Below are 55,212 nucleotides of genomic sequence, written 5' to 3' on the forward strand. Positions count from 1 at the left end.
TGATCACCGGTGTTACCGACGGTTTCAAGAAAGACCTCGCTATCACAGGTGTCGGTTACCGTGCACAGGTCCAGGGTCAGAATCTTCAGCTGGCGCTCGGTTTCTCGCATGACGTCGTCTATCCGATCCCGGAAGGCATCGACATCAAGTGCCCGAAGCCGACGGAAATCAGCATCACCGGTACCGACAAACAGCGTGTCGGCCAGGTAGCAGCTGAGATCCGCGAATTCCGCCCGCCGGAGCCCTACAAGGGCAAAGGCGTACGTTATGCAGACGAGTTCATCGTCCGCAAAGAAGGCAAGAAGAAGTAACGGACCCAGATCATGGCGAACAGCAAACAAGCTTTCGAGCGCCGCCGCGATCGCGTGCGTCGTTCGATCAGGAAAGCCGGCGGCGGACGTCCGCGCCTTTCCATCTTCCGCTCGTCGAAGCAGATCTACGCCCAGATCATTGACGATGCGAAGGGGCACACAATTGCCTCTGCTTCTACGATCGAAAGCGATCTCAAGGGCAGCCTGAAAACGGGCGCCGATGTTGCAGCAGCCGCTGCCGTCGGCAAGCTTGTCGCGGAGCGCGCAGTCGCTGCCGGCGTCAAGCAGGTCGTGTTCGACCGGGGCGGGTACATGTATCACGGGCGCGTCAAGGCGCTTGCCGATGCGGCCCGCGAAGGTGGACTTGAATTCTGACCAGCGCCCGTTGGCGCTCTTAAGAACGGAAGACAAATAATATGGCGAGACAGGATAATCGCGATCGCGAAGAGCGAGACAGCGAATTCGTCGACAAGCTCGTACACATCAACCGCGTTGCGAAAGTGGTCAAGGGTGGCCGTCGCTTCGGCTTCGCCGCGCTTGTCGTGGTTGGTGACCAGAAGGGCCGTGTCGGCTTTGGTCATGGCAAGGCGCGTGAAGTGCCGGAAGCCATCCGCAAGGCAACGGAAGCTGCAAAACGCACGATGATCCGCGTTCCCCTGCGCGAAGGCCGGACGCTCCACCACGACGTGGAAGGCCGTCACGGCGCTGGCAAGGTGCTGCTGCGTGCAGCTCCGGCCGGTACCGGTATCATTGCTGGTGGCCCGATGCGTGCCGTTTTCGAAACGCTCGGTGTTCAGGACGTTGTTGCCAAGTCCCTCGGGACTTCGAACCCTTACAACATGGTTCGCGCAACGTTTGCCGCCCTGACGAAGGAAGACAGCCCGCGCTCCGTCGCGGCGCGCCGCGGCCTGAAGGTCTCCGTGCTGCAGTCCCGTCGTCGTGACAACAACGAAGAGGCTACTCCGGCTGCTGCCGAGGCTTGACCTTGGCAGCTCCGGACCCCAGCTGAAAGAGGGTAGGTTCCATGGCGAACACCGAAAAGACTGTTACGGTCGAACAGATCGGTAGCCCGCTGCGCCGTCCGAAGGACCAGCGCGCGACGCTCATCGGTCTTGGCCTGAACAAGATGCATCGCCGTTCCACGCTGAAGGACACTCCAGAAGTGCGCGGAATGATCAACAAGGTCCAGCATCTCGTTCGCGTCGTCGAAGACGCGTAAGGACGGGGTGAGGAGAAGAACAATGAAGCTCAACGAACTTCGTGACAACGAAGGTGCCGTAAAAGAGCGCACCCGCGTTGGACGCGGCATCGGTTCCGGCAAGGGCAAGACCGGTGGTCGTGGTGTCAAGGGTCAGAAGTCCCGTTCCGGCGTTGCGATCAAGGGTTTTGAGGGCGGCCAGATGCCGCTTCACCGCCGCCTGCCGAAGCGTGGATTCACGAACATTTTCGCCAAGGACTACAACACCGTGTCCGTCGGCCGTGTTCAGAAAGCCATCGATGCAGGCAAGCTCAGCGCGTCAGAGACCGTTACGGTCGAAACGCTCAAGGCTGCGGGCGTTGTCAAAAGGGTCCGCGACGGTGTCCGCATCGTGGCCAACGGCGAACTGACTGCCGCCGTGACCTTTGAAGTTGCCGGTGCCTCCAAGGGCGCTGTCGCAGCAATCGAAAAAGCGGGCGGCAAGGTTGCCGTTCTGGGAGCTCAGGCTTAACAGCCTGGGCTTTTCCCGTTTGTGGGTAAGCATAAGACCGGAGTAGGGCATGGCATCGGCCGCCGAGCAACTGGCTTCAAATCTGAATTTCTCAGCTTTCGCCAAGGCTGAAGAACTCAAAAAGCGCATCTGGTTCACGCTAGGGGCGCTTTTGGTTTATCGACTGGGCACTTACATTCCGATGCCCGGCATCGACCCGGTCGCATTTGCGCAGATCTTCAGCCAGGCGCAGACCGGCATCATCGGCATGGTGAACATGTTCACCGGCGGTGCGATCGAACGCATGGCGATCTTCGCACTCGGCATCATGCCCTATATTTCCGCCTCCATCATCATGCAGCTGATGACGACGGTCGTTCCGACCCTCGAGCAGCTGAAGAAGGAAGGCGAACAGGGCCGCAAGGTCATCAACCAGTACACGCGCTACGGCACCGTCGTTCTGGCGGCTTTCCAGGCCTACGGTATTTCCGTTGGTCTCGAGGCCCAGAACGTCGTGACGGATCCGGGCTGGTTCTTCCGCGCCTCAACGGTGATCACGCTGGTCGGCGGGACCATGTTCCTGATGTGGCTGGGTGAGCAGATCACCTCGCGCGGCATCGGTAACGGTATCTCCCTGATCATCTTTGCCGGGATCGTCGCCGGACTGCCGTCCGCCGTCGTTCAGACGCTTGAACTCGGACGCCAGGGATCGCTGGCAACCTGGATCATCCTCGGCGTGATTCTCCTCGCGATCGTCGTGATCGGCTTCATCGTCTTCATGGAGCGCGCTCAAAGACGCCTTCTGATCCAGTATCCGAAGCGCCAGATGGGCAACCGCATGTTCGAGGGCAACACCTCGTTCCTGCCGCTCAAGCTGAACACCGCTGGTGTCATTCCGCCGATCTTCGCATCGTCGCTTCTGCTCGTTCCCGCGACATTCGCCGGGTTCAACCAGGGCGGTGGAAACGAGTGGCTGACCTATATCACTGCGGCGCTTGGTCACGGGCAGCCGCTGTTCATGGTGTTCTACGCCGCCATGATCATTTTCTTCTGTTTCTTCTACACGGCGATTGTCTTCAATCCGAGCGACACAGCCGATAACCTCAAGAAACACGGCGGTTTCATCCCGGGTATCCGTCCGGGTGAACGGACCGCCCAATACATCGACTACGTCCTCACCCGCATCACTGTGGTGGGTGCGATTTACATCACCATCGTTTGTCTATTACCCGAATTCCTCATTTCGGCGACTGGCGTTCCGTTCTATTTCGGTGGAACCTCTTTGCTGATTGTCGTGAGTGTGACAATGGATACAGTGTCACAGATCCAGGGCCACCTGCTTGCGCATCAGTATGAGGGCCTGGTGAAAAAATCAAAACTGAGGGGGAAACGTCGATGAGGCTTATTCTGGTAGGACCGCCGGGGGCGGGCAAGGGGACACAGGCGACCCGCCTGGTCGAGAAGTACGGCATCCCTCAGCTGTCCACCGGAGACATGCTTCGCGCTGCAGTGGCAGCACAGACCCCCGTCGGACTGAAGGCCAAGGCCGTCATGGATGCAGGCGGCCTGGTGTCCGACGAGATCGTCGTCGGCATTATCCGTGACCGCGCCGCCGAGGACGACGCGAAGAACGGGTTCATCCTCGACGGTTTCCCGCGCACGCTTGCCCAGGCGGAAGCGCTCGACCAGATGCTCACCGAGAACGGCTCGAAGCTGGATGCGGTTCTCGAGCTGCGGGTCGACCAGACACAGCTCGTCGACCGGATCATCAAGCGGGCCGAGGACGCGAAGGCTGCAGGCCAGCCCGTGCGCAAGGATGACGACCCCGAGGTGTTCAAACAGCGCCTTGAAGCCTACAACCGGGACACGGCCGTCGTGGTGCCTTACTACGAGAAATCCGGGCTGCTTTCGGTGGTCGACGGGATGCAGTCCATCGACGATGTTTCGGCGTCCATAGAATCCGTCCTGCAAGGACTTGACGAGAAGGTTTAAGAGCGGTAAACGACGCGCTCTACCAGACAGTTTAGCCGGTTTCACGCAAGTGGGACCGGCCTTCTCTGTGCCGGGAGCTACCCGGCATTTCGTACCCCGCAAGGGCCGGGCTCCACCGGACGCGGGCTTTACCCACTGCGGCTATCCTCGTGGTTGCCGATAACAAATGGAGACAAACGTGGCACGTATTGCTGGCGTTAACATTCCTACGAACAAGCGCGTCGTTATCGCGCTTCAGTACATTCATGGCATTGGCGCAAAATTCGCGCAGGAAATCATCGAGAAGAACAACATCGATGCGGCCCGCCGCGTAAACGAACTTTCGGATGCCGAAGTTCTGTCGATTCGCGAAACCATCGACCGTGACTACATGGTTGAAGGCGACCTTCGCCGCGACACCGCCATGAACATCAAGCGTCTCATGGACCTGGGCTGCTACCGCGGCCTGCGTCACCGCCGCGGACTTCCCGTCCGTGGTCAGCGGACACACACGAACGCACGTACCCGCAAGGGTCCGGCAAAACCGATCGCCGGCAAGAAGAAATAATCATCAGACAGCGATTGGTGGTGGAGCTGCCGGCATTACGGCAGTGACGAGATCAAAACAAGGACACAAGAATGGCTAAAGACACGACGCGCGTGCGTCGCCGCGAACGCAAGAACATCTCTTCCGGCGTTGCGCATGTGAACTCCACGTTCAACAACACCATGATCACGATTACCGACGCACAGGGCAATGCAATTTCCTGGTCGTCCGCTGGTGCTCTGGGCTTCAAGGGATCGCGCAAGTCGACCCCGTATGCGGCTCAGGTTGCTGCAGAAGACGCCGCCAAGAAAGCTGCCGAACATGGCATGCGTACCCTGGAAGTCGAGGTCCGCGGACCTGGTTCGGGCCGTGAGTCCGCACTGCGTGCGTTGCAGGCTGCCGGTTTCCTGATCACGTCCATCCGCGACGTGACGCCGATTCCGCACAATGGCTGCCGTCCGCGCAAGCGCCGCCGCGTCTAAGGCTCCGGGCTTTAGGTACCTGTTTCTCCAAATGGCAAAGAATGGCCCGGTCCTGAAGAACCGGGCGGGATAGCCGAAGGGACGAAAACGTGACCATTCAAAAAAATTGGCAAGAACTGATCAAGCCGACCAAACTCGAGATCAAGCCGGGTCATGACCCGCGCTTCACGGCAACCGTCGTTGCCGAGCCTCTCGAGCGTGGATACGGCCTGACACTGGGCAACGCGCTGCGCCGTATCCTGCTGTCCTCCCTCCAGGGGGCTGCCGTGACTGCCGTTCAGATCGATGGCGTTCTGCATGAATTCTCCTCGATCCCGGGCGTGCGTGAAGACGTTACCGACATCGTGCTCAACATCAAGGAAATCGCCATCCGCATGGAAGGCGAGGGACCCAAGCGCATGGTCGTGCGCAAGCAGGGCCCCGGTGTCGTGACTGCCGGTGACATCCAGACTGTCGGTGATGTGGAAGTGCTCAACCCGGACCTCGTGCTGTGCACGCTGGACGAAGGCGCTGAAATCCGCATGGAATTCACCGTGAATACGGGTAAGGGCTACCATTCTTCCGATCGCAACCGTCCGGAAGATGCACCGATCGGACTCATTCCGGTCGACAGTCTCTACTCTCCGGTCAAGAAGGTCTCCTACAAGGTGGAAAACACCCGTGAAGGCCAGGTTCTTGACTACGACAAGCTGACCCTGACCGTCGAAACCGATGGTTCCGTCAAGCCGGATGATGCCGTGGCCTTCGCCGCTCGCATTCTGCAGGATCAGCTCTCCATTTTCGTCAACTTCGAAGAGCCGCAGCGCGAAGTCGCCGAGGACACTGTCCCCGAGCTTGCCTTCAACCCGGCACTCCTGAAGAAAGTCGACGAACTGGAACTGTCTGTGCGGTCTGCAAACTGCCTGAAGAACGACAATATCGTTTATATTGGCGATCTCATTCAGAAGACCGAAGCGGAAATGCTGCGGACACCGAATTTCGGCCGCAAGTCGCTCAACGAAATCAAGGAAGTTCTCGCCCAGATGGGGCTCCATCTCGGCATGGAAGTTGCCAACTGGCCGCCGGAGAACATCGACGATCTCGCCAAGCGCTACGAAGACCATCAGTATTGAGGGACGTACGCGTCCCTGAGGGTTCAACCGGGCAAGTGCTTCAAAGGTTCAAGCAGACTGCCTGAAAGATAAAGGAGAGGGCCATGCGCCACGGTAAATCCGGCCGCAAGCTCAACCGGACATCCAGCCACCGCAAGGCGATGTTCGCGAACATGGCAGCGTCGCTGATCAAGCATGAGCAGATCGTGACCACACTGCCGAAGGCTAAGGAAATGAAGCCGATCATCGACAAGCTCATCACACTGGGCAAGCGCGGTGATCTTCACGCACGCCGCCAGGCTATCTCGCAGATTCGGGATACGGCCATGGTTGCCAAGCTTTTCGAAACGCTTGGCGAGCGGTACAAGGACCGGAACGGTGGATATTCCCGCGTTCTGAAAGCCGGTTTCCGCTATGGCGACAATGCACCGATGGCCGTGATCGAACTCGTCGATCGTGACCCGGACGCACGCGGTGCTGACGACCGTGCACGCGTTGAGGCAGAAGAAGCGGCTGAAGACGCAGCGTAAGTTGTAGTTTGACACAAGATCAAGAGGCGGGCATTTGCCCGCCTTTTTTTATTGCAACACGATGAAGTAAATCGAGCGGTTTCAGATAGTGAGATCGTGTTCAGGATTATCAATGATTTAAGGAACTAAACCTAGATTTTTCCTCACGCCCGTGTGGGCCGAAGTGGGATTGGGGAAATACTGTGTTTGGCAAGAAAAGCTCTGATTCGAAAGGGGTGACCAGCTCTTTTCGACTTTCCTTTGTTATACCAACATTGATGATTGTTCTGACCTTCGCTGCCTGTACGGCGGTTGGAGTGATCGGATACATGACAGGCCGCGACGGGCTGCAGAAAGCTGCCGAAGCGGAGTTGGGCATGGTCATCAGCGCCCGGTCTGCTCTGCTTGAGAGCAAACTGAGTGCGGCCAAGGCGGAAGTGGTGAACCTGGCATCCGGTGTGGCGGATCCCATGAGCAATCTGGCCAACGCGACCTTGAATCTCGGCAAGGAGAAAGAGGAGATACTCGGGCTCTTCCATGCGCCCAAGACACCCGAAGAACGTGCCGAAATTTCAGGTGCCGACCAGAAGACCATGTATGCCTGGCGCCATTCCGAATCGCACCCGGCATTCTACAGCGTCTGGAAAAACGGCGGCTATGCCGACATCTACCTGATCGATCCCGCGGGTCTGGTTCTTTACTCCGTGACCAAGGGCGACGAGTTCCTGTCTCAACTCGGGGCCGAGAGCGCCGCAGACGGTTCCGGGCTTCAGACGGCGTTCGAAGCTGCCTTGACGCTCGGCGAAGGCGAGGTGGCCGTGAGCCCGTTCGCCGGATACGAGGCCGCAGACGGAGACGGTTCGATGTTTCTGGCAGCTCCCGTCTTCATGAATTCCTTCGGAACGATCAGTCTGAACGGTGTCGCCGTCGTAAGACTCGATTCCGCGTTCCTGAACAACATCGTCGCAAACCGGGAGGACCTTGGAGAAACGGGTCAGGTGTATGTCACCAACCAGGACGGGTTGCTTCTGAGCGACCAGCCCCTGGCCGGTTCGCCGACCGCTCTCGTGGCGAAGACGACGGCCGCGCCGGTGATGGCTGCGGCGAATGGTGCTGCAGCCGCTTCCATTGTGACCGGGGCGGATGGCGTCGATGATCTGGTGGTTGCGCGTCCCCTACGTTTCGCAGGGCAGACCTGGGTCGTCGCTGCGGAAAAAAGCGTGAGCGAAACACTCGCCGCCGTGACCAACATGCGGGATCAGATGATCTTCTGGTCGCTCGGTACGATCGCGATCGCAGCCGTCATCGCGCTGATGTTTTCGCAATCGATCACGCGTCCCTTGTCGACCCTCGTCGGTGCCCTGAATGCGATAGCCGCCGGTGATCTTGGGGCAGAGATCAAAGCCGCGCGGCGCAGGGACGAAATCGGTGACATCGGCCGGGCCGTCCTTCAGATCCGGCAGAACGCCGCGGAAGAAAACGAGCAGCGTGCCGCCGAAGAAGCAGATGCCGCGCGCATTCAGGCCGAGCAGCGCCAGGAGATGCTGGCGAGCCTTGCAGGTGATTTCGAGGCAACGGTCGGCAGCGTCGTCGACAAGGTAGCGCATTCGGCCGCTTCGCTGCGCGAGTCGGCAAGCAACATGCGCAACATGACCGACACGGCAGGTGAAACGTCCGGCAACGCCGCGACGATGTCGGAGGAAACGCTCGCCGAAGTCGAGTCGATTGCGGCCGCCTCCGACCAGCTGTCGAGCTCGATCCAGGAGATTTCCACCCTGATTGAACGTTCTTCGAATGTCGCGGCAGATGCGACCCGGCGTGCGGAGACGACCAACGAGACGGTGAAGTCTCTCGCCGAGGCCGCAAACCGGATCGGCGAGGTCGTCACCCTGATCAGCGATATTGCGGATCAGACGAACCTGCTCGCCCTCAACGCCACCATCGAGGCGGCGCGGGCCGGGGAAGCCGGCAAGGGCTTTGCGGTCGTTGCCTCCGAAGTCAAGGACCTGGCGTCCCAGACCGGCAAGGCGACGGGTGAGATCCAGCAGCAGATCGACGCGATCCGCGGAGCGACCGACGATGCCGTCGGTGCGATCGGCGATATCCAGAAGACGATCGACGAGATCACCAAGTCGGTGAGCGAAGTTGCCGCGGCGGTGACGGAACAGAGCTACGCGACACAGGGGATTGCGGAGAACACGCAGCGCGCCGCTGGCGGAACTTCCAAGGTCACCGAGGACATCCGAAACGTTTCGGCGCTCTCCAACGACACCAACATGGCCGCCCAGAACTTTTCCGAGGAAGCAGCCCAGATGGCGGCTGAAGCGGAGCAGCTGGACACGGAAGTACGCAGCTTCCTTCAGCAGGTGCGTTCCGCCTGATCCTCAGCTCAACGCGTTTTGATGAGCCGCCATTGATTTGGCGGCTCATTGTTTTTGTAATTGCCTCTTTTGCACCCTATCTGCCATGTATCGCGAGTAGGGAAGAAGATTCGACAAGAGGGGCTCGACAATGCGTCTGACCAATTCAAACAGATTCCGACCGTTGTGCCGTATTCTGCTTGCAGCCCTGACCGGCATCCTGGCGACCGCGAGTTTTGCCCAGTCGGTCGATCCGTCGCCCGCGGACCTGAGGCTGGTGCCGCAGAGCGAGGCGCAGATCAAGCTGTCCTTCGCGCCCGTGGCGAAACAGGTCGCCCCGGCCGTCGTGAATGTCTATGCCAGCCGGAAGGTGGTTCAGCGCCAGCGCGTCTCGCCGTTTTTCGAAGATCCGTTTTTCCGCCGGTTCTTCGGACAGCCGGGTGCCGGCAACAGCCGTCCGCGTGAGCGGGTCGAATCGTCGCTCGGGTCCGGAGTGATCATCTCCGCCGAGGGCACCGTGATCACCAACCACCACGTCATCAAGGGCGCGGATGCCGTGCGCGTCGCGCTCAGCGATCGCCGGGAATTCGACGCGGACATCGTGCTGATGGACGAGCGCACGGATCTTGCAGTGCTCAAGATCCGCGAAGAAGGACCGTTCGAGCATGTGAGCTTTGCCGATTCCGACAGCCTTGAAGTCGGCGATATCGTTCTGGCGGTCGGCAACCCGTTCGGTGTCGGTCAGACGGTCACACAGGGCATTGTTTCCGCGCTTGCCCGAACGCAGGTCGGTGTGACCGACTTCCAGTTCTTCATCCAGACGGACGCTGCCATCAATCCCGGTAATTCCGGCGGTGCGCTGGTTGACATGTCCGGCAATCTTGTCGGCATCAACACGGCGATTTTCTCCCGCTCGGGCGGATCGAACGGCATCGGGTTCGCCATCCCCGCGCACATGGCCCGCTTTGTCGCCCAGGCGGCGGATCAGGGCGGCAAGGTGCGTCGTCCGTGGCTCGGGGCGACGGTCCAGATGGTCAACGCGGAAATTGCCGAAGCTCTTTCGCTCGACCGTCCGCAAGGCGTTCTCGTCACGGCCGTGTTCGACGGGTCTCCGGCACATGAAGCCGGGCTCGAGGTCAGCGATCTGGTTGTCGAGATCGAAGGCAAGGAAGTCGTTGATCCCAATTCCTTCGGCTACCGGTTTGCCACGAAAATGATCGGTGAGACATCCCGGTTCCTGATTGTCCGGGACGGGCAGGAGGTGTCGCTCTCGGTGCCGCTGGTGCCCGCACCCGAGACCGTACCGCGCGACACGCGCGAGCTGCGCGAGTATTCACCCTTCGAGGGCGTCACCGTCATGAACCTGTCTCCGGCCGTCGCCGAGGAGCTCGGCCTGGACGGTGGGGTTTTCGAAGGGGTTGTGATCGCAGCGGTTGACCGCCGCGGAGCGGCCAACCAGGTGGGCATGCGCCCGGGCGATATCATCCGTGCGGTCAACGAGAGAAAGGTAGAATCCACCCGCATGCTAGAGGTGATCACCAAGACGCCGCCACGTGTCTGGGTTCTCGAGATTGAGCGCAACGGCAAGGTTTCGAAGCTGGAAGTGAGATAGGACGCCCGTGAGCGATCTCTTCGAAGCCTCCGGTCTTGCGCAATCCGGTCCGCGTCCGCTGGCGGACCGCTTGCGTCCGGCGCGTCTTGCCGACGTCGTGGGGCAGGATCATCTTCTGGGGACCGAAGGCACGCTCTCGCGGATGCTCAAGACGCGGACGCTGGGTTCGCTGATCTTCTGGGGGCCGCCCGGAACCGGCAAAACGACGATCGCACGGCTGCTCGCGAACGAGACGGATCTTGCCTTCGAACAGATTTCGGCGATCTTCTCCGGCGTTGCGGACCTGAAGAAAGTGTTCGAGGCGGCCCGCGCCAGACGGATGGGCGGCCGTTCGACGCTGCTCTTCGTTGACGAGATACACCGCTTCAACCGTGCCCAGCAGGACAGCTTTCTTCCCGTGATGGAGGACGGCACCATCACGCTAGTCGGCGCGACAACGGAAAACCCGTCCTTCGAGCTCAATGCCGCGCTGCTCTCGCGTTCGCATGTGATGACATTCCACTCCCTGTCGCTGGAGGCGCTGGAAGCGCTGCTTGCGCGCGCCGAACAGACGGAAGACAAGAAGCTGCCGCTCGATGAAGAGGCCCGGCAGGTGCTGATCCGCATGGCGGACGGCGATGGGCGCTCAGCCCTGACGCTCGCCGAAGATGTCTGGCGGGCGGCCGCGGAAGACGAGGTCTTCGACGCGGAGCGGCTGCAGGAGATCGTGCAGCGCCGCGCGCCGATCTACGACAAGAGTGCCGACGGCCACTACAATCTGATCTCCGCATTGCACAAGTCGGTCCGAGGCTCCGATCCGGATGCGGCGCTCTACTGGTTCTGCCGCATGCTGGATGGCGGCGAAGACCCGATGTACCTGGCGCGCCGCCTGATCCGCATGGCGGTGGAAGATATCGGTCTTGCCGATCCGAATGCACTTGTCCAGACCAACGCCGCCCGCGATGCCTACCAGATGCTGGGCTCGCCGGAAGGGGAGCTGGCGCTCGCGCAGGCCGTGATCTATGTGGCGACGGCGCCAAAGTCCAACGGGGCCTATGTCGCCTATAAGGCGGCCATGCGCGATGCGAAATCGAGCGGCTCCCTGCTTCCCCCGAAACATATCCTGAACGCACCCACGAAACTGATGAAGGAAGAGGGCTACGGCGCCGGCTACCAGTATGATCACGACGCGCCCGACGGATTTTCCGGACAGGATTATTTTCCCGAGCAGCTTGGCCGGCAAACCTATTACGATCCGCCGGAACGCGGTTTTGAAAGAGATCTGCGCAAGCGGCTCGAATACTGGAGCAAGTTGCGGCGGGAGCGGAGCTGAGCCGGCAAGCGCGATCTTCAGCCTTCGAGAGACGAGGCGTGGATCAGGACCCTGTCCGTTCGGGAGGGGCTCCAAAGAAGCCGACGATTTCCTGAAGGCGGCCGTCCTTCGCGATTGAACCGAAATCGACACCATCGATCTTCACGATGCCCTCTGCCGTAATCAGCTGCCATTTGAAGTAAATGCGGGAATTGTGCTCGCTCGCACCGCTGATGAGTTCAATGCGGGCGCCCGGCATGTGTGCATGAAACTCACCAATGTAGCCCGACAATTGCTCGCGTCCGTGAGCTGCTCCGGCCGGATCCAGGTATTGCCCGCCGTCGCTCCAGCAGCGCGCGAGCAATTCGAGGCGCTTTCCCGGGTCGGCTTCGTTCCAGGCGGCGACGTATGATGTGAGCGCTTGCTGAAGATCCAAGACCGATGTCCTCCGGAGTGGAAAATGGGAGTGTAGCGCGCTTTCGGATCGTGCGGGAGCGCTTGATGGAACCAGTGCAACTCATATCCAAGGTGCGACGGTCAGGTGCGCTCGGGACCTGAACGGTCAATGCCACTACACATTTTCCGCGCGCAAGCGTGATCAGGTATGATCGCTGTGCATGCGTGATTTGCTTTGTTTGGCCCGTTTCATCGCCATCTAAGGAATATGGCAATTTTTTCCTGATAGACCGTTTGTAACAATCCGGCTGGCAGTTTCATGAAGGAAATCGAACTCAGACTTGCACTCGTGCTTTATGGCGGTGTTTCGCTCGCCATCTACATGCACGGGGTGAGCCGGGAAATCCTGAACCTCGTACGTGCCTCCAGCTACCGGCTGGACAGGAACGGCGGAGCGGCCGAGCCGATTGGCGCCCGCGAACTGCAGCCCGCCCAGAGTGCCTACCAGAACCTGCTCGACCTGCTTTCCGGCGTTGCCGATATCCGTGTCGTGGTCGATGCCATCGCCGGTGCGTCTGCCGGGGGTGTCAATGGCATCATGCTGGCGCGCGCCATTGCGCATGACCTTCCGTTGGAAAGCCATAGCGAGATGTGGCTGGAAAATGCCGATGTGACGCGGCTGTCGCGGCCCCAGTCCGGCCTGTCGCGCTATCTGAAACTGTCGATCTCACCGGTTCTCGACCAGCTCATATCCGCGCGGCTCGACAAGCAGATCAAGAATGACGAGACACGGGACAAGCTTCGGCAATTCATGCAGGCGAGATGGTTCTCGCCGCCCTTTTCAGGTGAGCGTTTCATCGGCTGGATGCTTGACGCCTGCCGCAAGATGGAAAATGGCAAAACCGCAGAACACACTCTCATTCCACGTGGACAGACGCTGGACCTGTTTGTCACGATCACGGACTACAACGGGATCAAGCGGCGGATCCTGCTCGACGATCCGGCTTTTGTCGAAGAGTGGGATCACCGGCGCATTTTGAAGTTTCACGCGGTTCACCGCACCAAAGGACATGTCGACAGCCAGTTCGATGCCGACAACATTCCCGAGCTGGTCTTCACGGCCCGGGCGACCTCATCATTTCCGGGCGCATTCCCGCCTGCAACGGTCGCAGAAATGGATCGCGCGCTTGCCAGGCACGATTTTGACTGGCCGGAACGTGACACGTTTCTGAGCCGGGAACTCTGCCTGACGCCGGACCGGACGGCGCAGCATTGTTTTGTCGACGGGAGCGTGGTCATGAACAAGCCGTTCGCGCCCGTCATCGAGGTGATTGAAGAGCGGCCCGCGGCACGCGAAGTGGCAAGGCGGCTGATCTACGTCGATCCGGCTCCGGTCGACATGAGCGAAGGCGGCGACAGGCCGATGGAGCTTCCGGGTTTCTTCAGGGTTATCCTGGCCTCGCTGGCGCACATACCCAGAAACGAGCCGATCGGCGACGACCTGAAGGAACTGGAGCAGAACAACCGGCGCAGCCGCTGGCTGGCCCAGTTGATCGATGCTACCGGCCCGGTCGTCGAACAGGCGGTGTCCAGGCTCTTGCCGACGTGGCGTGCGATCACCGCCGACATCCTGTCAAAGTGCCGGCGCGATGCGACGAATACCGCTTTCGAACAGGCCGGTTTTGCGTTTCTGAACTACCAGTCCCTCAAACTGCACGCGCTTGCCGAACGGCTGGCCGGGCTTTCGAACAGGCTGTCCGGCGCCGTTGATCTCCAGGCGCGGGAGGAGGCCGCTCTTTCCGTTTTCTCAAATCATTTCAATCGGCTTGCGACCGAAAGCAAGGATGGCCTTGGAAGAACCGATCCGCATATCGTTTCGCTGCTGCGCGGCCTCGACGTCGACTACCGCATTCGCCGCCTGCGCTTTGCCATCCGGAAACTCAACGGGTTTTACCAGCCGGGTACCGCCTCGTCGCTGCCGGCGCCGGATGCAGGCGCGCTGGACCATCTGAAAGGGCTTCTCTACGAACAGATCGATCACCTTGGCTGGCGCTGGACGGAGACATTTTTCGGTGGGAAAAGCAAAGAGGTGTCCGAGGCGTTTCTTGCCGCAAGTGCGTCCGGTCAGTGTGACCTGGAGACCCATGTCGAGCCGCTTCTCGCCAACCTGACGAAGATGATGGGTCTCGTCGATCTCGACCGGCTTCATGACGAATTGTTCGCGGAAACCGCGCGCGACCTTCTCGACAAGGACCGGCACATGTCCCTGCTGAGGTCTTATGTCGGCTTCGGCTTTTACGATCTGATCACGTTCCCGGTGCTGCAACGGAACGACTTTTCGGAAGTGACCGAAATCCTCGTGGATCGCATCAGCCCGAGGGACGCCGCGAGCCTCTACACGGAAGGTTTCGAGCTGAAGGGCAAGGCACTCAATTCCTTCGGTGCGTTCTTCAACAGAAGCTGGCGCGAGCACGACTATCTCTGGGGCCGCCTCAATGCAGCCGACAGGCTGGTTAGTATCGTCCTGTCCGCAGCAGGGGCGACAACGCTGCCCCAGCCTCAGGTCAATCAGGCAAGGGCCCAGATCTTTCTGGCGATCCTGGAAGAAGAACGGGACAAGCTTCAGGCGATCCCCGACGAGATCGAACGCGTCGATGATCTGATCCGGTCGATCTATCCCGATTTTGCGCATGTGGCGGAGGAGGTTTGAAGGGCGCCGCCGATTCTTCATGTCTTTGTTGTCAAAATAGTGTTTGAAACTCCAGATTACTGATTATTATCCAGTAGAGTTTTCCTCGGTGATTCAAAAATAAAATTCCGACTGGAGTATATTTATGTTCAAATTGCTTTTGGCTCTATTTTCTGTTTTCTGCATTCTTTTTTCAAATCCCTCCATAGCAGCAAAGCTCACGATAGAAGCAGCTAACAACGGACAGGAAATCAGCCGATCAGAACTTAAGGAATACAAGAAGACATTTTGCGAGGCGGCGCGTTCAGGCAAGGTTCCAGATGGTTGGAGAAAGATAAATGGAAACGCAATCCGGAGGGCTCTGAAGGGCAAGACCATGAGAACGACTTTTCTCAGCGGCAACAATTGCGTGATTTATTTTGCCTTTTACAACGACGGTGACGTCAAGCGGCTCTATCGAAAGTGCAGTCGCAGTACCGATTCCGGCAAGTATCGGATCTTCAACAACAAAATCAAGGTGCTGAACATCGTGTACGATGTTTATTCGAACGGCTCCATGTTCGTCTTTGCGCGTCAATACAACGGCAAGTGGCGTGGCCAGATTTTCAAGGCCGGGCGGAAAATCACCTTCTCTGAGGAAGAAGCATTCAAGTGAAACTGATTTTCTTGCCACGGCCCGGCTTCAACCAGTGACAATCTGCGATGCTGCTCACCATTGATCATGTCATGTTTCCGGTCTATCTCGGCGACCAACTCCTTGATGAGGTGGAGTGGACTTGGAAGGACAGAGGCTACGGCAAGGTTTTCCGTGAAGCTGAGCGATCGGAGTTTCTGCCGCTTTATTGCCAGAGCAACCAGTTCTATGTCGAATACCTGTCGAACCGGTCCACCTTTTCATACTGGAGCAATGCAGTCTTCGTCGTGGTGCCCAAGCAATTCTGGGAATACTACAAAGAACCGGCTCTTTTGTCGGAGCACTTTCTGATCCCTTATTTCGGGTCCGGATATCAGCTGGTAAGCCCCGACTTTCCACACCTGAACAGCAAGCTGAGCGGTGGAACGGATGAAGGGTTCCGGCTACTTGTCTCTCCAGATCTCTACAAGGTCCTGTCGCGCGTCGCCGATCAGGAATGGACGCTACCTGATCACATAGAACCGCATAGCGATCTGAAACATATGCACGATATGGCAGTTCTGGATGCAGAGGGACGGCTTGTCGCGCCACTTTATGAGGCTAATCCTGCGCTGAAAGGTTACTTCTGACCCCGATACGAATGCGATTCACCTGAACCTTACAGGTAGGGCTTGGTCCTGCGCTTCTCTCTAAGTAGTGTTGACTCCGGCGCGGGGCTTTTCGATGAAGCAATGCCTATGAATACCTCGATCTGGAGGCGAACCGTCCTTCACGTACCTGCCCTTGTTTGACAAGTTGGGACGGAGAACCTGGCTCCCAGACAGATCGGGGAGCGGGTGTTTGAAAGAGACGGAGACAGTTTGAAACATCTTCTTCTTGTGATGCTGGGCGGAGCGTTTGGGGCAGGGGCAAGGCACCTCGTGGCCCTTGCCAGCCTGCGTCTGTTCGGGACCGGATTTCCCGTCGGAACGCTGACCGTCAACGTTGTCGGGTCGCTCGTGATGGGACTTCTGATCGGCTGGCTCGTGAAGTCCGATTTTCAGCATGTCCAGACGGTCCGGTATTTCGTCGCGACCGGTGTTCTGGGAGGTTTTACGACCTTCTCCGCCTTCTCGCTCGATACCTCGGTTCTGTGGGAGCGCGGCGACACGTTTCTGGCGATGGTCTATGTGGTGGCCTCGGTGCTGCTGTCCATCGCGGCGGTGTTCGGCGGCCTTGCCATCGCGCGTCAGGTGGTATCCTAAGTTTCCCTTCCAATTCGCCCGGATTGCGCCTATACGCAGCGGAACGAAATCCGCCCGGGGCTTGAAACATCCCGGTTGACAGTGGTCCAGCCGGACCGCCAACGGTTCCGAGAACAAGATGTCCGCGATTGAACAGAAAAAAGTGACCGCCGACGAAGCGGGCATGCGCCTCGACCGTTGGTTCAAGACCCACTATCCGGGCCTCGGCTTCGGCCGTCTGCAGAAGCTGTTGCGCACCGGCCAGGTCCGCATCGACGGCAAGCGGGCGGATGCCAGCACGCGTATCGCCAAGGGACAAATGGTTCGGATCCCGCCGCTCGGCGTCGAACTCCCGGCGGATGACCGCAAGAATGCCAAGCCCAAATCCACGAAACTGATTGCCGATGACCGGAAAGCCATCGAGGAGATGCTGCTTTTCGAAGACAATCAGGTGATGGTGCTCAACAAGCCGGCCGGTCTGGCCGTGCAGGGCGGCTCAGGGCTCAAGCGGCATCTGGACGGCATGCTGGAGGCGTTCACCGACCGCAAGGGCAACAAACCGCGCCTGGTGCACCGCCTGGACCGGGAAACGTCCGGGATCATCCTGGTCGCGCGGACACGGCAGGCGGCGCAGGAACTGACCAAGGCGTTCCGGCATCGCAACACGCGCAAGATCTACTGGACCATGCTTGCAGGCGTTCCCAAGCCGAAGCAGGGCCGCATTTCAACCTTTCTGGCGCGCAGCGAGGGCGAGGAACGGATGCGGGTGACCCGTCAGGGCGACGACGATGCCCAGCACGCCGTTTCGCTCTATTCCGTGTTCGAGCAATCCGCCCAGAAACTCTCCTGGGTGACCATGAAACCGGTCACGGGGCGAACCCACCAGCTTCGGGCGCATGCTGCCCATATCGGCCATCCGATCATCGGCGACGACAAGTATTTCAACATCGAGAACTGGGAACTGCCCGGCGGTATCCAGAACCGGCTGCATCTGCTGGCACGCCGTATCGTCATTCCGCACCCGTCGGGCCACGGCATGATCGACGTCTCCGCTCCGCTGCCGCCGCACATGCAGCAGACCTGGAACCTGCTCGGTTTCGATGCCGGCGACTACGATCCGGAAGCGGACGATCCGGATGAGACGCTGATCAGGCGGTGAATGCCGGAACGATCAGGTGATCAGCTCCGTTACGATGTGTGCACGCGGATCGTGAAACCCTCCGCTTCGGTGGGGGGCTGGAAGTGCCTGCTGACGCGGTCGAACTGGTCGTCGGACACCTGGAATTCGTGTTCGCCGGACGCATTGCGTTCTTTCAGCCGCGCCTTGCAGACATCGTCGCTGACATCGATGAGGTGAAGCAGATGTGCGCTTCCTGCCGTTTCGAACACCCGCCGCATCCACAGCCGGTACGCGATCGTGTTCGCCGGAAAGTCGAGAACGACGGAAAGCCCGGCCCGCAGGAGTTCGACGATATGCGGCTCCAGCGTTGTGCGCAGCTTCTCAGAAAACTTGACGTAGTCGGCGAGGGTCTGCATCTGCTCGCCGTATAGTTCGGAGAGCCAGAAGTCTTCGCGGATCAGGATCGTATCCGGCGCTTCCGCAAGGCGGCGTGCCAAGGTCGATTTGCCGGCGGCTATCTTGCCGCAAATCAGGTGAAGGGTGGCTTGTTCGCCCATGTGTCGCTGCCTTTGGAGGAATTCAACCTGCTTGCGAGGATGGCACTTCCCCGCGGACCTAAAGACCCTGGAACAGAGCGCTGACGATGACGGATACAACCGTCACCGCGACAACCCCGGCGACGAATTTCCAGGCATCGGAGCGTTTCTTGAGACCCGGCCAGCCGAGCGGTTTGATCACCTGGATGGCGGCGATCAGGATCAGGAAAACGGCCAGTATCTTGGTCAAGGACATGCTCCGGACGGGACTTCGGTGTCTTTAGCCAATCTGCCGCGCGAGAGCAAGCCGTCTCCGGGCGCTAGGCGTCGGTGCCCCGGTTGAGCTTCGCCATGTATTTCGGCAGTTTCTCCATCGAGGGGACCACGATGATTTTCTTCACCTTGCCGGCTTTGAAGGCTTTCAGGAACTTGTTGTAGTCCTTGAAGGCGACACAGCCATGAGAGCCATTGGAACGGCGGAGCAGGGGGCTGTGCGCCAGCATGCCGTCGCGGCCCTTCATGGCGGCCAGATCCCGCGGCAGCATGCGGATGGCCTCGACACCGTGGAAACGGCGTTCACGCATTCTCAGGTCGTAGATGTTGGGCGGGGTCGGTCCAAGGTTCCTGACATGCGCGTATTTCGGATTGTCCTTCCGGTGACCGATGCCCGAGTGAGCCTCAAGCTTGGTTCCGTCCGGCATGTGCACGACGGCGGCGCTGATGTCGTAGACCGCAATGCCGCTTCCGCGGCCCGGAAGACCGCCCTTCAGACCGTTGAAGATCTTGCCCAGTCCGCCGAAGCCGCTCTTGCTCTCTTCCTCGGGAACACCGGGTGTGGCATAGGCGAGAATGGGGGTCGGGGCTTGTGAGACCTCTGCATCCGGTTGGGTCCGCACCGCCACCGAACGTGCGGGCGGCTGCGGTTTGACGCCCGGTACACGCACCGTTGCAACCGCTGCAACAGGTGCCGGCTGTGCGAGGGCCAACCGTGCCGCCGCTTCGACGCGCTCTGCGCGCGCAATGGCCAGATGCTGGGCAAACCTGAGATGGGCGAGCTTGGCCGCTAGCTTGAACTTCGCAACTTTCTTCACGCGCTCAGTCTGCAGCGCCGCTGCCGTGTTCGAGAACATCAGACCACGTGCGGGTGCGGACGGCTCTGCGATATTGCCGGTCTCCCGAACGCTGCCTGTTTCCGGACCCTTGCCCGGAGCCGGGGCGTCAGACGCCGCCGATTGCGTTACGGCCGGACCCGGCACCGCCGGAACGGCAAGTGCCAGAACCTTCTGATCGGATCCGATGTCGCCAGCGCGATTGGAGAAGGAGAAAAGAGTTGGACCGTTTATGGTCACTGTGACGGCAGTTGCCGCCAGAACGACGGCGACGCCGAGTGCGCGCAGCGGAAACTTCCGCCTTGTCCTTTCTTTCCGGAGCCCCGGGGATTTCTGCTGTTCGATCTCTTGCATTCCGGCAATACCATCCCAAGCGCCGCAGCGATGACACTGCGATCCAAAACTGTCCGGATTTGGTGACAATCTGTCCCAAACGACTGCGTCCAACCACCTGCACGAGTATCCGCGGGTATGGTAACCGGAGGGTTTACGAACATGGTTAACAGAACCTTGCGGGTCGTACGGGCTCCGAAAACCACCAGAAAACGGCAAATTTCAGGCACATCGGCTCCAAACGATCGACCTGGTAAGAGCCTGCCGGAGCGCAGGCGCGGACGCGGGCCCCTGCCAGCGCTCTGGTCGTTCCGCCAATTGACCATCTTTGCGTGGAAACGAGGGAAGGGGGCGGCAGGCCCCTCAACCCAAGAAATGACCCTTGACCCGGACCGGAAAACCCTGCACATGCGGGCCTTGGCTGAACAGGCGCAGGTTTCCTCATGTATCTGATCATCTTTGATGTCGACGGCACGCTGGTCGACAGTCAGAACACCATTTTCCATGGACTTCAGGTCGGGTTCGAAGCCGTCGGATTGCCCATGCCGGACCGCAAGACAGCGCTGTCCATCGTGGGCAGGTCTCTGGAAGAGGCGTTTTCTGATCTTGTCGGCGAGGCGCATCGTGAGAAGGTGCCCGCGATGGCGGAGGCCTACCGACAGGCCAAGTGGGCGCGGCGCGCGGAGGGGCTGGAGATCGATCCGCTCTATCCAGGTGCGCGGGCGGCCGTCGAGCGGTTGCATGCGCGGGACGCATTTCTGCTCGGTATCGCGACCGGCAAAGCCCTGCGGGGCGTCAAACACATGCAGGATACGCAGGGGCTCCACGGAAAGTTCGCGACGATCCAGACCGCCGATACGTCCCCTTCCAAGCCGCATCCCGACATGATCGAACGGGCCCTGTCGGAAACCGGCGTGTTGCCTGAGAGGTCAGTCATGATCGGAGATACCGCGTTTGACATGGCCATGGCCAAGTCGGCCGGCATAGGGACGATCGGCGTGACATGGGGATATCACGACCACTCCAGGCTCGCAGCGGAGGGTGCCGACAGGATCATTCACGGTTTCGACGAGTTGGATGAAGCGCTGGCCCAAGTTCTGAATTTTGACAAGGAAACAGTCTGATGCGTGATTTTCTTGAAACCTTGCATGAAGAGGCGGTCAAAGATCCGGAGCAGCGGGCGCGCGAACTTTCGAAACGCGAACTGCCGAGGCGCTTCTACAAGGAGGCCACCTACGCCGAAACGGATGGCGGCTATGTGATCCATCTCGACGGGAGACCGGTGAAAACACCCGGCAAGGCGGGACTCAGCCTGCCGAACGAAAGGCTGGCGGCCGGTGTCGCCGCTGAGTGGGAAGCCCAGGTAAAGGAAATCAACCCGGCAACGATGCCGCTTACCAGGATTACCAATTCGGCGCTGGACGCGGTGAGTGTGCGCGCGGAGGAAGTGCTGGACGACATCGTCAGCTTCGCCGGCAACGACGCCCTGTGTTATCGCGCCGATGATCCGCAGAGCCTTGTCGACACGCAGCGCGCGCTTTGGGATCCGGTTGTCGATTGGGCCGGTGATCTCCTGGGCGGCCGGTTTGTGCTGATTGAAGGCGTGATACATGCCGCCCAGCCGGATGAGCTTCTTGCATCCTACAAGGACCGCCTCGCGGATGAAACGGCGCTGCGTCTGGCCGCACTTCATACGATCACCAGCCTGACGGGTTCGGCGCTTCTTGCTCTTGGGCTGCGCGAAGGCGAGGTCGACGCGGATGCAGCCTGGACCGCGGCCCATGTGGAAGAGGATCACAATATCGAACGCTGGGGCGAGGACGCGGAAGCCGCGCAGACCCGCGCTTACAAGCGGACCGAATTCGATGCGGCGGTTCTGATCCTGCAGACCACCTGACGGTTCCGGGACAATGATTGTCTGCCGTTGCAGCGGCGGTGCATGGAAGCCGGTCGGCTACCTGGCTCAAATTTCACGCCATGTAGAACGAGGTTGCCATCAGGAAGAAGATCAGGACGCCGAGGACGTCGTTTGACGAGGTGATGAAGACGCCGATGGCCATGGCCGGATCGATGCCGACCTTGTCCAGAATAATGGGCACCGTCGCGCCGACCATCGCCGCCAGCGTGGTGACGCAAAGGAGCGACAGCGATGTCGCCAGCGCCAGCCGTTCCGGTGCTTCGAGCGGCACGATGAAAGAGGCCACAAGGACCAGGATCCCCAGCAGGGTCCCGGCAACGGCACCATTGATCAGGGCCGCGAAGAACTCCTTCAACAGCCGGAAGACGATGTCGCCGGACCAGAGCGCGCCGGTGGCGATCCCCTGAACGGCAACCGCTGAGGCCTGGAGACCGGCGTTTCCGGCCATCGACATGGTCACGGGAATGAAGGCGGCGAGGATCGCCGCCTCGGCCAGCTGGTCTTCGTAGGAGCCGACGACGGTCGCCGCCACGCTGGCCCCGACGAGCCCGGCGAGCAACCAGGGAAGGCGTCCGCGAACGATCCGGAAAACCGTGTCGTCCGAGCGGGCTTCGCCGGAGACACCGCTCATCAGCAGCATGTCCTCGTTGGCTTCGTCCGCGGCGATCCGGGTCAGCTGCTTGGGGGTGATCCGCCCGATCAGGTAACCTTCGCCGGTGACAACGGGAACCGTGCGCATGTCCCGTTTGCGAGCCAGGCGCAGCACCTCTTCCTGGTCGGTGTCGGTGGAGACGGCAATGACATCCCGGTTCATGATATCCCTGAGCAGGACATCATGCTGCGCAAGCAGCAGTTTTCCGACTTCAACGGTCCCGGTCAGTTTTCCGCCCGCATCGGTAACGTAGACGGTGAAGATCCTGCGGATACGGTCGGCTTCATTACGCATCTGCTCGACGGCCTCGCCGGCCGTGCAGTCTTCGCGCAGCGCCACGAACTTGCGCGCCATGACGCGGCCGGCGGTATCGTCGGCGTAGGTGCCCCGGGTCGCGATATCCTCCACATCGGGGAGCCGGGCAATCAATTCATCGGCGACATCGTCGGGAAACTCGTTGAGTATCTCTGTCGCGTCTTCCGGGTCCAGGCCGGCAAGAATGTCGCGGAACTGATCGAGGGTCGATTCCTCCATCAGGAGCGACCGGAACTCGGGTCTGAGTTCCGCAACGACCTTGATGGAAGGGTTTGCCGGCAGCCACTGGAAGAGCTTGCGCGCCTGTTTCAGCCGCAATCGCGTCAGCAGCTGCATGACGTCGATCGGATCCCAGCGCTTCAGAAGTTCGACAATCTGGTTGCGCTTGCCCGCCTTGATCATGTCCCGGACGGCTTTCAGAGCCAAGTCGTTCGCCTCAAGCGGTTCCTGCGAGGTTTCCCGTGTCCAGGTGAGGGGGTCGAGTTCGCTCGCGGTGCCGCTGCTCATGAAGACTTACTCCGGGTCGATCGGTCCGCTTCTAATGCCGGTTTGTGACGCCTTTCTGACAGCTATGCAGTGCTCTTCAAACGTCGAATTCGTCAATGTCGCCAAAGGCTGTGCGCAGTTTTTCGGACCAGCCCTGCGAGAGTTTCTGGAAATACGGATCGTCCTGTTCGATCCGCACCTGCCTGTCGGTCGAAAAGGTGTCCTTGTTGTAGAGCAGCATGTCGATCGGCATGCCGACGGACAGGTTCGACCTGATGGTGGAATCGAAAGACAGGAGAACCAGCTTGGCCGCCTCGCCGAGCCGCATGTCGGCGCGCGTCACACGATCCAGGATCGGCTTGCCGTATTTGTGCTCGCCGATCTGGAGGAACGGGGTGTCTTCACCGACTTCAATGAAATTGCCGGCCGCGTAGATCTGAAACATGCGCGGCTCTTCGCCTTCGATCTGACCACCGAGAATGAACGTCACGAAGAAGTTTTCCGCGCTCGTTGCCAGCGCCTCGCCGTCGATCGACTTGACCTCGCGCACGGCACTGCCGACGAGCCGCGCGACCTGAAACATGGTCTTGGCGGTCATCAGCGTTGCCCGGTCGTTTTCCGCCGAGGTGATGTGTTCGCTCAGGAGCGAGACGACTGCCTGGGTCACCGCCAGATTGCCTGCGGACAGGAGCGTGATGACGCGTTCTCCCGGCTCTTCCCAGATATGAAGCTTCTTGTAGGTCGCAATGTTATCGACACCGGCATTGGTTCGTGTGTCTGCAGCAAACACAAGCCCACGGTCCAGTTTCAAGCCGACACAATATGTCATTCAAAGAGCCCCTCAGACGTTCCCCATCGCTCTGTTAGCATACTGAACTAAGATTGGGCGTTCGAAAAATGACAATTGCTGCTGTTGTTTACTGCTGTTGTTGAAAAACCGCCTGTGTCACGTCGACCTGAACCTGCAGGTTCTCCTCAAGCCCGCCGAAGCGGATACCCCTGATCGGTGCGGCAGACCGCGAATCAAGACCGACCGTCAACCGGATGTACCGGTCGGTGGGGCATTGCGCATTGGAGACATCGAAGCCCGTCCATCCCAGACCGTCGATCAGCACTTCGGCCCAGGCATGGTGGGCCTCGGAGGCCTGTTCGTCCTCCAGCAGCAGGTATCCGGAGACATAGCGCGCCGGGACACCGACGGAGCGGGCGGCCGCGATGAAGATATGTGCATGATCCTGGCAAACGCCTTCACCGGCCGCCAGCGCCGCTGCTGCCGGTGCGTGGGTTTCGGTGACGCCGACCTTGTAGTCGACCTTGTCCCTGATGGCGTGCATGAGTGCATGGAAACCGGCAATCCGGTCCTCGTCTTCGGCGTGCGCCGCCAGTCTTCGGATCGCCTGGTTCGGCTGGGTCAACGGCGTCATGCGCGTGTAGATCCGTGGCGGGACGCTGGCGTCAGGCTCATGACCCAGGATGCCGTTGGTGTCCCTTGTCTCGACGATGCCGGTCGCCGTGATTTCCACATCTTCAACGGGTTCACTCCGCGATACCATGTGAACACGGTTTCCGAACGCGTCCTTGTAGGTCGTCGCGCGGGAAATGCCGGGCGCGTCGATCGACCATTCGAGCACCTTTTGCGCAGGCCCGTTTTCCGGCGTCAGACGGATCTGCTGCATCGCGTTGGCGAGCGGCGCGTCATAGCGGTAGCGAGTGGTATGTCGGACGGTCAGTTGCATGCGGCACCTGGTTGAAGTGTGGTACGGTCAGGAGAAGTTGTAGTCCTTGGACAGCTCGAAAGCGAACTGGTTATTCCGGCCGATGAAGTCATCGAGGAACTCGTGAAGCCCGTCCTGATAGATTTCCCGCATCTGCTTTTCCGAAAGGCTCAGCGCAATTTCCTTCGCCATGTCGAGGCTCGGTTCCTGGGAACTGTAGAATTGCGACAGGTCTTCCGCAGTGTCGGCGATCCAGTTGTAGCAATGGGCGAGCGACCGCGGCATTTCCTTCCTGAGGATCAGGAACTCGGCGATGTTGAAGGCTTTCAGGCGCGCGTTGGGATAGGCGAAGCGGTAGCTTCTGCGGCCTGACAGCGCCCTCAGGATTGCCGACCATTGATACTTTTCCATGGAACCGTCGTCGAGGATGTCGCTGTCCGGCAGGAGCGACCAGTACTGCGAGTTCAAAATGCGCGCCGTGTTGTCGGCGCGCTCGACGAAATTGCCCATCTGGGAGAAGAAATAACCGTCGTTGCGCAGCACCGTGTTCAGGAGCGCGCCGCGGAACAGGTGTGCCCGCTGGTTCACCCAGGCAAGAAAGTCGGGAAGCCTTTCCTGGGTGATGGTCTGCGGATTGATCTCGGTGAACTCGATCCAGGTGGTGTTGATCGCTTCCCAGAGTTCGGCGGTGATCCCGGTGCGGACCGCGCGTGCGTTGTTACGCGCCAGTTCCAGGCTGTTGCGCACGCTGACGGAATTTTCCTTCGAGAACAGAAGGAAATAAGCGATGTTTCGAATTCCCAGTTCGTCGTATTTTTCCGTGAATTCGGGTTCGCAGCCCGAACAGGTCAAGGCAAAGGTCCAGTGCGTGCCATGCTCCTGTCCGCGATGGGATATGATGGCTCCGCGATAGGCAACTTCCAGGAGACGGGCGACATTCTGGGCCCGCTCGTGGTAGCGGGACATCCAAAAGAGTGAAGAGGCGGTTCTTCCGAGCATCAGCTGTCAGTCCTCAAGTACCCAGGTATCCTTGGTGCCGCCGCCCTGACTGGAATTGACGACAAGCGAGCCTTTTTTGAGCGCCACGCGGGTCAGGCCGCCCGGCGTGATCCGCACCTGATCGCCGATCAGAACGAAGGGACGCAGATCCACGTGCCTGGGCGCGACGCCGGAGGCGACATGGGTCGGGCAGGCCGACAGGGCGAGGGTGGGCTGGGCGATGTAGTTGGACGGCGTTGCCTCCAGAACCTTCCGGAACTCGGCAATCTCCCGCTTGGACGCCGTCGGCCCGATCAGCATGCCGTAGCCGCCAGACCCGTGAACTTCCTTCACGACGATGTCCTCGAGATTGTCGAGAACGTAGGCAAGGTCGTCGGGGCGCGAGCAGTTCCAGGTGGGGACGTTGTTGAGGATCGGCTTTTGTCCGGTGTAGAACTCGATGATGTCAGGGACATAGGCGTAGATGGCCTTGTCGTCGGCGATCCCGGTGCCCGGGGCATTGCAGATCGTGACATTGCCGGCGCGATAGGCATCAAACAGTCCCGGCACGCCGAGCATGCTGTCCGCATTGAAGGTAAGGGGATCCAGGAACGCATCGTCGATACGCCTGTAGATCACGTCGACCTGCTCGGGTTCGCGGGTGGTCCGCATGAACACCTTGCCGGCATCGACGAAAAGATCCCTGCCTTCCACCAGTTCCACACCCATGGAGTCGGCCAGGAACGCATGTTCGAAGTAGGCCGAGTTGTAGATGCCGGGTGTCAGCACGACGATGGTCTGCGCCGACTTGGACGGATCGGGCGCCACGCTTTCCAGCGTCCGGCGCAGGAGTTCGGGATATTGTTCGACCGGGGCGACGGCGTGGGTCTGAAACAGTTCGGGAAAAAGCCGCATCATGGTTTCGCGGTTTTCCATCATGTAGGAAACGCCGCTGGGGGTGCGGGTGTTGTCTTCCAGGACGTAGAATTCGTTCTCCGACACCCGGACAAGGTCCGTGCCGATGATGTGTGCGTAGACCTTGCGGGCCGGTGTGAAGCCGGCCATCTCGGGCAGGAAGGCCTCGTTCTGGAGAATCAGGTCCGCGGGAATGATCCCGGCCCGCAGGATTTCCTGACGGTGATAGATGTCGTGCATGAACGCGTTCAACGCGCGCACGCGCTGATCGATGCCGGCCGACAGCCTGCGCCACTCGGATGCGGAAATGATGCGGGGAATGGGATCGAACGGAATTAGCCGTTCCGTTGCTTCTTCTGCGCCGTAAACAGCGAAGGTGATCCCGAGCCTGCGGAATATCGTCTCCGCATCCCGGCTCTTTTTTGTAAGGAAATTAGCGGGTTTGTCTTCGAGCCATGTCGCGAGCCTTGCATATGGTGATCGCGGTCCACCAGCATCGTCGAGCATTTCGTTGAAGAAAGTCCGATCGTCCGCCATTGCCTCCCCTTTGCCTGTTCTGCTTGTTTTGCAATCATGACAAAATTCTGAAGTGTGTCAAAGAACAATATCTCGGCGTCGCTGCCTACGAAATGAGCAACTTTCTCCCTGATCGGAAATGGCTTCCTGAAAGGGCCAGGGCGCCCGCGAACGACGAAACGCCATTTGCGTCAATGCTCTCCGGATATTCGCCGTGCCACCCTGCGCGGTCTTGGCCTTGCGGAAAACAAGGCGTGGAGCCCGAAGACTGAGCAGTGCGGAAAAGCGCCGTCGGCGGTTTCCTTAAGCCCATATGCTGACTTTGCCTTGTGCACGGAACATGGTACGGCCTCATGGAAACGCGGACCGGGAGGACCTGATGAAAGAAGTGCTGGCCGAATTGGAACAACGCCGCGAGACGGCCCGACTCGGGGGTGGTCAACGCCGGATCGACTCGCAGCACTCGAAGGGCAAGCTCACCGCTCGCGAGCGTATCGAGGTTCTCCTGGACGAAGGCTCGTTTGAAGAATTCGACATGTTCAAGCAGCACCGCTGTACCGAGTTCGGCATGGAGGCGCAACACATCCCGGGCGACGGGGTGGTCACCGGGTGGGGGACGGTCAACGGCCGGACCATCTACGTGTTTTCCAAGGACTTCACCGTCTTCGGCGGTTCGCTTTCCGAAGCGCATGCGGAAAAGATCACCAAGCTCCAGGACATGGCCCTGCAGAACCGGGCACCGATCATCGGCCTCTTCGATGCCGGCGGCGCCCGCATCCAGGAAGGTGTCGCGGCACTCGGCGGGTATGGAGAAGTGTTCCAGCGCAATGTGCTCGCATCGGGCGTGATCCCGCAGATCTCGCTGATCATGGGACCTTGCGCGGGCGGCGATGTCTATTCACCGGCAATGACCGATTTCATCTTCATGGTGCGCGACACGTCCTACATGTTCGTCACCGGTCCGGACGTCGTCAAGACGGTGACCAACGAAACGGTCACGGCCGAAGAACTGGGCGGTGCCTCGATCCACACGACAAAGTCGTCCATCGCCGACGGCGCGTTCGACAACGACGTGGAAGCCCTGTCGGAAATGCGCCGGCTCATCGATTTCCTGCCGATGAACAACCAGGCCGCTCTTCCGGAACTGACGAATTACGACGATCCGGACCGGATCGACACAAGCCTCGACACGCTCGTGCCGGACAATCCGAACAAGCCATACGACATGCGCGAGCTTGTCCTGAAGACGGTCGATGAGGGCGATTTCTTCGAAATCCAGAAGGGCTTTGCCGGCAATATCCTGACGGGGTTCGGCCGGATCGAGGGACGGTCCGTCGGGATCGTTGCCAACCAGCCGATGGTGCTTGCGGGCGTTCTGGATTCGGATGCAAGCCGCAAGGCGGCGCGTTTCGTCCGGTTCTGCGACTGCTTCAACATCCCGATCGTCACCTTTGTCGACGTCCCAGGCTTCCTGCCCGGCACGGCGCAGGAATATGGCGGGCTGATCAAGCACGGTGCGAAGCTGCTGTTTGCCTATGCCGAAGCAACCGTTCCCAAGATCACGGTGATCACCCGCAAGGCCTATGGCGGCGCCTACGACGTGATGAGTTCGAAACATATTCGCGGCGACATCAACTACGCGTGGCCGAGCGCGGAAATTGCGGTCATGGGAGCAAAGGGGGCGGTGGAGATCCTCTACCGCACCGAACTGGGCGACCCGGACAAGATCGCAAAGCGCACGAAGGACTACGAAGACCGTTTTGCAAATCCGTTCGTTGCCGCGGAGCGCGGCTATATCGACGACGTGATCAGGCCCCATTCCACCCGGCGCCGCGTCGCGAAGGCGCTGGCCTTGCTCAGGTCAAAACAGGCGGATCTGCCCTGGAAGAAACACGACAATATTCCGCTCTGACACGGTGATTGCGACGCGGGCCGGACACTCCGGCCCGGACCTGCTCAGTCCCAGCGGTTGAACCCGCCGCGCGGGAAGAGCGGTTCCCTGCATTCGTAGGCGACCGGACACTTGCGGTTGTCCTTTGTCGGTCCGTACTGGACGAACAGTTCCTGGTTGTAGTCGCAGAAGCTGCGGTTCGAGACGAACATGGAGTAGGTGTAGCGGCCCGTCGTGAAGACGACCGAACCGTGCTGCTTGACCATGTTCTGAGCCTGCCGGCAGCTCATCTGGCGCAGGTCCGGCCGTGCCTGCGCGGCTGACGTCCAGAATATGCTGCCGAGCAAGACGGCCGCGATTGCAAGACGACGATTGTTCATATCTGCCTCCATTGGTGACTGGCGTCTCATGGTCCGTTGAACCCCCATCTTGCGACAGGTGGTTTACAACCAGTGTGACCGTCGGCACATAAAATGCCATTTAACGCCCTGATGCACCAGCGTCAGGTTCGCGCGGCAGACGGCGCGATTGCTCGGCAATTCGTGCTGTGAAGATCCCTGGGGCGGTTAGGAGCTGGCTTTTCTCTTTTGCCAGTCGGTCGGGCAGACACTTCCCGGGAGCACATTCGGCGCGCCTTTCAGGGAGAAACCGGCATAGGTATCGTCCGGGTACTTCACCGCCAGGGTGCGGGAAGAGCGGATCTTGTGCCAGATGTATCCGAAGCTGTCCGAGCAGGCCGGACATCCGGTTCCGATATAGCCATGCTCGTTGACGAGCACGTCCAAGACGCTGGAATCGAGGATCACGCGTACACGGCTGTTGGGCGGCGGCATCCTGCCCTCGATCTCAACATGCAGCAGCGTGCCGTTGACCTGCCTTTCGGGATGGCACCAGACCACGAAATTCGACCCGACATCGTTGGTGGTCCAATAGCGTGTGAAGCCGTTGACATCACCGCTATTCCATTTGCCGATTGTTTCAGCTTGCGCACCCATCGGTGCAGACAGAGCCAGGAAGAAAAATGCAAAGAGACGTTTCATGCCGGTACCCCACTATTGGTCAAATTATCAGGGAAAACCTTTAACTTTACGTAATGCTGACAATAGATCCGTGTGCTCTGTCGGTAACCCGGCGTTAAGTCCGGTGTCACCGGTAGCGACCGCTCGCCCTTTGGCTAAGTTGCGCCGCCGCGGCACGGGGCCTACAACCATGGAAACAATCCAGTTGGGTGGAAATGCATGTTCTCGAAAATTCTCGTCGCCAACAGGGGTGAAATCGCCTGCAGGGTCATGAAGACCGCCCGCCGCATGGGGATCAAGACCGTCGCGGTCTACTCGGATGCGGACCGGGACGCGTTACACGTCGAGATGGCCGACGAAGCCGTTCACATCGGTCCCGCAGCCGCGGCCGAATCCTATCTGATTGCGGACAAGATCATCGCCGCCTGCAAGCAGACCGGCGCAGAAGCGGTGCACCCGGGCTACGGTTTTCTCTCCGAGCGCGCGAGTTTCCCCGAGGCCCTCAAGAAGGAAGGCATTGTCTGGATCGGCCCCAATCCGCGCGCCATCGAGGCGATGGGCGACAAGATCGAATCCAAGAAGTTCGCCAACGATGCGAAGGTCAGCACCGTTCCGGGATATCTCGGCGTTATCGAAACGGCGGAACAGGCTGTCGAAATCGCTGCGGACATCGGCTATCCGGTGATGATCAAGGCGTCCGCCGGGGGCGGGGGAAAGGGCATGCGCATTGCCTGGAACGCCGAGGAAGTGCGTGACGGCTATGACCGGTCCAAGTCGGAGGCAGCCTCTTCGTTCGGCGATGACCGCGTGTTCGTCGAAAAGTTCATCGAAAACCCGCGCCACATCGAGATACAGGTTCTCGGCGACAAGCACGGCAACGCCATCTATCTCGGTGAGCGGGAATGCTCGATTCAGCGCCGCAACCAGAAGGTCATCGAGGAAGCTCCGTCGCCGCTCCTGGATGAGGAAACACGGCGGAAAATGGGGGAGCAGGCGGTCGCGCTGGCAAAGGCGGTCGATTATGACAGTGCCGGAACGGTCGAATTCGTTGCCGGTCAGGACAAGAGCTTCTTCTTTCTGGAAATGAACACCCGTCTGCAGGTGGAGCATCCGGTCACCGAACTCATTACAGGCGTCGATCTGGTGGAGCAGATGATCCGCGTCGCGGCCGGGGAAGAGCTCTCGATTGCACAGGATGACGTCAAGCTGAACGGCTGGTCCGTCGAAAGCAGGATTTATGCGGAAGATCCCTATCGCAACTTCCTGCCTTCCATCGGACGTCTCGTGCGCTACCAGCCGCCCGAGGAAGTCGCGAGCGACGGTGTAACGGTGCGCAACGACACGGGCGTGGTCGAGGGATCCGAGATCTCCATGTTCTACGACCCGATGATCGCGAAACTGATCACCCACGCACCGAGCCGCGTCGAGGCGATCGACGCGATGAGTACGGCTCTGGATGCGTTCTATGTCGATGGCATCCAGCACAATGTTCCGTTCCTGACGGCCTTGATGAACCATCCGCGCTGGCGCTCCGGCGAGCTGGCGACGAGCTTCATCGCGGACGAATACCCGGACGGTTTCTCGCCGGCGGTCCCGGATGACGCTGCCTATTCGGTGCTTGCCGCCGTGGCGCTTTCGATGGCTGCACTGGGGCGCGAACGTCTGGACCATCTGCCCGGGCGCCTGCGTCCGCATTCCGGTGAAATGCGCGAAGACTGGGTCGTCAAGCTCGACAAGACCTATGTCCCGATCCGCATTGCTGCCGGATATCCAGGGACACCGGTGGAACTGGATGTCGCCATCGGCGACGGTCCGATCATGAGTGTCGAATCCGACTGGAGCCCGGGGGATGTCCTGTGGTCCGGCAAGGTCGGCTCCGACAGCGTCACGGTCCAGATCAGAGCGGTCACGGGCGGTTACCGCCTTGATTGGCAGGGCTATTCGGTAATTGCGAAGGTGATGACGCCGCGGGTCGCGGAACTGGATGCCCTGATGCCGGAGAAACTGCCGCCGGACACATCCAAGATGCTGCTGTGTCCGATGCCCGGTCTCGTGGTGTCCATTGCCGTCACCGAGGGCCAGGAAATCAAGGCCGGCGAACAGCTTGCCGTCGTTGAGGCAATGAAGATGGAGAACGTTCTGCGTGCCGAGCGCGATTGTGTCGTCTCCGCAATCAAGGCTGCGCCCGGCGACAGTCTTGCGGTCGATGCCGTGATCATGGAGTTTTCCTGAGCGCGCCGATTGACACGGTCCCGTCGGCAAACGTAATCAGACAGCCCGGAACATCTCCGTTCCGGGCTGTTTTCATTGAGACCTTCGAGGCCCCATGTCATTCACGACAGTACTGTTCGACCTGGACGGGACTCTGACCGATCCGTTTGAGGGAATTACCCGTTCGATCCAGTATGCACTGGAAAAGATGGGCGCTGATGTGCCTGAAGGAAAGGATCTCCACTGGTGCATCGGGCCGCCGCTCTGGGACAGTTTCGAGGTTCTCCTGAACACCTCCGACCGGTCCGACCTCGATCTGGCGGTGGCGCATTACCGCGAGCGCTATACCGTGACCGGTCTTTACGAGAACACACTGATCGACGGTATTCCCGATGTCCTGGCCTCGCTCGGCACCGCGGCGCTTGATCTTCACGTATGCACGTCGAAGCCGCACGCCTATGCGGGCAAGATCGTCGACCACTTTGAAATGATGCCGCATTTCGGCAAGGTCTACGGGTCCGAACTCGATGGACAACGGTCACGGAAAGCGGAACTGATTGCCCATATCCTTGAAGAAGAAGGCCTGTCGGCCGATGAAACCGTGATGATCGGCGACCGCAAGCACGATCTGATTGGCGCGAATGCGAACGGGGTGGACGGTATCGGCGTCTTGTGGGGCTACGGCAGCCGGGAAGAACTGGAAGCAGAACGCCCCGTCCTTGTGGCAGAAAAACCCGCGGACATATCGAATTTCCTGGGGCGGGCGCATAGGAAATAGGCTCTGCCCTGTCATTTCGGCTGTTGCGCAAATTCATCAACGGGCATCAATCTGAATGAAAATGCCGGTTTCCGGTTTCAAACTGACGTCGGGTTAGATATACGTCTGTCCCTCCAGAAACCCCTTATGTTCCGAGAATACGATGTAGCACGCTCGTAAGCATTACTGAAAACAAGCCGGTTCCCGAAACGGGAAACGGGCCTTTCTGTAATTTCGGACACATACGACCAGCGTCCCTGATGTCATTCATTTCAGGATGACGGGCAGCTTCCGGCTGTCCGAACGCCGGTTTTTGCTCCGATGAACAACGAGCGACATCATGGAACTCATGAAATACCCGCGCACGCGGCACCTGGAGGGGTCCCGCCTTCAGTCCGGTGACCTGGGAGACGACAAGCCCCTGGCCGAACTGGCGGGGCTGCCCCTGGTGGTTGAAGAAAAGATCGACGGTGCCAATTGCGCCGTCTCCTTCAGCGATACGGGGGAGGTGCGGCTGCAGAGCCGTGGCCATTTTCTCACCGGTGGCTATAGGGAACGGCACTTCGATCTTCTGAAAACCTGGTCATCCGTCCATGTCAGTTCCCTGCGCGAAGTGCTTGGGAGCCGGTACATCATGTACGGGGAGTGGCTCTATGCGAAACACACCAGTTTCTATGACGCCCTGCCGCATTACTTCCTTGAATTCGACCTTTTCGACAAGGAGGAAGGCCATTTTCTGAGCACTGCGCAGCGCCGCCAAATTCTCGGCGGGCTGCCCGTCATGCCGGTGCCGGTTCTCCACGAGGGTGACCTGCCATCGCATCGGCATGTCGACGCGCTGGTCACGACATCCCTCTACAAGTCTCCGGACTGGAGGCAGGCGCTGATGCGGGCCGCGGAAGCGTCCGGGAACCGGCCGGAGATGGTGGAACGGCAGACCGAAGACACGGATCTCAGCGAGGGCCTCTATATCAAGCTGGAGGACGGACGGAGCGTGATCGACCGGTTCAAATATGTTCGGGCCGGTTTCATCCAGACCCTGACGGAGGCCGACAGCCACTGGCATTCGCGTCCGATCCTGCCCAATCAACTTGCGGACGGGGTGGATGTTTTTGCCCCGGTCCTCGGTGTGAAGGGGGCGTACGATGAGACCTGAGAGGAACGACACCGGCGGCTTCGCGCGGCTTCTCGGCCTGGTTCCATCCGCGCCGCGGTGGCATGTGGATTGGGAGGGCATCTGGCCCCTGTGGCCTGAACTCGGCGCACTGGACATGTGTCCGCAGGATCCGATCCATCACGGGGAAGGGGATGCCGGAACGCATACGCGCATGGTGGTCGAGGCACTTGTTGCCTCGCCGTCCTGGCGCGGAGCGGAGGGCGAAAACCGATCGCGCCTCTTCTGGGCGGCGGTGCTGCACGACGTCGGCAAGCCGGCAACCACGAAACACGAGGAAGATGGCCGCGTGTCGTCGCGCGGTCATTCCCGCGTCGGTGCGTCCATTGCCAGGCAGCTCTTGTGGGATGCCGGTGCCCCGTATGACTGGCGCGAAGCGGTTTGTGGCCTGATCCTGTGCCATCAGATCCCGTTCTGGCTGATCGAGCGCGAGGATTACAAACGGCAGGCCATCAGGACCTCCCTCAGGTGTTTGCCGGACCTTTTGTGCATTCACGCCAGGGCCGACGCGACGGGTCGCATCTGTGCCGATCAGCAGGCAATCCTCGACAATGTCGAGGTGGCCCGGCAGGTGTTTGAGGACGCCGGTTGCCTGCACGCGCCATTTGCGTTTGCCAATGACGAAAGCCGTGTCGGCTATTTTGAAAGGACGGACAGGGATCCGTATTTTGCGGCGCATGAGGACTTCCGCTGCAAGGTGACGCTGATGTCCGGACTGCCGGGAGCGGGGAAGGACACGTGGATTGCGCGTAACCGGCCCGACCTTCCCGTGGTGAGCCTAGATGCCGTGCGTGAGAGCATCGGCGAACGGGCAACCGGAAATCAGGGACGGGTCATCCAGGCCGCTTACGAGCTGGCGCGCGATCACCTTCGCAGGAAGCAGGATTTCGTGTGGAACGCCACGAACATCTCCGAACAGTTGCGGGGCAAACCCTTGAGGCTGTTCCGGGACTATGATGCGTTCATCGAGATTGCCTATCTCGAACCTTCGCGGCGCACGCTCTTCGAGCAGAACAGAAACCGGCCGGATGCCGTGCCCGACACGGTTCTTGCCAACCTGATCAAGAAGCTCGAGCCGCCCGGCGAGTGGGAAGCGCACAAGGTTACGCGGGTCGTGGCCGGGTGAAACCCGTCCCGTGTGGTGTCGGCGTCGAAAGTCCTGCCCGCAGGTGCTTTCGACGCCGCTTCCATTGCGTTACCCTAGGTGATGGACACATAAATGAGGCCGAAATGGTTTGAGGCGGATTGCTTCTCCTCAAGGAGCGGAAGCGCAGGAAATGTGGTTCATTTTCAAGCCTTCCGCGACGCCGTGGAGGCGCAATCCGGTCAAATCCGGAGGACATGGAAATGGCTTCACCCCGTGGCGTCAGCGTGCTTGACCGGGCAGGAAGCCCGCTCCGCACACCCTTCCTGACGGGATCTCGCCATTTCGCATGCCATTTCAGTCTCATTTATGGGTCCATCACCTAGTCACCTGAATCTGAAGTTCGACTCATTTTTCAGCGGGCTTCGAACGAACTTCAGATTCAAAAAGTGACTAGCAAGTCTATGTTTCTAGTGCGGTTTACGAATTTGAAGTTCGCTTCGGAGGCTGCTGCAGCAATGATGCGAACTTCAAATTCACCGCACTGGAGGTTCCGCACGGAGAATATCCATGTCCGAGATCACAACCGTTCATGTCGTTGTCGAAGGCCGCGTCCAGGGCGTCGGCTACCGCGGCTGGTGCGCGGACGCCGCGGTCGAGAGGCGTCTTTCAGGTTGGGTCCGCAATCTGAAATCCGGAGCGGTCGAGGCCATCTTTTCCGGTCCGTCCGACACCGTTTCGGACATGCTTGAACACCTCTGGAGAGGCCCGGCCTTCGCCAGGGTGAGGGCGGTGAAACCGACCCCATCGGACAAGGTGCTCACAGGCGAGTTCGAGATCCGGGAAAGTGCGTAGCTGACCGCAGAAAACCTGTGTTTATGTATCAATTTCAAAATTCAACGTTGTAATGTCACTGAATCATCGCAATGATCTGGTCTTTCATATGAAACAATCAGACATCGGCGGCAGGTCGCACGGTCGTCGGACAAGGGAGACTTCCTGTGAAAATCGCGATACTCGGTGGCGACGGTTTTGTCGGCTGGCCTACATCCCTGCACCTGTCCAGTCTCGGCCATGATGTCCATATCATCGACAACCTGAGCCGCCGCTGGATCGATGCGGAACTCGGGGTCCAGTCGCTGACGCCGATGGACTCCATCCAGGAGCGCACGCGTATCTGGAAGCAGGAAACCGGCAACACGATCCAGTTTCATCTGATCGACATTGCAGAGCACTATGAAGTCTTCAAGGCGTGGCTGTCGGACTACCGCCCGGATGCCATCATTCATTTTGCCGAGCAGCGGGCCGCGCCCTATTCGATGAAGTCGGACCAGCACAAGAACTACACGGTCAGCAACAACGTCAACGCGACCCATCACCTACTCAATGCCATGGTCGAACTCGATCTCGACGCCCACCTTGTTCACCTCGGGACCATGGGCGTTTACGGCTATTCGAATGTCGGCGCGGCGATCCCGGAAGGGTATCTCGATGTGGGCGTCGAGACGCTTGCAGGAACGACCGCAAACCAGCAGATCCTCTACCCGGCCAATCCCGGCTCGATCTATCACATGACCAAGTGTCTCGATCAGCTGCTGTTCCAGTTTTACGCCAAGAACGACGGTCTCAGGATCACAGATCTGCACCAGGGGATCGTCTGGGGAACGCACACGGACCAGACCCGGCGGCATAAGCAGCTGATCAACAGGTTCGACTATGACGGCGACTACGGCACCGTGCTGAACCGGTTTCTCATACAGGCGGCGATCGGCTATCCGCTGACGGTTCACGGAACCGGCGGGCAGACCCGCGCCTTCATCCACATCCAGGATTCCGTGCGCTGCATCGAGCTGGCACTGCAGAACGCGCCGCAGAACGGAGACAGGGTCAAGGTTTTCAATCAGATGACGGAAACGCACCGTGTCCGCGATCTTGCCGAGCTGATCTCGAGGCTGACTGGCGCGAAGGTCGCCTATTTGCCGAACCCGCGCAAGGAAGCGGCCGAAAACGATCTTGTCGTGGAGAACAAGCAGTTCCTGGAGCTGGGTCTCGATCCGGTCCGGCTGGAAGACGGTCTGCTTGAAGAGGTTGTCGATGTCGCCAAGGCGTTCGCCTACCGGGTCGACCGGAGCCGCGTTCCGGCGGTGTCCGCCTGGACGCGGGACATCGCGGCGGACATTGAACATGATCCCGAGCATCCCCGCCTGAAGTCGGTTTCCTGAGGCCGAAAATGAGCGATTGGCCGATCTTCGACCGTCCCGCCGGATCGAGCGTTGCCTATGTGACGCTTGTGACCAATCGCGATTATGTTCTGGGCGCGTCGGCGCTGCTGCGATCCTTGCGGCGAACGGGAACCGCAGCGGATCTGGTCGTGCTGTGCACGCCGGGGGTTGACGATGAAGACCTGGAGATCCTCAGAGCCTTCAGGCCGCGTCTCGCGCGGTGCCGGCGCCTTGAGACGTCTGCGGGTTTCAACGAGCGGCATGAACGCGGACGGCTTCACGAGGCCGCGCCTTTCACGAAAGGTGGAAAGCCCGTCTTTCACACACCGCTCGACAATTTCGTCAAGCTGCGCTTGTGGCAGCTCACCGACTATGACCGGGTCGTCTTTGTCGATGCGGATGCACTGGTTCTGCAGAACTGCGACCGGCTGTTCGATTATCCCGAATTCTGTGCGGCGCCGAACGTCTATGAGAGCCTCGCCGATTTTCATCGCCTGAACAGCGGCGTCTTCACGGCTCGTCCGGGCACGGCAACGTTTGCGCGCATGCTGGAGGCGCTCGATACTCCGGACGCTTTCTGGCGGCGGACGGACCAGACATTCCTGGAGACCTTTTTCCCGCATTGGCACGGGCTGCCGGTCTTCTACAACATGCTGCAATATGTCTGGTTCAACCTGCCGGGCCTGTGGGACTGGCAGCAGATCCATATCCTGCATTACCAGTACGAGAAGCCCTGGCAGGCCGGGCACGACAAGAGCGAGCGTCTCCGCCCGCTGATGGACCTCTGGCAGGCCTTCGCGACCGGCAACGGCATTCCGGACGACACCACGCGCCTTGCCGGCCCGGGAGAGTGGACAGATCAACGGGCATCGTGAATGCGAATACTCATCACGGGCGCGAGCGGCACGATCGGCCGCTTTCTGAGCCGGCACCTTGCAAGCGAGGGCCATCATGTGACGGCGCTGGGTCGAACACCTCCGGACGGCGCGGCGCTTGACTTTGCCCGGTTCGACTTGTTCGGGGCGCCACCCCGTTTGCCGGACGCCGATGCGCTGGTTCACTGTGCCTTCAACCATGTGCCCGGCAAGTTCCGGGGCGGGGAGGGCGATGACCCGGACCGGTTCCGCACACTCAATGTCGCGGGTACCGGCGCCCTGTTTCGGGCCGCGAAAGATACGGGATGCCGGAAGGTGGTGTTCCTGTCGAGCCGCGCGGTCTATGGCGACGCGCGGCGCGGTGAAACGCTGCGTGAAACCGATGATCCGCAGCCGGACAGCCTTTACGGAGAGGTAAAACTCGACGGAGAGCGTAGCCTGGAAGCGCTGTGCGATGGGCAGTTCTGCGGGGTCGCGCTGCGTGTCACCGGCGTTTACGGGATGCCTCCCGGACTGACAACCCACAAATGGACCGGGTTGTTCGAGGGGTTTCGGTCAGGCGCAGAAACGGAACCGCGCTGTGGATCAGAGGTTCATGGCGAGGATCTGGCGGCTGCGGTCTCGCTCGTGCTTCGGACCGCCAAACACGGGTTCGAGGTCTTCAACGTATCCGATCTCCTGCTTGACCGGCGCGATCTGCTGACGCTCGTTTCAGAGTGTTCCGGATTGGCCGGCGCATTGCCGGCCAGGGCCGCCTCCCGGCCGGGTGTCATGGATACGTCCAAACTCCGCCGGCTCGGCTGGCAACCCGGTGGCCGTGATAAGCTGAAAGCCTTTGTCGACGCCTGCAACGCGGCTACCTAAGACATCTCGTGGCCGGTCAGACGACCGGGCCGAAGATTTTTTCAAACTCTGCGCGCAGAACGCTGTCGTTTTCCGCCATGCTCACCGGAATGCCGAGATCGACGAGGCTGGTCACGCCATGTTCGGTGACGCCGCACGGGACAATGCCGGAAAAATGCTCCAGGTCCGGTTCCACGTTGAAGCTGATGCCGTGAAAGGTCACCCATTTTCGCAGCCTTATGCCGATCGCGGCGATCTTGTCCTCGACCGTGTCCCCCCGTTCAGGCCGGCGGACCCAGACACCGACGCGGTCCTCGCGGCGTTCACCGCGAATGTGGTAGTGCCAGAGTGCGTTGATCAGCCAGGCCTCGAGCGCGGAGACGAACGCCCTGACATCCTGCTGGCGCCGTTTCAGATCCAGCATGACGTAGGCAACCCGCTGGCCGGGGCCATGATAGGTGTGCTGTCCGCCACGCCCCGTCCGGTAGACCGGGAACCGGTCGGGCGCGACAAGATCGCTTTCGTCGGCACTTGTTCCGGCGGTGTAGAGCGGGGGGTGCTCAAGCAGCCAGACCAGTTCGCTTGCCTCGCCGGAAATGATTCTCTTGACGCGCTCGTCCATTTCCAGAAGCGCGGTCTCGTAGTCGACCAGGTCATCCGATATCTTCCATTCCACCGGTTTCGACCCCGGAATCGGCAGAAAACTGAGGGAGAGCGTGTCTCTTTCGGCAGGTGACATGTGGATGACAGTTCTTTGTTTTTTGAGCTGGCTGGCCGGGGCATGGTAAGGTGCAGCGCTTGCGGGTTCGCCCTATTTAAGGATCTTGACGTCCGATGACCACCTTTGACGAAATCAAAGTCGATATTTCCGTCGTGCTCGGCGAAAGTGAAATGCCGGTTCACCAGCTGTTGCGCATGGGCCGCGGCGCAGTCATCGATCTCGACGTGAGCGAGGACGACGACGTCAAGATCTACGCCAACAACACGCTGGTTGCCCGCGGGCAGGTCGTGCTTCTCGGCGAGCGGATCGGGATCTCGATCACGGAAGTGCTGATGCGCCCACCGGAGATTCGACCGATGCGGACGGACGGGCCGCTTTAGCGGCCTCCTGAATAAAATTCCCGCCTCTGTGAATTATTGCAAAATCTGCTCTTGCGCCCCCAAAATCCTTTTGCTACACGGAGCGCCTCGACGCTGAACGGCGCGGGAACAATCGAATATGCGGTCGTGGCGGAATTGGTAGACGCGCAGCGTTGAGGTCGCTGTGGGGTAAAACCCGTGGAAGTTCGAGTCTTCTCGACCGCACCATGACAACCAGATACCTCGCTGGTTGAACAGGCGTCCTTCGGGACGCCTTTTGTTTTTTTGCCTTCCTTTTTCGAAGCTTCAGACGCAGGCCGTAGCGTGCGGTGCCGATTTGAGTTACCTTACGTAATATTGCCTGCTTTGCCCCATTTCGATTGCGGGGCACTGCGATTTTTTACCCAACTTGATTTTCGGAGGAATTGTACATGGCCTTCCGTTCCAGAACATTTGAATTCACCGCCTTCACCGGAGCCGACCTTTTGAGCCCCGGGGACAAGAACCTCGGGCGGGGCGACAGTTTCGTCATGCCGGCAAACGCGACGACGGAGTTTTCCGTGCAGGACAACGATCCCTGGCTTTCGGGCGACATCCACAGGAAGAGCTGGTCGAAATCCGAGGAAACCGGCCGCTGGCAGCAACAGATCACCGAGCAGGCACGCGATCCCTTCGGCCAGGAGGCAAGCGTAAACGGTGTGCCGCTTGACGCGCAGATCTACGCGGAGAAGCGTCTTGTGCTGCGTGGGGATGACGGCAAGACCTATCAGTTGATCGAGATTGAGGTCGAGGGCGCAGCCCACGGACCGGACAATGACTTCTTCACCTTTCTGGGGGCTGTGCCACCGCCGGGTGTCACCCTGGAAGTGAAATGGTGCGCCAACGTCTTCTTCGGCTTGAAATATGACAAGCTCGGGGCCGGGGAAACCGCCGACCCCGAAACGGCGACGCTTGCGGGCCGGTACTTCTGCGATGTCGACGCCGATGATCTCGATACCGGTGATCCTGGCGTCCAGGACGTTTTGGTGACGCTGCTTTCCGCCGACGGCGAAGTGGTTGCCCGGACCAAGACGGATGAGAACGGAGACTACGCGTTCACGGACCTAACGGCCGGCGACTATGTCGTCCAGTTCGCCACGGACGATGCGCCCGGAAAGGAATTCGTTGCGCCGAGTTCGGGGTCGAACGGGTCTGACGTGGTCGATCCGGAACGGGGACTGACGGATGTGATCAGCCTCGGCCGGGGCGAGGTGGTGAAAGACATCGATGCCGGCATTGTCTATGTCCCGAGCGCGGTGATCGCCGGACGGTATTTCTGCGATGATGACGGTGATGCCGCTGATACCGGAGACCCCGCTGTTTCGGGCGCTCTGGTGACGCTTCTTTTTGCCGACGGCGAAGTGGTTGCCCGGACCAAGACGGATGAGAACGGAGACTACGCGTTCACGGACCTAAAGGCCGGCGACTATGTCGTCCAGTTCGCCACGGACGATTCGCCCGGAAAGACATTCGTCGCGCCGAGTACGGGGTCGAACGGGTCTGACGTGGTCGATCCGGAACGGGGCCTGACGGACGTGATCAGTCTCGGCCGGGGCGAGGTGGTGAAAGACATCGATGCCGGCATTGCCTATGTGGAGCCGGAGTGTCCGGCACCGCCCGCGGTCCTGATTGACTTTCTCGATGCGACTTTCGAGTTTGACTTCGGGCCGGGCAAAACCGGGCTCAGTCAGCCAGATCTTGCCGACCTTCAACACGTCGCAGACGGCAGGCCGGATAAAGTCCTTTTGGATCTCGCGGAAGATGCTGTTCCGGACGCAAGCCGGGAGACTGGCGATCCGTGCCATCTTTCAGACCTGGTCCAGTTCGCGCTTGCCGAACGCTTGGATTTCATCTGAGCTGTGCGCGCAGAAAATCCGGTTTGACGATTTCACCGCCTGCCATGTAAGCATCGTAAGGGGCGCGGCCTGTCTTGAGTCCGCGCCCGTTTTGCGAACGGGTCGTCTTCAGGATGCCGGTGGAGAGGGCGCAGCTGCGCATTTCGGCGGAACCGGCCAAGGACGGAGTTCAGCCTTGCGGGGTCTGACAATGAACATCTTCAGCATTTTCTGGATATGCCTTTTGATCGCCGGAATGACCAAAAGTCTGAACGCGCAAGTCTTCAAGACGGATCCGGCGCGTTTCGGTGCGATGACATGCCAGCAGCTCTGGTATGTCGAACAGGAAACCCTTGCCGAGGGACGGGTGTGTCTGACCAGCGAGCGCGCCAAGCGGGCTTTTCGGCGCGCTGAACGCTGCATTTCATCCAGCGAGAGTATCCTTCCGAAAACGACCCGTGCGTATCTGGATCAGCTCAGGAGCGTCGCGCGGTCAAAGGCATGTGCCGGATATTGAACAAATCCGTTCCCTGCTGAAAAACAACCGTGAAACCCGTTCGTCTAAAACAGGGCGCAGATGTGGACCGCCGCCGGATTTGATGTGGCACTTTCAGGTTCCACGGGCTAGTTCTGGGCAGGGCCGGGCAACTTACGCAGAGAAGGAGGTGAGGGATGAGCGAAGCAGCTGAACTTGACACCGACGCCTCCGCCGTTCTGCCTATACCCGTGCGCGACGAGGACGACCGTCTCAATCCGGAATTCATAGCGGTAGTCGAAGCCGCGCTGAAAGCCGAGGACCGCCTTGAGCTGAGGGCGCTTGCAGGCGACCTTCATGAGGCCGATACCGGCGACCTCCTGGAAACGCTCAATGCGGACGAGCGCGCCGCGTTCATCCGTCTCCTCGGCGATGAGTTCGACTATACCGCTCTGACGGAAACCGATGAGGCGGTTCGTCTTCAGGTTCTGGAGGATCTGCCGAACGAGGTCATCGCGGAGGGGCTCGGCGATCTGGATTCCGATGATGCCGTCTACATCCTGGAAGACCTGGATGAAGACGATCAGGCCGCGATCCTCGAAGAGCTGCCCTATGCGGACCGGGCGCAGCTGAAAAAGGCGCTGGATTATCCGGAAGAAAGCGCGGGCCGGCGGATGCAGAGCGAGTTCATCGCCGTTGCGCCATTCTGGACTGTCGGTCAGACGATCGATTACATGCGCGAGGCGCGGGATCTGCCGGACAGCTTCTACGAGATCTACGTGGTCGACCCGGCTTTCAAGCTGCTCGGGTCGGTGCATCTGGACAAGATCCTGAGGACGAAGCGCGCGGAAAAGGTCACCTCCATCATGGAGGAAACCCGCCAGGCCGTCCTTGCGACCGAGGACCAGGAGGAAGTCGCGCGGCGCTTCGAACGCTACAACCTCGTTTCCTCCGCCGTGGTCGATGAAAACGAGCGTCTCGTCGGTGTTCTGACCGTCGACGACATTGTCGACGTGATCCAGGAAGAGGCGGAAGAGGACCTGCGTGCGCTTGCCGGGGTCGGTGACGAGGAGATATCGGACAGCGTCGTGACGATCGCACGCTCGCGGCTGACCTGGCTCGTGGTCAATCTCGGGACCGCGATCCTTGCATCAGTGGTCATTGCCCTTTTCGAGGACACGATCGAGGCCATGGTGGCCCTAGCCGTCCTCATGCCGATCGTTGCCTCGATGGGTGGCAATGCCGGGACCCAGACGATGACCGTTGCCGTGCGAGGCATCGCGACACAGGAACTGGGTGCTCGCAACATGCTGCGTGTCCTGAACCGCGAAATTCTGGTGAGCGCCGTGAACGGTGTCGCGCTCGCGGTTCTGATCGGCGTGACGGCATGGCTGTGGTTTGCAAGTCCGGGCCTCGGTGTCGTGATTGCGGGCGCGATCATCATCAACATGCTGTTTGCCGGACTTTCAGGACTGCTGATCCCGATCGTGCTGGACCGGGTGAATGTCGATCCGGCGATTGCATCGAGCGTGTTCGTGACGACGGTCACCGACGTTGTCGGATTTTTCGCCTTTCTCGGTATCGCGGCACTCTGGTTCGGCCTGCCGTTCTAGGGTACGGACTCATAAATGAAGTCAATTTGGTTTGGATCGTTTTGACCGGCTGCAAGGAGCGAAAGCGCAGGAAATGTGGTTCATTTTCAAACCTTTCGCGACGCAGCAGATGGACAAAACGACCAAATCCGACGGACGGCAAAATGGCTTCACTTCGCAGCGTCACCGCGCTTGACCGGGCATAAAGCCCGCTCTGCACACGCTTCCTCGCGAGATTTCGCCATTTCTGCCGCCAAATCGGCTTCATTTATGGGTCCGTACCCTAGGCCGCGCAGATCGGGGTCACGTCGTTCCCGCCGTCCGAAGATTGTCGCGCAGCTTCATGATCCTGCGCTGCAAGTCCATGACCTCTTCCATGCCGATGCCGGTCGAGGACAGGATGCACGTGCTGAAGTCTTCGGTCTTTTTCTGAAGTGCGCGGCCCTTGCGGGTCAGCTTGAGGATCACCTGCCGCTCGTCCTTGGTGTTCCGTGTCCGCGTGATCAGTCCCATTGTCTCAAGACGTTTGAGAAGCGGAGTAAGCGTATTCGTGTCGAGCTGCAGCTTCGAGGTGATCGCGCCGACCGGCACGTTGTTCTTTTCCCAGAGCACGGTCATTGCCAGGAACTGGGGATAGGTCAAGCCGACGTCTTTCAACAGATCCTTGTAGACGCTGTGCATGGCGTGGTTGGCGGAATAAAGCGCAAAGCAGATAAATCTGTCGAGCGGCAGGGGCGCTGACATTTCGGGCAATGTCGATCCATGCACCTTGCTTTCAGTTGCGGGCGTGTCGTCAACACTGTCTGTGCCACCGGGCATCGCGGACACATCATCCGCCGCTGCTGCCTTCCCGGCGTTTACGGAGGACGCAGGCTTTTTCTTGCGCTTTGCGGGCTTTGTAGTCTTCCCTGCGCCGGTGGCCTTCGCACTGTCCTGATTGTCTTTTTTGCGGGTACGGGTCTCTCCGGAGGCAGGCATTCCGATCGCATCAAGGAGAGACATCTGATCTGTCTTTTCGTTCATTCGTCACCTTATAAGTCGTGCACGATATGGTCGCAACCAGTTGACGGCTGGTGCGCAGTGCTTTATGTGCATAAAATATATCGTGCACGATATAAATTTGAAGGCCGAATTGGAAAACGGTCAGTTTTACATGAAGATAGGAGTACGCGGAAATGACTGTCGAAGTTCTTTATGAAACAAAAGCACGTGCAACCGGAGGCCGTGACGGTAAGGCGGAGACGCTCAGTGGATCGTTCAAGGTGGACCTGGCGACACCCAAGGAACTGGGAGGCGCGGGCGGCGCGGGAAACAACCCGGAAGAACTGTTCGCCGCAGGATATGCCGCGTGTTTCATCGGTGCGCTGAAATTCGTTGGCGGCCAGGAGAAAATTGCAGTACCGGCCGACACCTCGATCACGTCGACGGTCGGTATCGGGCCGCGTTCCGAAGGCGGCTTCGGTCTTGAGGTCGCTCTGGAGATATCGTTGCCGGGGGTGGAGCGGTCAGCCGCTGAAAACCTTGTCGCAAAGGCGCACCAGGTCTGTCCCTACTCAAATGCCACGCGCAACAACATCGACGTCAAACTGACGCTCGCCTGACGGCAGCGGACACGGGCGTCTCCGCAAGGTGAGGCTACTGTGTCAACTCTGACCCGACCTGGTAGACATATTGTTGCCAGGACGGGTCAAGGCCCTCGAGAAAGGGGTTTTCCAGCCGGAAGATCTTCCGGCCGCTCAGATTGGCGAAATCGATGCTTGCGCGGTACTTGTCTTCCCAAAGTTCCTGGAGCGAGCCGTCTTCATGGGCGAGCAGCAAGCCCTCGTGGACGCGTTCGATCAGTTCCCTGTTGTCGCGCGACGTCGCGAGAAATCTCGGCAGCGGGTAGTAGACGGAGATTGTTTCGTCAAAGGTCAGGCCGGAAATATGCCTGTTCGCTTCCCATTCGTCGAGAAGCTCGTTTACCCCTCTGAAAAACAGGTCCGCGCGGCCGAGCGCAGCCATTGAGAACATCGGCTGGTATTCCGCGTTCGTGCGCACATTGAAGCCGTGATGCCGGAGAATGCGTGTGTCCAGCCAGCCAAGACCCTGAATGACCTCGAATTTCCTGAGATCCTCAAGTGACTTCACCCTGGAGAGCGCTTCCTTGTTCTTCTCCGATACAAACGCGACACGGTAGCCGACGATGCCCAGGTCGACGGGGAACGGGATGACCGCGAGGCTTTCGGGCAAATCGTTGCTCATCGATGTCTTGATGATGAAATTCGTATATTTGTTGTTCGATGCTTCGATGAGGGCACGCCGCGTGTTCTGTCCGGACGGTGTGTCGCGAACGGTGAAGTCTCCGAACTTGGCCCGTGTCTTGGTCAGGGCGAGTTCTATCACCGCCCGGTCATATTCATAGCGCTTGTCCGCCGGCGCCTCGGGGCCCATGACGGTCACGACATAATCCGCGTTTGCAACGCTTCCCAGGGGAAGGAGAAACAAAAGTGTTGCAAGCAGGAGTGCGCGCGTTGTGCGTTTATTGTTCATTTTGCGCCGATGTGCCCCGGTCGGTACGCGTTTCATTGTCAAATGAAGTCAATCGAATCTTCATTGCTGCGGTGAGTTTCACACACGATGTCTTTTGATGGCAAACGCATTTGCTTACGTTAGTTACTTTTTCTAGGTATTATACCTTCTTTCTGCACCTTTTAGTTGATTTTGCTGAGGCGGTTTTTACAGTTTGTCTATTGCACGGTATAGCTGTCTCAATGCCGAGAGGGCGAAGACATGGACAGACCTGAGATCAACGGCGTACTGGAAACAGCGGTCTATGTGGATGACATGGACGCCGCACACGCGTTTTATTCGCACGTTCTCGGTCTCAAGAGAATGGTCGCGGGTGACAGGCTCTTTGCTTACGATGCCGGACCGGGCCAGGCGCTCCTGGTGTTTCGACGTGGCCATACCGGGGACGATGTCGAAACCTCAGGCGGTGTCGTTCCGGGCCATGACACATCCGGGAACAGTCACTTTGCCTTCCGGATCGGCACCGGACAGCTGCAGCCGTGGCGCGACTTTCTCAGGGCCAACTCGGTCGAGATCATCAGCGAGGTGGTTTGGCCGGCCGGTGGTACAAGCATTTATTTCAACGATCCTGACGGAAATGTGCTCGAACTTGCGGCGCCGCCGCTCTGGCCGAATTTTCTATCGTGAATCTTAAGAATTTTGAGGCAAATTCTTGTCGCCTTGGAAGCGGGTGGCAAAATGAAATTCTTGCAGGCAATATTCCGGACAGTTTTCTACGTAGTGGTCGGGTGCGTCATCTCGATCGGCGGAGCGGCGTTTTTTTTCATGAGCTGGGAACCAGACAGGGACGAATACCCGATCCGCGGCCTTGATGTTTCGCACCATCTCGGTGAAATCGACTGGACCGAAGTTGCCGGTGACGACATCGCCTTCGTCTACATGAAGGCAACCGAGGGCGGCGATTTCAAGGACGGTGCCTTTGCGCGGAACTGGGCTGGTGCCGGTTCGGTCGGCCTGGCCAGAGGTGCTTACCACTATTTCAGCCTCTGCAAACCGGGCAGGGAGCAGGCCCTCAATTTTCTCGAGGTGCTGCCTGATGACCCGGACATGCTCGCCCCTGTTCTGGACCTTGAATTCAGCGCCAACTGCGCCCGGAGACCACCGGTCGACGCGGTCCTGAAAGAGATCTCCGACTTCGTTGCCCAGGTGGAGTTGTCGAGCCGAAAAAAGGTCATCCTGTACGCCCCGGAAGACTTTTACCGTGCCTATCTCAAGGGACAGGGGCTCAACCGGCGTCTTTGGACCCGTTCCATCTGGCATTCGCCGTCCTACACGAAGGACTGGGTCCTCTGGCAGTATCAGGACAGCGGTACGATCAAGGGTATTTCGGGCAACGTGGATCTGAATGTGCTGAACGCCGAGGCCGCTGTGAGTGACCTGCGTACGTGAATACCAAGTCACTGCAATTTATATGAAAAAATTGATGTATTGACTTTAACGTAAAAAGAATAAACTGTGCCCGTATCAAGGAGCGGGCATGCAGCGCTATTTCACGATCACACAACTGACGCAGGAGTTCGATATCACCACTCGAACCTTGCGCTTCTACGAGGCCCAGGGGCTGGTCACGCCGCAAAGACGCGGCCGTCAGCGGCTCTACACGCCCGGTGACCGGACCCGTATCAAACTCATCCTGCGGGGCAAACGGCTCGGATTTTCCCTGAATGAAATCAAGGAAATGATCGAGATGTACGGCACGTCGCCGGGTGAAGCAGGCCAGTTGAGACTGCTTCTGGAAAAAATCGCGGCGCGCCGGGAAGAGCTTCTTGAAAAGCAGCGCGACATCGAACTGACACTGCTGGAACTCGACGAAGTTGAGACCGGTGCCAGGACGCGCATGTCGGAGCTTGTCAGCAGAACGCGGGTCGGGATTGAATGATGGATCTGAAGCCGAGAGATCCCGACTGGGACGGCCGTGTCCGGAAAAGCTTCGCCTTGCAACACTTCATGAAGCATCTCGGGGCGGAACTGGTGCACGTTGCCCCGGGGGCCGTGGATATCGAACTGAACTTGCGTCAGGACCTGACCCAGCAGCATGGTTTCTTTCATGCCGGGGCAACATCGTCCATTGCCGACAGCGCCGCCGGCTATGCGGCCCTGTCCCTCTTTGCCGCTGATTGCGGTGTGCTGACGAGCGAATACAAGATCAACCTGCTCAACCCGGCCAGGCAGGAGACACTTCTGGCAAGGGGGCGTGTCGTGAAGCCCGGCCGAACACTTACCATCGCAAAGGCGGATGTCTACGGGCTCGAGGACGGATTGCAGGTCCATGTCGCGACCGGGCTGTTCACGCTTGTCAGCGTTGCAGGCGTAAAGGATTGAACCATGTCTGACATTCTGATCCGCGATCTGTCGTCGGACGACAGATCCGTTTGGGAACACCATTGGGCGGCCTACCTGGACTTCTACGAGCAGGATCTTGCCCCGGAAGTCACCGACGGAATGTTCAAGCGCCTGCTTGCGCCCGGGTCACATTCCGCCTTTGTCGCAGAACGCGACGGCGAGGTGGTCGGCTTCGTGCATTTCCTGTTTCACGACAGCACCTGGTCGCTGGAGACGGTCTGCTATCTGGAAGATCTTTTTGTGAGCCCCGAGGCCAGGGGGACGGGAGCCGGCCGAAAACTGATTGAGGCGGTTTACGCTGCGGCGGACCGGGAACCCGGCGCCAGCGGCAAGGTCTACTGGCACACCGATCGAGACAACAAGCGTGCTCAGCTGCTCTACGACCGGATCGGCGAGCTGAGCGATTCCATTCGTTACGTGCGAACCTGATATCAGGATCGCAGGGAGGTAAAATTATGATTCGCAACGATTTTCCCGGGTTCAATTTCGATCTGGGCGAAACCGCAGACATGCTGCGCGACACCGTTCGATCCTTCAGTCAGGACCGGATCGCCCCGCTCGCGGAGAAGATCGACCGGGAAGACTGGTTCCCGAGAGAAATCTGGCCGGAGATGGGCGAACTCGGCCTTCACGGCATCACCGTGGAGGAGGACTGGGGCGGTTCCGGCCTCGGCTACCTGGAGCACTGCATCGCGATGGAAGAGGTCAGCCGCGCTTCCGCGTCCATCGGACTGAGCTACGGTGCCCATTCCAACCTGTGCGTCAACCAGTTGCGCCGCTGGGGCCGGGAAGATCAGAAAAAACGCTACCTCGAAAAGCTGATCACGGGCGAACATCTCGGGGCTCTGGCGATGTCGGAGCCGGGTGCGGGTTCCGATGTTGTCTCCATGAAGCTCCGGGCCGACAAGAAGGGCGACCGCTATGTTCTGAACGGCTCGAAAATGTGGATCACAAACGGTCCGTCGGCCAACACCATGATCATTTACGCCAAGACCGATCCGAATGCGGGGCCCAAGGGCATCACGGCCTTCCTGGTCGAAAAGGACTTCCCCGGGTTTTCCGTCGCACAGAAGCTGGACAAGCTGGGCATGCGCGGCTCGGAAACAGGTGAACTCGTTTTCCAGGACTGCGAAGTGCCGGAGGAAAACGTGCTCGGGGAGGTCGGCAAGGGCGTCAATGTGCTGATGTCCGGGCTTGACTACGAACGTGCCGTCCTTGCGGCCGGCTGTGTCGGCATCATGCAGGCGGCCATGGACGTCGTCATTCCCTATGTGCATGAGCGGGAGCAGTTCGGCCAGCCGATCGGCACCTTCCAGCTGGTGCAGGGCAAGGTCGCGGACATGTATGTCTCGATGAATGCCACCAAGTCCTATGTCTACGCAGTCGCAAAAGCGTGCGACCGCGGGGAGACGACCCGGGAGGACGCGGCAGGTGCGATCCTTTATGCCGCTGAAAACGCAACGAAGATCGCGCTTGATGCGATCCAGCTGCTCGGCGGCAACGGCTATATCAACGAGTATCCGACCGGCCGGCTGTTGCGTGATGCCAAGCTCTACGAGATCGGTGCCGGGACATCGGAAATCAGGCGCATGCTGATCGGGAGGGAAATCTTCAACAAGACTGTTTAGCACGCGGCTCGACAGGGCCTTACAGGCGCGGCAAGAATGGTCGCAGGGACGTCACGCCGCCGTCTCCTTGAAAGGGTAAAGCCGCCGTGAAGCAGAATATCCTGTCCGACAAATTCGACGCCAAGTCTCCCGCGGGTGCGGACATCCGGTTCCTGATGGACGGCCCAACGGGAAACATGATCCATTCCACGGTCCCTGCCGGGCAGATCAACCGCGCGACACAGCACAAGACGGTCAGCGAGTTCTGGTTCGTCCTGGAGGGGCAGGGACAGATCTGGCGTGCCGACGGCGAAACCTCGAGCACCGTGGACCTGGTTCCGGGCGTCTCCATCGATATTCCCGCCGGCACGGCATTTCAGTACAGGAGCGATGCGACGGTGCCGCTCAAGTTCATCTGCATATCCATGCCGCCCTGGCCAGGCGATGACGAGGCGGACTATGTCGACGGAATCTGGACGGCGACTGTCTGAATCATGAACCTGGCCGCACCGCAGGCAATCCCGGTGGCGTTTCCGCGCGTATTGACGGTGAGGCAAACAGTCAGGATTGCATATGACCCGCAAAATAGCCGTCATCGTCGGCCCCACCGGCGGCATCGGTTCCGCGATCATCGAAGCGGTCAGGGCGTCGGGACACTACGACGAGGTCGTCGGTTTCGGCAGACAGTCCGTGCCACCGCTCGATCTTCTCGACGAGACGACAATCGAGGCCTGCGCAGGGCACCTGAGGTCCCTGGAGGGGGAGGTCAGGCTGGTGTTCGATGCGAGCGGTGCATTGACACTTGACGGCATGCGCCCGGAGAAGAGCTGGCGGGAAATCGACCCGGCCCATCTTGCCCGGTCCTATGCCGTCAACGCCATCGGACCGGCCCTCCTCATGAAGCACTTTCTGCCCCTCTTTCCGAGAGAAGGCCGAAGCCTGTTCGCAACACTGTCCGCGCGCGTCGGCTCCATCGGCGACAACAGGCTTGGCGGCTGGTACGCCTATCGGGCCGCCAAGGCGGGTCTCAACCAGATTTTGAGGACCGCAGCCGTCGAACTCGCCAGACGAAACCCCGAGGCAATTGCCGTTGCTCTTCATCCGGGAACCGTCAGAACGCAGCTGACCGAGACATTCGCGAAGAGCGGTCTCGATGTTCAGGAACCGGATGTGGCGGCCCAGCGGCTTCTGGACGTTGTTGAGAGACTTTCGCCGGCAGAAACTGGCGGGTTTTTCGATCACCTCGGAAAACCGATCGACTGGTAGTCCGGTTTTTGTTGAACAAGCTGCAGATTCTGCCAGAAATAGTATCCCGCGACAAATTTCGATTTGAACAAACCTCAGGCCGACCTCATGACCGATCCGTTTTTCCACCCGGTATCCGGGTTCGATTTACCTCGATTTGCCGGGGTTCCGACATTCATGAGGTTGCCGCATGTAGCGCTCGATGACGCGAAGATAGCCGAGGTCGAGATCGGCCTGATCGGAGCACCGTGGGACGGCGGAACCACCAACCGGCCGGGTCCGCGCCACGGACCCAGGCAATTGCGGGACATGTCGACGATGATCCGCGCCCAGAACGGAGCAACCGGCGTGCGTCCCTTCGAGCTGACAAACTGCGCCGATCTGGGGGATGTCGGGCCGAACCCGGCGAGCGTCGATAACAGCCTCACGCGCATGACCTCGTTTTACGACCGGGTCCGTGAACAGGGCATCCGACCGCTTACCGCCGGCGGAGACCACCTGTGTTCCCTTCCGATCCTGCGCGCGCTCGCGAAGGACGGACCGCTTGGGATGATCCACTTCGACAGTCACACGGATCTGTTCAAGAGCTATTTCGGCGGCATGCAATACACCCATGGCACGCCGTTCAGGCGCGCGGTTGAGGAAGGCCTCCTCGATCCCAAAAGGGTCATTCAGATCGGTATTCGCGGCACCGCCTATGACAGTGAAGACAGGGACTTTGCGGACAGTGTCGGCATCCGGGTCGTTCCCATTGAAGAGTTCCATGCGCGTGGTCCCGAGGACGTCATGGTCGAGGCGAGAGAGATCGCCGGCTCGCAGGACACCTATGTTTCCTATGATATCGACTTTGTCGACCCGGCGTTTGCGCCGGGAACCGGAACTCCGGAGGTCGGCGGGCCGAATTCGTTCCAGGCCTTGCAGGTTGCGAGGCTGCTGGAAGGGGTGAACATTGTCGGGGCCGATCTCGTCGAGGTCTCGCCGCCCTTCGACCAGGCAGGTGCGACTGCCTTCCTGGGCGTGTCGATCATGTTCGAGATGCTGTGCAACATGGCGCTTGCGGCAAAGAAATGAAGTGACCGGCCGGATATTCGAAAGTTAACCATCGCTCTTTGGAGACGGTTAAACTTCTGCTCGTTAGAGTTGCGCATCTTCATTGGAGGGTGCGATGGACCGGGCTTTAAGATACGGCATTGATATTCTGGCAGGACTAGCCGGCGTTTTGATCGGCGGGATACTCGTTTATTGGGCGATTACGAGTCTTGTGGCGTTTTATTTTATCTATGAGATGTTTACCGGTGACTCCAGTTTGCCTCAGGTGCGTCTCATGCAGGAGGCGGGCAAGTATACCGGTCAGTCCTTTGAGGGCGACCCATGGCTTCTCCTGAAGCCAACCTTAACGGGTGTGGGCATGTTAGCCGCCGGAGTGGGGCTTTTCGTGATCGGCGCGCGCGGGCTGTTCAAACGGGTCATTGCCGGCTTGCCGGAAGCTGATGAAGGACGTGCGGATTCTGTTGCCGGACAATGGGCTTCGATCGGCGTGTTTCTCTTCGGCATTTTCATTGCCGGGGCCGGTCTGGTCGGGAGTGCGTTCAATTTTTCGAGTTCGTTTCAGATGGTTTTTCTCGGCGTCGATGTCGAGGGTGAACTCATGTCGATCAAGAAAGATCCTGACAGCCCCGATGCCGGGCGGCCGCGCTTTTTCGTGACTGTCCGCTACGACGGCACGGATGGAAGGTCGCACCAGCAAACCCTGCATGTCGGCTATTCCTACGGCGGCAGTCTCAGGGAAAGGCAGGAGCGGGCGACGCCGGAAGCCCCCTTCAGACCGATCTTCAGATATGTGCCCGGGTCCCCTGAAACGCTGGTTCTGGCCCGGTATGTCGACGGGCCCCTGGAATATATCTGGTTCTTCGTCTGGCGGATTGCGTTCATCTATGTCGGGATATGCGGCATCCTCAGGAATTTGCCTGGCGGCGGCGGACGTGTGGCGCAACCGGGTGTTCCTGCTCATTCGAGCCGGTCACCGCACGTGCAGACACCTGGGAGGTCGATACCGAGACCACATCCAGCGCGCGGCGGTAGTGGCGGGTTCGGTCGACGAGGGGCGTAGGTTTCCGAAATATCCAGCACTGCCGGCCGTTCGAGTTTTCGAGTGGAGACTGTTACAGTCAGATACTGCTCCTGTTGTCGCAGCCAATTTCTGAAATGGAAACGGAATGACCGGCGAAACCGACCTGCATACCCTGATCGCGCAGATGCGCCCCATGCTCGATCCGGAACCGTATGTCTTCTGCACATTCGCGAACCGGACATTTCAGGATCTGGTCGACTATGGTGCGATCGGCCTCTTCGCCGAAACCGAGGGCACAACGGCGATCCTGCCGGTCGAACGGGCGCGGGAGTTAGGGCTGGCGGATGCGGAGTGGTTCCGCAGGATCACGCTGACCGTGCATTCCTCCCTCGAGGCGGTCGGCCTGACGGCTGCCATTGCCGCTGCCCTCACGAAAGAGGGGATTTCCGCCAATGTCGTGGCGGCCTATTTTCATGACCACGTATTCGTTCCGGCCGACAGGGCAGACGATGCACTGGATGCCCTGCGGAACCTGGCGCAAAACAGCTCGTAGGGCAGGGCTGCGGATCGTGTCGGTGGCTGGTTTTTCCTTGCAATTTGCTTCCCGGCTTCCCATTCCTTAGCTGTAGGTCTCAGGGGTTTCGAACATGCAACGGGTCAAGCGGCGTCTGTCGGCGATCATGTGCGCGGATGTTGCACAATATTCCAAACTCATGGAGCGGGACGAAGACGGCACGCTGGACAGGCTGCGCGCGTATCGGGAGGTCATGTCTTCCCTGACGGAGCGGCATAATGGCCGGATAGTGAACACCTGGGGCGACGCCGTCATCATAGAATTCACGTCCGTGATCGAGGCGGTCCAGTGCGCCGTCGACATTCAG

General features: G+C 59.7%; 62 protein-coding genes and 1 tRNA gene (2 of these 63 only partly in view). 48 read left to right on the forward strand and 15 right to left on the reverse strand.

The window, feature by feature from the left end; all coding sequences use genetic code 11:
- The 14 genes from rplF to ACO08A_RS23405 form a co-directional block, all read left to right on the forward strand.
- Positions 1-311, forward strand: the 3' portion of a protein-coding gene (rplF, locus tag ACO08A_RS23340) for a 50S ribosomal protein L6 (RefSeq protein ID WP_421983449.1). The gene continues 223 nt to the left of window position 1, outside the view; only the last 311 of its 534 coding nucleotides appear in the window; its start codon lies off the left edge, out of view; the stop codon is at positions 309-311.
- A gap of 12 nt (positions 312-323) precedes the next feature.
- A complete protein-coding gene (gene rplR, locus ACO08A_RS23345) occupies positions 324-686 on the forward strand; it encodes a 50S ribosomal protein L18 (protein WP_319382493.1) in 363 nt (120 codons plus the stop codon).
- Positions 687-727: 41 nt separating this feature from the next.
- Positions 728-1,294 (forward strand): 30S ribosomal protein S5, encoded by a 567-nt coding sequence (gene rpsE, locus ACO08A_RS23350; RefSeq protein ID WP_306143901.1) that lies wholly within the window; start codon positions 728-730, stop codon positions 1,292-1,294.
- Between the two features lie 41 nt (positions 1,295-1,335).
- Entirely contained in the window at positions 1,336-1,530 is a 195-nt protein-coding gene (gene rpmD / locus ACO08A_RS23355; RefSeq protein WP_155139666.1) for a 50S ribosomal protein L30, read from the forward strand.
- Between the two features lie 22 nt (positions 1,531-1,552).
- Entirely contained in the window at positions 1,553-2,020 is a 468-nt protein-coding gene (rplO, locus tag ACO08A_RS23360) for a 50S ribosomal protein L15 (protein WP_422038300.1), read from the forward strand.
- Between the two features lie 49 nt (positions 2,021-2,069).
- Positions 2,070-3,398, forward strand: a complete 1,329-nt coding sequence (gene secY, locus ACO08A_RS23365; protein WP_306143899.1) for a preprotein translocase subunit SecY — start codon at positions 2,070-2,072, stop codon at positions 3,396-3,398.
- The gene (locus tag ACO08A_RS23370; RefSeq protein WP_422038301.1) at positions 3,395-3,991 is read left to right on the forward strand and encodes an adenylate kinase; all 597 of its coding nucleotides are present in this window, start codon (positions 3,395-3,397) and stop codon (positions 3,989-3,991) included. Before secY ends, ACO08A_RS23370 begins: the two co-directional genes overlap by 4 nt.
- Positions 3,992-4,169: 178 nt before the next feature.
- The gene (rpsM, locus tag ACO08A_RS23375; protein ID WP_296592764.1) at positions 4,170-4,538 is read left to right on the forward strand and encodes a 30S ribosomal protein S13; all 369 of its coding nucleotides are present in this window, start codon (positions 4,170-4,172) and stop codon (positions 4,536-4,538) included.
- Positions 4,539-4,609: 71 nt separating this feature from the next.
- Positions 4,610-4,999: a 30S ribosomal protein S11 gene (gene rpsK, locus ACO08A_RS23380; RefSeq protein ID WP_006936427.1), complete on the forward strand. Its 390-nt coding sequence runs from the start codon at positions 4,610-4,612 to the stop codon at positions 4,997-4,999.
- Positions 5,000-5,088: 89 nt separating this feature from the next.
- Entirely contained in the window at positions 5,089-6,111 is a 1,023-nt protein-coding gene (locus ACO08A_RS23385) for a DNA-directed RNA polymerase subunit alpha (protein WP_306143897.1), read from the forward strand.
- Between the two features lie 83 nt (positions 6,112-6,194).
- Positions 6,195-6,620 carry a 50S ribosomal protein L17 gene (gene rplQ / locus ACO08A_RS23390; protein WP_421983445.1) on the forward strand — a complete coding sequence of 142 codons (426 nt, stop codon included), beginning with the start codon at positions 6,195-6,197 and terminating at the stop codon, positions 6,618-6,620.
- A 308-nt stretch (positions 6,621-6,928) separates the two neighbouring features.
- On the forward strand, positions 6,929-8,980 hold the full coding sequence (locus ACO08A_RS23395) for a methyl-accepting chemotaxis protein (protein WP_422038302.1): 2,052 nt from the start codon (positions 6,929-6,931) through the stop codon (positions 8,978-8,980).
- 130 nt (positions 8,981-9,110) lie between these two features.
- A complete protein-coding gene (locus ACO08A_RS23400) occupies positions 9,111-10,571 on the forward strand; it encodes a DegQ family serine endoprotease (RefSeq protein WP_422038303.1) in 1,461 nt (486 codons plus the stop codon).
- 7 nt (positions 10,572-10,578) lie between these two features.
- A complete protein-coding gene (locus tag ACO08A_RS23405) occupies positions 10,579-11,883 on the forward strand; it encodes a replication-associated recombination protein A (RefSeq protein ID WP_421983442.1) in 1,305 nt (434 codons plus the stop codon).
- Positions 11,884-11,926: 43 nt separating this feature from the next.
- Here ACO08A_RS23405 and ACO08A_RS23410 read toward each other — a convergent pair whose 3' ends face one another.
- Positions 11,927-12,298 carry a nuclear transport factor 2 family protein gene (locus ACO08A_RS23410; RefSeq protein WP_422038304.1) on the reverse strand — a complete coding sequence of 124 codons (372 nt, stop codon included), beginning with the start codon at positions 12,296-12,298 and terminating at the stop codon, positions 11,927-11,929.
- A gap of 279 nt (positions 12,299-12,577) precedes the next feature.
- Between ACO08A_RS23410 and ACO08A_RS23415 the strand changes: the two genes are divergently transcribed.
- The 5 genes from ACO08A_RS23415 to ACO08A_RS23435 all read left to right on the forward strand — a co-directional run bounded on the left by ACO08A_RS23415 (position 12,578) and on the right by ACO08A_RS23435 (position 17,963).
- Positions 12,578-14,968 (forward strand): patatin-like protein, encoded by a 2,391-nt coding sequence (locus ACO08A_RS23415; RefSeq protein WP_422038305.1) that lies wholly within the window; start codon positions 12,578-12,580, stop codon positions 14,966-14,968.
- Positions 14,969-15,092: 124 nt separating this feature from the next.
- On the forward strand, positions 15,093-15,602 hold the full coding sequence (locus ACO08A_RS23420; protein ID WP_422038306.1) for a hypothetical protein: 510 nt from the start codon (positions 15,093-15,095) through the stop codon (positions 15,600-15,602).
- A 47-nt stretch (positions 15,603-15,649) separates the two neighbouring features.
- Entirely contained in the window at positions 15,650-16,210 is a 561-nt protein-coding gene (locus tag ACO08A_RS23425) for a hypothetical protein (RefSeq protein WP_422038307.1), read from the forward strand.
- Between the two features lie 231 nt (positions 16,211-16,441).
- Positions 16,442-16,825 (forward strand): fluoride efflux transporter CrcB, encoded by a 384-nt coding sequence (gene crcB / locus ACO08A_RS23430; protein ID WP_421983439.1) that lies wholly within the window; start codon positions 16,442-16,444, stop codon positions 16,823-16,825.
- A 118-nt stretch (positions 16,826-16,943) separates the two neighbouring features.
- Complete coding sequence (locus ACO08A_RS23435; RefSeq protein ID WP_422038308.1) at positions 16,944-17,963, forward strand: RluA family pseudouridine synthase; 1,020 nt, start codon at positions 16,944-16,946, stop codon at positions 17,961-17,963.
- Between the two features lie 29 nt (positions 17,964-17,992).
- On the opposite strand, the gene ACO08A_RS23440 is transcribed toward ACO08A_RS23435, so the two are convergent.
- The 3 genes from ACO08A_RS23440 to ACO08A_RS23450 form a co-directional block, all read right to left on the reverse strand.
- Positions 17,993-18,481, reverse strand: coding sequence for an AAA family ATPase (locus ACO08A_RS23440; protein ID WP_422038309.1), 489 nt, complete (start codon positions 18,479-18,481; stop codon positions 17,993-17,995).
- A gap of 58 nt (positions 18,482-18,539) precedes the next feature.
- A complete protein-coding gene (locus tag ACO08A_RS23445) occupies positions 18,540-18,710 on the reverse strand; it encodes a hypothetical protein (protein WP_319382481.1) in 171 nt (56 codons plus the stop codon).
- Between the two features lie 70 nt (positions 18,711-18,780).
- Positions 18,781-19,923: a DUF2778 domain-containing protein gene (locus ACO08A_RS23450; RefSeq protein ID WP_422038310.1), complete on the reverse strand. Its 1,143-nt coding sequence runs from the start codon at positions 19,921-19,923 to the stop codon at positions 18,781-18,783.
- Between the two features lie 422 nt (positions 19,924-20,345).
- On the opposite strand from ACO08A_RS23450, the gene ACO08A_RS23455 reads away from it, so the two are divergent.
- Both ACO08A_RS23455 and ACO08A_RS23460 read left to right on the forward strand, forming a co-directional pair.
- Positions 20,346-21,026, forward strand: a complete 681-nt coding sequence (locus tag ACO08A_RS23455) for an HAD-IA family hydrolase (RefSeq protein WP_422038311.1) — start codon at positions 20,346-20,348, stop codon at positions 21,024-21,026.
- Positions 21,026-21,799, forward strand: coding sequence for an ATP12 family chaperone protein (locus tag ACO08A_RS23460; RefSeq protein ID WP_422038312.1), 774 nt, complete (start codon positions 21,026-21,028; stop codon positions 21,797-21,799). Before ACO08A_RS23455 ends, ACO08A_RS23460 begins: the two co-directional genes overlap by 1 nt.
- Positions 21,800-21,872: 73 nt before the next feature.
- On the opposite strand, the gene mgtE (ACO08A_RS23465) is transcribed toward ACO08A_RS23460, so the two are convergent.
- The 5 genes from mgtE (ACO08A_RS23465) to ACO08A_RS23485 all read right to left on the reverse strand — a co-directional run bounded on the left by mgtE (ACO08A_RS23465) (position 21,873) and on the right by ACO08A_RS23485 (position 27,418).
- On the reverse strand, positions 21,873-23,294 hold the full coding sequence (mgtE, locus tag ACO08A_RS23465) for a magnesium transporter (protein ID WP_422038313.1): 1,422 nt from the start codon (positions 23,292-23,294) through the stop codon (positions 21,873-21,875).
- 76 nt (positions 23,295-23,370) lie between these two features.
- Positions 23,371-24,102: a peptidase gene (locus ACO08A_RS23470; protein ID WP_422038314.1), complete on the reverse strand. Its 732-nt coding sequence runs from the start codon at positions 24,100-24,102 to the stop codon at positions 23,371-23,373.
- Between the two features lie 88 nt (positions 24,103-24,190).
- A complete protein-coding gene (locus tag ACO08A_RS23475) occupies positions 24,191-25,009 on the reverse strand; it encodes a transglutaminase family protein (protein WP_422038315.1) in 819 nt (272 codons plus the stop codon).
- 27 nt (positions 25,010-25,036) lie between these two features.
- Positions 25,037-25,987 (reverse strand): alpha-E domain-containing protein, encoded by a 951-nt coding sequence (locus ACO08A_RS23480; RefSeq protein WP_422038316.1) that lies wholly within the window; start codon positions 25,985-25,987, stop codon positions 25,037-25,039.
- A 6-nt stretch (positions 25,988-25,993) separates the two neighbouring features.
- Positions 25,994-27,418: a circularly permuted type 2 ATP-grasp protein gene (locus ACO08A_RS23485; protein WP_421983429.1), complete on the reverse strand. Its 1,425-nt coding sequence runs from the start codon at positions 27,416-27,418 to the stop codon at positions 25,994-25,996.
- 358 nt (positions 27,419-27,776) lie between these two features.
- Between ACO08A_RS23485 and ACO08A_RS23490 the strand changes: the two genes are divergently transcribed.
- A complete protein-coding gene (locus ACO08A_RS23490; RefSeq protein ID WP_422038317.1) occupies positions 27,777-29,309 on the forward strand; it encodes an acyl-CoA carboxylase subunit beta in 1,533 nt (510 codons plus the stop codon).
- A gap of 44 nt (positions 29,310-29,353) precedes the next feature.
- Here ACO08A_RS23490 and ACO08A_RS23495 read toward each other — a convergent pair whose 3' ends face one another.
- Both ACO08A_RS23495 and ACO08A_RS23500 read right to left on the reverse strand, forming a co-directional pair.
- Positions 29,354-29,668, reverse strand: coding sequence for a hypothetical protein (locus ACO08A_RS23495; protein ID WP_319382471.1), 315 nt, complete (start codon positions 29,666-29,668; stop codon positions 29,354-29,356).
- A gap of 186 nt (positions 29,669-29,854) precedes the next feature.
- Entirely contained in the window at positions 29,855-30,328 is a 474-nt protein-coding gene (locus ACO08A_RS23500; protein ID WP_422038318.1) for a hypothetical protein, read from the reverse strand.
- A 198-nt stretch (positions 30,329-30,526) separates the two neighbouring features.
- Here ACO08A_RS23500 and ACO08A_RS23505 point away from each other — a divergent pair, with 198 nt between their 5' ends.
- From ACO08A_RS23505 to ACO08A_RS23540, 8 genes are all read left to right on the forward strand, one after another.
- Positions 30,527-32,539: an acetyl-CoA carboxylase biotin carboxylase subunit gene (locus ACO08A_RS23505; protein ID WP_422038319.1), complete on the forward strand. Its 2,013-nt coding sequence runs from the start codon at positions 30,527-30,529 to the stop codon at positions 32,537-32,539.
- 94 nt (positions 32,540-32,633) lie between these two features.
- On the forward strand, positions 32,634-33,296 hold the full coding sequence (locus tag ACO08A_RS23510; RefSeq protein WP_422038320.1) for an HAD family hydrolase: 663 nt from the start codon (positions 32,634-32,636) through the stop codon (positions 33,294-33,296).
- Positions 33,297-33,615: 319 nt separating this feature from the next.
- Positions 33,616-34,431, forward strand: a complete 816-nt coding sequence (locus ACO08A_RS23515) for an RNA ligase family protein (protein WP_422038321.1) — start codon at positions 33,616-33,618, stop codon at positions 34,429-34,431.
- Complete coding sequence (locus tag ACO08A_RS23520; RefSeq protein WP_422038323.1) at positions 34,421-35,575, forward strand: AAA family ATPase; 1,155 nt, start codon at positions 34,421-34,423, stop codon at positions 35,573-35,575. Before ACO08A_RS23515 ends, ACO08A_RS23520 begins: the two co-directional genes overlap by 11 nt.
- Positions 35,576-36,103: 528 nt before the next feature.
- Entirely contained in the window at positions 36,104-36,388 is a 285-nt protein-coding gene (locus ACO08A_RS23525; protein ID WP_422038324.1) for an acylphosphatase, read from the forward strand.
- A gap of 146 nt (positions 36,389-36,534) precedes the next feature.
- Entirely contained in the window at positions 36,535-37,755 is a 1,221-nt protein-coding gene (locus ACO08A_RS23530; RefSeq protein WP_422038325.1) for an NAD-dependent epimerase/dehydratase family protein, read from the forward strand.
- Between the two features lie 8 nt (positions 37,756-37,763).
- Positions 37,764-38,630, forward strand: a complete 867-nt coding sequence (locus ACO08A_RS23535; protein WP_422038326.1) for a glycosyltransferase — start codon at positions 37,764-37,766, stop codon at positions 38,628-38,630.
- Entirely contained in the window at positions 38,631-39,494 is an 864-nt protein-coding gene (locus ACO08A_RS23540) for an NAD-dependent epimerase/dehydratase family protein (protein ID WP_422038327.1), read from the forward strand.
- A 16-nt stretch (positions 39,495-39,510) separates the two neighbouring features.
- On the opposite strand, the gene lipB is transcribed toward ACO08A_RS23540, so the two are convergent.
- Entirely contained in the window at positions 39,511-40,212 is a 702-nt protein-coding gene (lipB, locus tag ACO08A_RS23545; RefSeq protein WP_422038328.1) for a lipoyl(octanoyl) transferase LipB, read from the reverse strand.
- Positions 40,213-40,307: 95 nt separating this feature from the next.
- On the opposite strand from lipB, the gene ACO08A_RS23550 reads away from it, so the two are divergent.
- The 3 genes from ACO08A_RS23550 (at position 40,308) to ACO08A_RS23560 (ending at position 42,448) form a co-directional block, all read left to right on the forward strand.
- Positions 40,308-40,574, forward strand: coding sequence for a FliM/FliN family flagellar motor switch protein (locus tag ACO08A_RS23550; RefSeq protein ID WP_306143867.1), 267 nt, complete (start codon positions 40,308-40,310; stop codon positions 40,572-40,574).
- Positions 40,575-40,694: 120 nt separating this feature from the next.
- A tRNA-Leu gene (locus tag ACO08A_RS23555) sits at positions 40,695-40,781 on the forward strand.
- A 203-nt stretch (positions 40,782-40,984) separates the two neighbouring features.
- The gene (locus ACO08A_RS23560; protein ID WP_422038329.1) at positions 40,985-42,448 is read left to right on the forward strand and encodes an SdrD B-like domain-containing protein; all 1,464 of its coding nucleotides are present in this window, start codon (positions 40,985-40,987) and stop codon (positions 42,446-42,448) included.
- Here the strand turns inward: ACO08A_RS23560 and ACO08A_RS23565 are convergent.
- The gene (locus ACO08A_RS23565) at positions 42,441-42,608 is read right to left on the reverse strand and encodes a hypothetical protein (RefSeq protein ID WP_422038330.1); all 168 of its coding nucleotides are present in this window, start codon (positions 42,606-42,608) and stop codon (positions 42,441-42,443) included. The genes ACO08A_RS23560 and ACO08A_RS23565 overlap by 8 nt on opposite strands.
- Positions 42,609-42,683: 75 nt before the next feature.
- Between ACO08A_RS23565 and ACO08A_RS23570 the strand changes: the two genes are divergently transcribed.
- Both ACO08A_RS23570 and mgtE (ACO08A_RS23575) read left to right on the forward strand, forming a co-directional pair.
- Entirely contained in the window at positions 42,684-42,944 is a 261-nt protein-coding gene (locus ACO08A_RS23570; RefSeq protein WP_422038331.1) for a hypothetical protein, read from the forward strand.
- Between the two features lie 155 nt (positions 42,945-43,099).
- Positions 43,100-44,515: a magnesium transporter gene (gene mgtE, locus ACO08A_RS23575; RefSeq protein WP_422038332.1), complete on the forward strand. Its 1,416-nt coding sequence runs from the start codon at positions 43,100-43,102 to the stop codon at positions 44,513-44,515.
- Positions 44,516-44,797: 282 nt separating this feature from the next.
- On the opposite strand, the gene ACO08A_RS23580 is transcribed toward mgtE (ACO08A_RS23575), so the two are convergent.
- On the reverse strand, positions 44,798-45,517 hold the full coding sequence (locus ACO08A_RS23580) for a MarR family winged helix-turn-helix transcriptional regulator (protein WP_422038333.1): 720 nt from the start codon (positions 45,515-45,517) through the stop codon (positions 44,798-44,800).
- A 152-nt stretch (positions 45,518-45,669) separates the two neighbouring features.
- On the opposite strand from ACO08A_RS23580, the gene ACO08A_RS23585 reads away from it, so the two are divergent.
- Positions 45,670-46,095 (forward strand): organic hydroperoxide resistance protein, encoded by a 426-nt coding sequence (locus ACO08A_RS23585; protein ID WP_422038334.1) that lies wholly within the window; start codon positions 45,670-45,672, stop codon positions 46,093-46,095.
- A gap of 34 nt (positions 46,096-46,129) precedes the next feature.
- On the opposite strand, the gene ACO08A_RS23590 is transcribed toward ACO08A_RS23585, so the two are convergent.
- Entirely contained in the window at positions 46,130-47,026 is an 897-nt protein-coding gene (locus ACO08A_RS23590; RefSeq protein ID WP_422038335.1) for a hypothetical protein, read from the reverse strand.
- 240 nt (positions 47,027-47,266) lie between these two features.
- Between ACO08A_RS23590 and ACO08A_RS23595 the strand changes: the two genes are divergently transcribed.
- The 12 genes from ACO08A_RS23595 to ACO08A_RS23650 all read left to right on the forward strand — a co-directional run.
- Complete coding sequence (locus ACO08A_RS23595) at positions 47,267-47,692, forward strand: VOC family protein (RefSeq protein WP_421983314.1); 426 nt, start codon at positions 47,267-47,269, stop codon at positions 47,690-47,692.
- Between the two features lie 138 nt (positions 47,693-47,830).
- Positions 47,831-48,454, forward strand: coding sequence for a GH25 family lysozyme (locus ACO08A_RS23600; protein WP_422038336.1), 624 nt, complete (start codon positions 47,831-47,833; stop codon positions 48,452-48,454).
- A gap of 88 nt (positions 48,455-48,542) precedes the next feature.
- A complete protein-coding gene (locus ACO08A_RS23605) occupies positions 48,543-48,944 on the forward strand; it encodes a MerR family transcriptional regulator (RefSeq protein ID WP_422038337.1) in 402 nt (133 codons plus the stop codon).
- The gene (locus ACO08A_RS23610; RefSeq protein WP_422041798.1) at positions 48,944-49,387 is read left to right on the forward strand and encodes a PaaI family thioesterase; all 444 of its coding nucleotides are present in this window, start codon (positions 48,944-48,946) and stop codon (positions 49,385-49,387) included. Before ACO08A_RS23605 ends, ACO08A_RS23610 begins: the two co-directional genes overlap by 1 nt.
- Before the next feature lie 3 nt (positions 49,388-49,390).
- Positions 49,391-49,837: a GNAT family N-acetyltransferase gene (locus ACO08A_RS23615; protein WP_422038338.1), complete on the forward strand. Its 447-nt coding sequence runs from the start codon at positions 49,391-49,393 to the stop codon at positions 49,835-49,837.
- A 26-nt stretch (positions 49,838-49,863) separates the two neighbouring features.
- A complete protein-coding gene (locus ACO08A_RS23620) occupies positions 49,864-51,036 on the forward strand; it encodes an isovaleryl-CoA dehydrogenase (protein ID WP_422038339.1) in 1,173 nt (390 codons plus the stop codon).
- An 86-nt stretch (positions 51,037-51,122) separates the two neighbouring features.
- Complete coding sequence (locus ACO08A_RS23625; RefSeq protein ID WP_422038340.1) at positions 51,123-51,506, forward strand: cupin domain-containing protein; 384 nt, start codon at positions 51,123-51,125, stop codon at positions 51,504-51,506.
- 82 nt (positions 51,507-51,588) lie between these two features.
- Positions 51,589-52,281 carry an SDR family NAD(P)-dependent oxidoreductase gene (locus ACO08A_RS23630; RefSeq protein ID WP_422038341.1) on the forward strand — a complete coding sequence of 231 codons (693 nt, stop codon included), beginning with the start codon at positions 51,589-51,591 and terminating at the stop codon, positions 52,279-52,281.
- Positions 52,282-52,368: 87 nt separating this feature from the next.
- On the forward strand, positions 52,369-53,331 hold the full coding sequence (locus tag ACO08A_RS23635) for an agmatinase (RefSeq protein ID WP_422038342.1): 963 nt from the start codon (positions 52,369-52,371) through the stop codon (positions 53,329-53,331).
- 337 nt (positions 53,332-53,668) lie between these two features.
- Positions 53,669-54,370, forward strand: a complete 702-nt coding sequence (locus ACO08A_RS23640; protein ID WP_422038343.1) for a hypothetical protein — start codon at positions 53,669-53,671, stop codon at positions 54,368-54,370.
- A 106-nt stretch (positions 54,371-54,476) separates the two neighbouring features.
- The gene (locus tag ACO08A_RS23645; protein WP_422038344.1) at positions 54,477-54,884 is read left to right on the forward strand and encodes an ACT domain-containing protein; all 408 of its coding nucleotides are present in this window, start codon (positions 54,477-54,479) and stop codon (positions 54,882-54,884) included.
- A gap of 94 nt (positions 54,885-54,978) precedes the next feature.
- Positions 54,979-55,212, forward strand: partial view of an adenylate/guanylate cyclase domain-containing protein gene (locus ACO08A_RS23650; RefSeq protein WP_422038345.1) — the 5' end (the start) only. The gene runs 615 nt beyond the window's last position; only the first 234 of its 849 coding nucleotides appear in the window; it begins with the start codon at positions 54,979-54,981; the stop codon falls past the right edge of the window.

It is taken from the genome of Roseibium sp. (assembly GCF_965232425.1).
GTDB lineage: Bacteria > Pseudomonadota > Alphaproteobacteria > Rhizobiales > Stappiaceae > Roseibium.

Bases quoted from the DNA above. Each gene is read 5' to 3' on its own strand.
- rplR (WP_319382493.1), top strand. From the start codon at position 324: ATGGCGAACAGCAAACAAGCTTTCGAGCGCCGCCGCGATCGCGTGCGT.
- rpsE (WP_306143901.1), top strand. From the start codon at position 728: ATGGCGAGACAGGATAATCGCGATCGCGAAGAGCGAGACAGCGAATTC.
- rpmD (WP_155139666.1), top strand. From the start codon at position 1,336: ATGGCGAACACCGAAAAGACTGTTACGGTCGAACAGATCGGTAGCCCG.
- rplO (WP_422038300.1), top strand. From the start codon at position 1,553: ATGAAGCTCAACGAACTTCGTGACAACGAAGGTGCCGTAAAAGAGCGC.
- secY (WP_306143899.1), top strand. From the start codon at position 2,070: ATGGCATCGGCCGCCGAGCAACTGGCTTCAAATCTGAATTTCTCAGCT.
- ACO08A_RS23370 (WP_422038301.1), top strand. From the start codon at position 3,395: ATGAGGCTTATTCTGGTAGGACCGCCGGGGGCGGGCAAGGGGACACAG.
- rpsK (WP_006936427.1), top strand. From the start codon at position 4,610: ATGGCTAAAGACACGACGCGCGTGCGTCGCCGCGAACGCAAGAACATC.
- rplQ (WP_421983445.1), top strand. From the start codon at position 6,195: ATGCGCCACGGTAAATCCGGCCGCAAGCTCAACCGGACATCCAGCCAC.
- ACO08A_RS23395 (WP_422038302.1), top strand. From the start codon at position 6,929: ATGACAGGCCGCGACGGGCTGCAGAAAGCTGCCGAAGCGGAGTTGGGC.
- ACO08A_RS23400 (WP_422038303.1), top strand. From the start codon at position 9,111: ATGCGTCTGACCAATTCAAACAGATTCCGACCGTTGTGCCGTATTCTG.
- ACO08A_RS23415 (WP_422038305.1), top strand. From the start codon at position 12,578: ATGAAGGAAATCGAACTCAGACTTGCACTCGTGCTTTATGGCGGTGTT.
- ACO08A_RS23420 (WP_422038306.1), top strand. From the start codon at position 15,093: ATGTTCAAATTGCTTTTGGCTCTATTTTCTGTTTTCTGCATTCTTTTT.
- ACO08A_RS23425 (WP_422038307.1), top strand. From the start codon at position 15,650: ATGCTGCTCACCATTGATCATGTCATGTTTCCGGTCTATCTCGGCGAC.
- ACO08A_RS23435 (WP_422038308.1), top strand. From the start codon at position 16,944: ATGTCCGCGATTGAACAGAAAAAAGTGACCGCCGACGAAGCGGGCATG.
- ACO08A_RS23440 (WP_422038309.1), bottom strand. From the start codon at position 18,481: ATGGGCGAACAAGCCACCCTTCACCTGATTTGCGGCAAGATAGCCGCC.
- ACO08A_RS23450 (WP_422038310.1), bottom strand. From the start codon at position 19,923: ATGCAAGAGATCGAACAGCAGAAATCCCCGGGGCTCCGGAAAGAAAGG.
- ACO08A_RS23455 (WP_422038311.1), top strand. From the start codon at position 20,346: ATGTATCTGATCATCTTTGATGTCGACGGCACGCTGGTCGACAGTCAG.
- ACO08A_RS23460 (WP_422038312.1), top strand. From the start codon at position 21,026: ATGCGTGATTTTCTTGAAACCTTGCATGAAGAGGCGGTCAAAGATCCG.
- mgtE (WP_422038313.1), bottom strand. From the start codon at position 23,294: ATGAGCAGCGGCACCGCGAGCGAACTCGACCCCCTCACCTGGACACGG.
- ACO08A_RS23470 (WP_422038314.1), bottom strand. From the start codon at position 24,102: ATGACATATTGTGTCGGCTTGAAACTGGACCGTGGGCTTGTGTTTGCT.
- ACO08A_RS23475 (WP_422038315.1), bottom strand. From the start codon at position 25,009: ATGCAACTGACCGTCCGACATACCACTCGCTACCGCTATGACGCGCCG.
- ACO08A_RS23480 (WP_422038316.1), bottom strand. From the start codon at position 25,987: ATGCTCGGAAGAACCGCCTCTTCACTCTTTTGGATGTCCCGCTACCAC.
- ACO08A_RS23485 (WP_421983429.1), bottom strand. From the start codon at position 27,418: ATGGCGGACGATCGGACTTTCTTCAACGAAATGCTCGACGATGCTGGT.
- ACO08A_RS23490 (WP_422038317.1), top strand. From the start codon at position 27,777: ATGAAAGAAGTGCTGGCCGAATTGGAACAACGCCGCGAGACGGCCCGA.
- ACO08A_RS23495 (WP_319382471.1), bottom strand. From the start codon at position 29,668: ATGAACAATCGTCGTCTTGCAATCGCGGCCGTCTTGCTCGGCAGCATA.
- ACO08A_RS23500 (WP_422038318.1), bottom strand. From the start codon at position 30,328: ATGAAACGTCTCTTTGCATTTTTCTTCCTGGCTCTGTCTGCACCGATG.
- ACO08A_RS23505 (WP_422038319.1), top strand. From the start codon at position 30,527: ATGTTCTCGAAAATTCTCGTCGCCAACAGGGGTGAAATCGCCTGCAGG.
- ACO08A_RS23510 (WP_422038320.1), top strand. From the start codon at position 32,634: ATGTCATTCACGACAGTACTGTTCGACCTGGACGGGACTCTGACCGAT.
- ACO08A_RS23515 (WP_422038321.1), top strand. From the start codon at position 33,616: ATGGAACTCATGAAATACCCGCGCACGCGGCACCTGGAGGGGTCCCGC.
- ACO08A_RS23520 (WP_422038323.1), top strand. From the start codon at position 34,421: ATGAGACCTGAGAGGAACGACACCGGCGGCTTCGCGCGGCTTCTCGGC.
- ACO08A_RS23525 (WP_422038324.1), top strand. From the start codon at position 36,104: ATGTCCGAGATCACAACCGTTCATGTCGTTGTCGAAGGCCGCGTCCAG.
- ACO08A_RS23535 (WP_422038326.1), top strand. From the start codon at position 37,764: ATGAGCGATTGGCCGATCTTCGACCGTCCCGCCGGATCGAGCGTTGCC.
- ACO08A_RS23540 (WP_422038327.1), top strand. From the start codon at position 38,631: ATGCGAATACTCATCACGGGCGCGAGCGGCACGATCGGCCGCTTTCTG.
- lipB (WP_422038328.1), bottom strand. From the start codon at position 40,212: ATGTCACCTGCCGAAAGAGACACGCTCTCCCTCAGTTTTCTGCCGATT.
- ACO08A_RS23550 (WP_306143867.1), top strand. From the start codon at position 40,308: ATGACCACCTTTGACGAAATCAAAGTCGATATTTCCGTCGTGCTCGGC.
- ACO08A_RS23560 (WP_422038329.1), top strand. From the start codon at position 40,985: ATGGCCTTCCGTTCCAGAACATTTGAATTCACCGCCTTCACCGGAGCC.
- ACO08A_RS23570 (WP_422038331.1), top strand. From the start codon at position 42,684: ATGACCAAAAGTCTGAACGCGCAAGTCTTCAAGACGGATCCGGCGCGT.
- mgtE (WP_422038332.1), top strand. From the start codon at position 43,100: ATGAGCGAAGCAGCTGAACTTGACACCGACGCCTCCGCCGTTCTGCCT.
- ACO08A_RS23580 (WP_422038333.1), bottom strand. From the start codon at position 45,517: ATGAACGAAAAGACAGATCAGATGTCTCTCCTTGATGCGATCGGAATG.
- ACO08A_RS23585 (WP_422038334.1), top strand. From the start codon at position 45,670: ATGACTGTCGAAGTTCTTTATGAAACAAAAGCACGTGCAACCGGAGGC.
- ACO08A_RS23590 (WP_422038335.1), bottom strand. From the start codon at position 47,026: ATGAACAATAAACGCACAACGCGCGCACTCCTGCTTGCAACACTTTTG.
- ACO08A_RS23595 (WP_421983314.1), top strand. From the start codon at position 47,267: ATGGACAGACCTGAGATCAACGGCGTACTGGAAACAGCGGTCTATGTG.
- ACO08A_RS23600 (WP_422038336.1), top strand. From the start codon at position 47,831: ATGAGCTGGGAACCAGACAGGGACGAATACCCGATCCGCGGCCTTGAT.
- ACO08A_RS23605 (WP_422038337.1), top strand. From the start codon at position 48,543: ATGCAGCGCTATTTCACGATCACACAACTGACGCAGGAGTTCGATATC.
- ACO08A_RS23610 (WP_422041798.1), top strand. From the start codon at position 48,944: ATGGATCTGAAGCCGAGAGATCCCGACTGGGACGGCCGTGTCCGGAAA.
- ACO08A_RS23615 (WP_422038338.1), top strand. From the start codon at position 49,391: ATGTCTGACATTCTGATCCGCGATCTGTCGTCGGACGACAGATCCGTT.
- ACO08A_RS23620 (WP_422038339.1), top strand. From the start codon at position 49,864: ATGATTCGCAACGATTTTCCCGGGTTCAATTTCGATCTGGGCGAAACC.
- ACO08A_RS23630 (WP_422038341.1), top strand. From the start codon at position 51,589: ATGACCCGCAAAATAGCCGTCATCGTCGGCCCCACCGGCGGCATCGGT.
- ACO08A_RS23635 (WP_422038342.1), top strand. From the start codon at position 52,369: ATGACCGATCCGTTTTTCCACCCGGTATCCGGGTTCGATTTACCTCGA.
- ACO08A_RS23640 (WP_422038343.1), top strand. From the start codon at position 53,669: ATGTTAGCCGCCGGAGTGGGGCTTTTCGTGATCGGCGCGCGCGGGCTG.
- ACO08A_RS23645 (WP_422038344.1), top strand. From the start codon at position 54,477: ATGACCGGCGAAACCGACCTGCATACCCTGATCGCGCAGATGCGCCCC.